38 protein-coding genes and 1 tRNA gene (2 of these 39 running past the window's edge) are annotated in these 57,671 nt (G+C 61.7%); 16 read left to right on the forward strand and 23 right to left on the reverse strand.

Features of this window, described 5'->3' with window-relative positions; translation table 11 throughout:
- Positions 1-401: the 3' portion of an MgtC/SapB family protein gene (locus ACYP2Q_RS01530; RefSeq protein WP_459728819.1), read on the forward strand. 103 nt of this gene lie to the left of the window's left edge; the window shows 401 of its 504 coding nt (coding positions 104-504); the start codon falls outside the window, past its left edge; its stop codon occupies positions 399-401.
- A gap of 120 nt (positions 402-521) precedes the next feature.
- Here the strand turns inward: ACYP2Q_RS01530 and ACYP2Q_RS01535 are convergent, their stop codons facing one another.
- Complete coding sequence (locus tag ACYP2Q_RS01535) at positions 522-1,361, reverse strand: hypothetical protein (RefSeq protein ID WP_459728821.1); 840 nt, start codon at positions 1,359-1,361, stop codon at positions 522-524.
- A gap of 576 nt (positions 1,362-1,937) precedes the next feature.
- Positions 1,938-2,105 carry a hypothetical protein gene (locus tag ACYP2Q_RS01540; RefSeq protein ID WP_162837839.1) on the reverse strand — a complete coding sequence of 56 codons (168 nt, stop codon included), beginning with the start codon at positions 2,103-2,105 and terminating at the stop codon, positions 1,938-1,940.
- Positions 2,106-2,317: 212 nt separating this feature from the next.
- On the opposite strand from ACYP2Q_RS01540, the gene ACYP2Q_RS01545 reads away from it, so the two are divergent.
- From ACYP2Q_RS01545 to glgB, 3 genes are all read left to right on the forward strand, one after another.
- Entirely contained in the window at positions 2,318-4,315 is a 1,998-nt protein-coding gene (locus ACYP2Q_RS01545) for an alpha-1,4-glucan--maltose-1-phosphate maltosyltransferase (protein WP_459728823.1), read from the forward strand.
- Between the two features lie 151 nt (positions 4,316-4,466).
- On the forward strand, positions 4,467-7,808 hold the full coding sequence (gene treS / locus ACYP2Q_RS01550; RefSeq protein ID WP_459728824.1) for a maltose alpha-D-glucosyltransferase: 3,342 nt from the start codon (positions 4,467-4,469) through the stop codon (positions 7,806-7,808).
- Positions 7,809-7,810: 2 nt separating this feature from the next.
- Entirely contained in the window at positions 7,811-10,045 is a 2,235-nt protein-coding gene (gene glgB / locus ACYP2Q_RS01555) for a 1,4-alpha-glucan branching protein GlgB (RefSeq protein WP_459728826.1), read from the forward strand.
- Positions 10,046-10,156: 111 nt separating this feature from the next.
- Here the strand turns inward: glgB and ACYP2Q_RS01560 are convergent, their stop codons facing one another.
- From ACYP2Q_RS01560 to glgA, 11 genes are all read right to left on the reverse strand, one after another.
- Entirely contained in the window at positions 10,157-12,895 is a 2,739-nt protein-coding gene (locus ACYP2Q_RS01560) for an autotransporter outer membrane beta-barrel domain-containing protein (protein WP_459728828.1), read from the reverse strand.
- 349 nt (positions 12,896-13,244) lie between these two features.
- On the reverse strand, positions 13,245-14,312 hold the full coding sequence (locus ACYP2Q_RS01565) for an autotransporter domain-containing protein (protein WP_459728830.1): 1,068 nt from the start codon (positions 14,310-14,312) through the stop codon (positions 13,245-13,247).
- Positions 14,313-14,622: 310 nt separating this feature from the next.
- On the reverse strand, positions 14,623-17,334 hold the full coding sequence (locus ACYP2Q_RS01570; protein ID WP_459728832.1) for an autotransporter family protein: 2,712 nt from the start codon (positions 17,332-17,334) through the stop codon (positions 14,623-14,625).
- Between the two features lie 227 nt (positions 17,335-17,561).
- A complete protein-coding gene (locus tag ACYP2Q_RS01575) occupies positions 17,562-18,362 on the reverse strand; it encodes an endonuclease/exonuclease/phosphatase family protein (RefSeq protein WP_459728834.1) in 801 nt (266 codons plus the stop codon).
- Between the two features lie 422 nt (positions 18,363-18,784).
- Positions 18,785-19,543, reverse strand: coding sequence for a PIG-L deacetylase family protein (locus ACYP2Q_RS01580; RefSeq protein ID WP_459728836.1), 759 nt, complete (start codon positions 19,541-19,543; stop codon positions 18,785-18,787).
- A 192-nt stretch (positions 19,544-19,735) separates the two neighbouring features.
- Positions 19,736-21,895 (reverse strand): glycogen debranching protein GlgX, encoded by a 2,160-nt coding sequence (gene glgX / locus ACYP2Q_RS01585; protein WP_459728838.1) that lies wholly within the window; start codon positions 21,893-21,895, stop codon positions 19,736-19,738.
- 113 nt (positions 21,896-22,008) lie between these two features.
- Complete coding sequence (locus ACYP2Q_RS01590; protein WP_459728839.1) at positions 22,009-22,332, reverse strand: DUF2934 domain-containing protein; 324 nt, start codon at positions 22,330-22,332, stop codon at positions 22,009-22,011.
- A gap of 21 nt (positions 22,333-22,353) precedes the next feature.
- Positions 22,354-25,128 (reverse strand): malto-oligosyltrehalose synthase, encoded by a 2,775-nt coding sequence (locus tag ACYP2Q_RS01595; protein WP_459728840.1) that lies wholly within the window; start codon positions 25,126-25,128, stop codon positions 22,354-22,356.
- Complete coding sequence (gene malQ / locus ACYP2Q_RS01600) at positions 25,125-27,203, reverse strand: 4-alpha-glucanotransferase (RefSeq protein WP_459728841.1); 2,079 nt, start codon at positions 27,201-27,203, stop codon at positions 25,125-25,127. The genes ACYP2Q_RS01595 and malQ overlap by 4 nt, the downstream gene beginning before the upstream one ends.
- A complete protein-coding gene (gene treZ, locus ACYP2Q_RS01605) occupies positions 27,200-28,996 on the reverse strand; it encodes a malto-oligosyltrehalose trehalohydrolase (RefSeq protein ID WP_459728842.1) in 1,797 nt (598 codons plus the stop codon). Before treZ ends, malQ begins: the two co-directional genes overlap by 4 nt.
- 12 nt (positions 28,997-29,008) lie before the next feature.
- A complete protein-coding gene (gene glgA, locus ACYP2Q_RS01610) occupies positions 29,009-30,595 on the reverse strand; it encodes a glycogen synthase GlgA (RefSeq protein ID WP_459728843.1) in 1,587 nt (528 codons plus the stop codon).
- Positions 30,596-31,151: 556 nt separating this feature from the next.
- Here glgA and ACYP2Q_RS01615 point away from each other — a divergent pair.
- Both ACYP2Q_RS01615 and nudC read left to right on the forward strand, forming a co-directional pair.
- Complete coding sequence (locus ACYP2Q_RS01615) at positions 31,152-31,964, forward strand: crotonase/enoyl-CoA hydratase family protein (protein WP_459728844.1); 813 nt, start codon at positions 31,152-31,154, stop codon at positions 31,962-31,964.
- A gap of 6 nt (positions 31,965-31,970) precedes the next feature.
- Positions 31,971-32,801, forward strand: coding sequence for an NAD(+) diphosphatase (nudC, locus tag ACYP2Q_RS01620; RefSeq protein ID WP_459728845.1), 831 nt, complete (start codon positions 31,971-31,973; stop codon positions 32,799-32,801).
- Here the strand turns inward: nudC and ACYP2Q_RS01625 are convergent.
- Positions 32,769-33,548: a TSUP family transporter gene (locus ACYP2Q_RS01625; protein ID WP_166620961.1), complete on the reverse strand. Its 780-nt coding sequence runs from the start codon at positions 33,546-33,548 to the stop codon at positions 32,769-32,771. The genes nudC and ACYP2Q_RS01625 overlap by 33 nt on opposite strands.
- Positions 33,549-34,039: 491 nt before the next feature.
- On the opposite strand from ACYP2Q_RS01625, the gene sfnG reads away from it, so the two are divergent.
- Entirely contained in the window at positions 34,040-35,134 is a 1,095-nt protein-coding gene (sfnG, locus tag ACYP2Q_RS01630; protein ID WP_459728846.1) for a dimethylsulfone monooxygenase SfnG, read from the forward strand.
- A gap of 127 nt (positions 35,135-35,261) precedes the next feature.
- Here sfnG and ACYP2Q_RS01635 read toward each other — a convergent pair whose 3' ends face one another.
- Both ACYP2Q_RS01635 and ACYP2Q_RS01640 read right to left on the reverse strand, forming a co-directional pair.
- Positions 35,262-35,738: a nuclear transport factor 2 family protein gene (locus ACYP2Q_RS01635; protein WP_459728847.1), complete on the reverse strand. Its 477-nt coding sequence runs from the start codon at positions 35,736-35,738 to the stop codon at positions 35,262-35,264.
- 57 nt (positions 35,739-35,795) lie between these two features.
- Positions 35,796-36,359 (reverse strand): TetR/AcrR family transcriptional regulator, encoded by a 564-nt coding sequence (locus ACYP2Q_RS01640; protein ID WP_459728848.1) that lies wholly within the window; start codon positions 36,357-36,359, stop codon positions 35,796-35,798.
- 216 nt (positions 36,360-36,575) lie between these two features.
- On the opposite strand from ACYP2Q_RS01640, the gene pssA reads away from it, so the two are divergent.
- Positions 36,576-37,919: a CDP-diacylglycerol--serine O-phosphatidyltransferase gene (pssA, locus tag ACYP2Q_RS01645; protein ID WP_459728849.1), complete on the forward strand. Its 1,344-nt coding sequence runs from the start codon at positions 36,576-36,578 to the stop codon at positions 37,917-37,919.
- A 142-nt stretch (positions 37,920-38,061) separates the two neighbouring features.
- Here pssA and efeO (ACYP2Q_RS01650) read toward each other — a convergent pair whose 3' ends face one another.
- The 5 genes from efeO (ACYP2Q_RS01650) to ACYP2Q_RS01670 form a co-directional block, all read right to left on the reverse strand.
- On the reverse strand, positions 38,062-38,886 hold the full coding sequence (gene efeO / locus ACYP2Q_RS01650) for an iron uptake system protein EfeO (RefSeq protein WP_459728850.1): 825 nt from the start codon (positions 38,884-38,886) through the stop codon (positions 38,062-38,064).
- Between the two features lie 26 nt (positions 38,887-38,912).
- A complete protein-coding gene (efeB, locus tag ACYP2Q_RS01655; RefSeq protein ID WP_459728851.1) occupies positions 38,913-40,211 on the reverse strand; it encodes an iron uptake transporter deferrochelatase/peroxidase subunit in 1,299 nt (432 codons plus the stop codon).
- An 18-nt stretch (positions 40,212-40,229) separates the two neighbouring features.
- Positions 40,230-41,435 (reverse strand): iron uptake system protein EfeO, encoded by a 1,206-nt coding sequence (efeO, locus tag ACYP2Q_RS01660; RefSeq protein ID WP_459728852.1) that lies wholly within the window; start codon positions 41,433-41,435, stop codon positions 40,230-40,232.
- Between the two features lie 101 nt (positions 41,436-41,536).
- The gene (efeU, locus tag ACYP2Q_RS01665) at positions 41,537-42,382 is read right to left on the reverse strand and encodes an iron uptake transporter permease EfeU (RefSeq protein WP_459728854.1); all 846 of its coding nucleotides are present in this window, start codon (positions 42,380-42,382) and stop codon (positions 41,537-41,539) included.
- Between the two features lie 281 nt (positions 42,383-42,663).
- Positions 42,664-43,818, reverse strand: a complete 1,155-nt coding sequence (locus ACYP2Q_RS01670) for a MalY/PatB family protein (protein ID WP_459728855.1) — start codon at positions 43,816-43,818, stop codon at positions 42,664-42,666.
- Between the two features lie 297 nt (positions 43,819-44,115).
- Between ACYP2Q_RS01670 and fdnG the strand changes: the two genes are divergently transcribed.
- From fdnG to ACYP2Q_RS01705, 7 genes are all read left to right on the forward strand, one after another.
- The gene (fdnG, locus tag ACYP2Q_RS01675) at positions 44,116-47,181 is read left to right on the forward strand and encodes a formate dehydrogenase-N subunit alpha (protein ID WP_459728856.1); all 3,066 of its coding nucleotides are present in this window, start codon (positions 44,116-44,118) and stop codon (positions 47,179-47,181) included.
- Positions 47,182-48,117 carry a formate dehydrogenase subunit beta gene (fdxH, locus tag ACYP2Q_RS01680; RefSeq protein WP_459728857.1) on the forward strand — a complete coding sequence of 312 codons (936 nt, stop codon included), beginning with the start codon at positions 47,182-47,184 and terminating at the stop codon, positions 48,115-48,117. It abuts the gene before it with no gap.
- Positions 48,114-48,773: a formate dehydrogenase subunit gamma gene (locus ACYP2Q_RS01685; protein ID WP_459728858.1), complete on the forward strand. Its 660-nt coding sequence runs from the start codon at positions 48,114-48,116 to the stop codon at positions 48,771-48,773. Before fdxH ends, ACYP2Q_RS01685 begins: the two co-directional genes overlap by 4 nt.
- Before the next feature lie 4 nt (positions 48,774-48,777).
- Positions 48,778-49,704 carry a formate dehydrogenase accessory protein FdhE gene (gene fdhE / locus ACYP2Q_RS01690; protein ID WP_459728859.1) on the forward strand — a complete coding sequence of 309 codons (927 nt, stop codon included), beginning with the start codon at positions 48,778-48,780 and terminating at the stop codon, positions 49,702-49,704.
- 45 nt (positions 49,705-49,749) lie between these two features.
- Entirely contained in the window at positions 49,750-51,180 is a 1,431-nt protein-coding gene (selA, locus tag ACYP2Q_RS01695; RefSeq protein WP_459728860.1) for an L-seryl-tRNA(Sec) selenium transferase, read from the forward strand.
- Positions 51,177-53,084, forward strand: coding sequence for a selenocysteine-specific translation elongation factor (gene selB / locus ACYP2Q_RS01700; RefSeq protein ID WP_459728861.1), 1,908 nt, complete (start codon positions 51,177-51,179; stop codon positions 53,082-53,084). The genes selA and selB overlap by 4 nt, the downstream gene beginning before the upstream one ends.
- Positions 53,085-53,090: 6 nt before the next feature.
- Positions 53,091-53,186 (forward strand) — tRNA-Sec (locus ACYP2Q_RS01705).
- A 1,053-nt stretch (positions 53,187-54,239) separates the two neighbouring features.
- Here the strand turns inward: ACYP2Q_RS01705 and phaC are convergent.
- Both phaC and phbB read right to left on the reverse strand, forming a co-directional pair.
- Entirely contained in the window at positions 54,240-55,943 is a 1,704-nt protein-coding gene (gene phaC, locus ACYP2Q_RS01710; RefSeq protein WP_459728862.1) for a class I poly(R)-hydroxyalkanoic acid synthase, read from the reverse strand.
- A 95-nt stretch (positions 55,944-56,038) separates the two neighbouring features.
- The gene (phbB, locus tag ACYP2Q_RS01715; RefSeq protein WP_459728863.1) at positions 56,039-56,785 is read right to left on the reverse strand and encodes an acetoacetyl-CoA reductase; all 747 of its coding nucleotides are present in this window, start codon (positions 56,783-56,785) and stop codon (positions 56,039-56,041) included.
- Positions 56,786-57,040: 255 nt separating this feature from the next.
- Here phbB and ACYP2Q_RS01720 point away from each other — a divergent pair, with 255 nt between their 5' ends.
- Positions 57,041-57,671: the 5' portion of an AraC family transcriptional regulator gene (locus tag ACYP2Q_RS01720; RefSeq protein WP_459728864.1), read on the forward strand. 428 nt of this gene lie beyond the right edge of the window; only the first 631 of its 1,059 coding nucleotides appear in the window; it begins with the start codon at positions 57,041-57,043; its stop codon lies beyond the right edge, outside the window.

The raw sequence follows: 57,671 nt of genomic DNA on the forward strand, positions 1-57,671 counted from the left end.
CCGCGGTACTGGGTGGCATTCTCGGGTTCGAGCGCGAGCACAAGGGGAAGGCCGCCGGGGTGCGTACCCACATGCTGGTGGCGCTGGGCGCGGCGTTGTTCGTACTGGTGCCACAGATGTCCGGCTCCCAGGCCGACGCCATGAGCCGGGTGGTGCAGGGCGTTATCGCCGGTATCGGCTTCCTCGGCGCCGGCACCATCCTGAAAAACCAGGAAGGCGACGAAGGCCACGTCAAGGGCCTGACCACCGCCGCCGGCCTGTGGATGACCGCTGCCATTGGCGTGTCCGCCGGGTTGGGGCGGGAGGCGACGGCGGTGTTCAGTACGTTGTTGGCGTTGGTGATACTTGGCGTGATGCCCAGGATCGTGAAGCTGATCGATAAGGACAAAGAACCCCTGTAGGAGCGAGCTTGCTCGCGAAAATCTCTAAATCGCCTCGGGGTGCCAGGCTATCAACGTCATCGTTCACGACCATCATCGGAACGCCGCCCGGAGCAAGCTCGCTCCTGCAAAGGGCGGTTTCTATCGAATCGGAATATAAGTTTGATCTTCTTCATGGTAGGAGAAGATGTGCTGATCTTCGGCCAATAGATTAATGCGGACAATGGGGCGAATGGTTTGGATGATGCTGTAGAGCTCCATTTGAAGTTTTTTTGCACGCTCTTTGCCTGCGAGGTTGGCCTGGTTATAGAAAATGGCTTGAAAAGGAACGCTCTTGATGTCTTCAACAGACCAGGCCGTAGTAATAACTTCATTCCAGTCGTTACGATAGTTGCTGGGCATTAAACTGCGAACTTCAATGCTCAGTGCAAACTGCTTCGCCGACTCTCGGAAAGCACACATATAGAAGTATGCAGGCTTTACTTTATTGAAATGCAAAAGCCAGTCTTGACCGTTTTCTATACCTTGTTCTTCACAATGTCGACTCCATTCGAGCTCATAACCTGGGAGCTCTCGAGTGGTTTCACCGCACCCGTCCGGACGCAAGTCGGTGGCCGCATTTGTGGGAAATGAGCAACGTAATCTTATGGGGGCGGGGCTGACGGTAGGGAGTGTGCCTAAAACAATGCCTGCACCGTTGGAAAACAAGCTTCTAATGCCAGTGTCGGCTCGAAGATAGGTGAATGAAGCGGCATTGCGATCAATTTCACCTTCCGAAGTTGTGAGGGTATCGGCCACCCGAACAAGGACTCCGTTGCAATAATAGGCGGCCTTACCGTCTGTGCACTGCTCTGACGTGTCCAAGTAGCGGCTGTTCAACTGGTTGGCGATGTCTCGTGCGTTGACGACTGGAATCTGCTCAGCCGCATTAACGTTCAGGATCGATGCTGATAAAAAGAGCACTGCTGTTGTTTTTTTCATCTTGAACGCTCGTAGAAAAATTGGCGTTGATTTTGCCCCTCCGATAGTGGTTGCTTTTCTTCTTAAGCGATACTGTCATTTGTGACAGGTTCTTTGAGAGTCTCTGATTCAAATGCGCCTACGCCGGACCGGGCTCCCTCAGGGTGTATGTCGCTGACGGGGAACTCATGCTGGCTATAGTCGAAGTCAGAAAGGAGTAGATGATGGTCCAGTTCCGTGAGTATCGAGCTTCTAGCGTCCACTGGACGACTCCGTTCGGTATGAAAGTAAAGAAATTCGTAGTTGAAGATTTTCAAAGTGAGGCCAGCCGTCTGCCAGGGGTTTACGGATAAGCGCGTTCTCCTGAGTGCTTGCTCGTTCTGTGAATCTGCCGACGTTAAAAAAGATCGTGTTCATGGCTGGCCGTACTCAAGGTGGGTGGCGTAGTCAGTATGTCGCTGGATAAGCGCAGGCGAACCGCCGGACCGGCAGAAAAAATTCATTTCAGGACCGGTATTACGCACCCGTAGGAATCGTCCTTCGGTTTCGTCCTGCAATCGTTCCCCCCGACACGGCCGGGGGAACGATCAACTGTCTTCATTCAGGAGTCACAATCACCGGTGGCATCGTTGTCGGTGGTTCTTCCCTGGGTGGCGGGTTGCTGCCCGGCGGTTCCTGCTCGGGCACCGGTTGCGGATCGCTGGGTGGAATCACCGGGTTATCGATGTTCGGATCGGGGGTTTCGGCCGGGAATGGGTTGTTCATCGTTAATGTCTCCAGTGGCACATGGCGTGAGTCGTGCTTAAGTTGGTTGACCACTGCCTGCAGGATTTGATTCCCGGCAGATGCCGCTGAACTTTTCCCGGCGGCCGGCGTTCGGAACCTAAGTGAGTTCATTCCAGGGCGAATTGCCCGGCGGGATGAAAACCAGACACCAGACACAAGAGCGTCCATGGGGCGTAAAGGAGTGATGCTCGATGACTGCTGAAAAACCGACTGAACTGAGCTACAACCCGCACATGCCGCTTTCACAGGCACTGTTGCTGCCGCGAATCGTGATAGAAAATACCCTGCCGACCCTCGAAGCTGGTCAGTTTGCGGTCAAGGCCGTGGTCGGCCAGGACGTGGTGGTCACCAGCAAGGTGTTCGCCGACGGTCATGACAAGCTGGCCGTGCGAGTGCGGTGGCGGGCCGAGGGCGACGAAGTCTGGCAAAGCGAGGTGATGGCCGAGCTGGGCAACAACGGTTGGCAAGGCGGGTTCCGGGTCGAGAGCCAGGGCCGCTATGTGTTTTGCATCGAAGCCTGGATCGATCAGTTCGCCAGTTTTCGCTACGAGCTTGAAAAAAAGCACGCCGCCGCCGTTCCGGTCAGCCTTGAGCTGCAGGAAGGTCGCCTGCACGTCCAGCAAGCGGCCGAACGCGCCGAAGGGCAGCTCAGCGAAGACCTTGCGGCCTTGCACCACGAACTGTCGGGCCTGCTCGAAACCGAGCAGGTGGCGCTGTTCCTGCACCAGCGTAGCGCGCAGTTGATGGCCCAGGCCGATCATCGTGCCTACCTGAGCCTCAGCCCGGAATACCCGGTGGACGTCGAGCGACAGCTGGCGCAATTCGCCAGTTGGTACGAACTGTTCCCGCGCTCGATCACCGACGATCCCAAGCGCCACGGCACCTTCAACGACGTGCATGCACGGCTGCCGATGATCCAGGACATGGGCTTCGACGTGTTGTATTTCCCGCCGATCCACCCGATCGGCCGCAGTTATCGCAAGGGTCCCAACAACTCATTGACGGCTGGCCCCGATGATCCGGGCAGCCCCTATGCCATCGGCAGTGAAGAGGGCGGGCACGAGGCAATTCATTCGCAGCTGGGCAGTCGCGAAGACTTCCGGCGACTGGTGGCGGCAGCCGCGGATCACGGGCTGGAGATCGCCCTCGATTTCGCCATCCAGTGCTCCCAGGACCATCCATGGCTCAAGCAGCACCCGGGCTGGTTCAACTGGCGGCCCGACGGCACGATCAAATACGCCGAGAACCCGCCGAAAAAATACCAGGACATCGTCAACGTCGACTTCTATGCCGTCGAGGCGATCCCCAGCCTGTGGATCGAACTGCGCGACATTGTTGTAGGTTGGGTGCAGGAGGGCGTGAAAATCTTTCGCGTCGACAACCCCCACACCAAGCCGCTGCCATTCTGGCAATGGCTGATCGCCGACGTTCGCGCGCTGTACCCGGAGGTGATTTTCCTTGCCGAGGCCTTTACCACCCCGGCGATGATGGCGCGGCTTGGCAAGGTCGGTTATTCCCAGAGCTACACCTACTTCACCTGGCGTAACACCAAGGCGGAGTTGGCGACCTATTTCACCGAGCTCAATGAGTCGCCGTGGCGCGAGTGCTATCGGCCGAACTTTTTCGTCAATACCCCGGACATCAACCCGGCTTTCCTGCACGAATCCGGGCGCCCCGGGTTTCTGATACGTGCGGCGCTGGCGACCATGGGCTCGGGGCTGTGGGGCATGTATTCGGGGTTCGAGCTGTGCGAGTCGGCGCCGGTGCCGGGCAAGGAGGAATACCTCGATTCCGAGAAGTACGAGATCCGCCCCAGGGACTTCAACGCCCCCGGCAACATCATTGCCGAGATCGCCCAGCTCAACCGCATCCGCCGACAGAATCCGGCGCTGCATACCCATTTGGGCCTGAAGGTCTATAACGCCTGGAATGACAACATCCTGTACTTCGGCAAGCGCAGCGCCGATGGCAGCAATTTCATTCTGGTGGCGGTCAACCTCGACCCATATAACCCGCAAGAGGCGAATTTCGAGTTGCCGCTGTGGGAAATGGGCTTGCCGGACGATGCCAGCACCCAGGGCGAAGACTTGATGAGCGGCCATCGCTGGACCTGGCACGGCAAGTACCAGTTCATGCGCCTGGACCCGGCGTTTCAGCCGTTCGGGATCTGGCGGATCACCGCGCCTTAAGCGTCAAACGGTAACCCCTGTAGGCGCTGCCGAAGGCTGCGATCTTTTGATCTTGCTTCTGAAAAGAAATCAAAAGATCGCAGCCTGCGACAGCTCCTACAAGGGATCGGCGCATTTGAAAGATATGCAAGAATTTCAACAGGAGTTTCAAATGGCGAAGAAACCCAAGGCAGCCACTTTCATCAAGGACCCGCTCTGGTACAAGGACGCGGTCATCTATCAAGTCCACGTCAAATCCTATTTCGATTCCAATAACGACGGAATCGGCGATTTTCCCGGTCTGATCGCCAAACTCGACTACATTGCCGACCTCGGCGTCAATACCATCTGGCTACTGCCGTTCTACCCCTCGCCACGCCGCGACGATGGTTATGACATCGCCGAATACCGCGGCGTGCACAGTGACTACGGCACCATGGCCGACGCCAGGCGTTTTATTGCCGAGGCGCACAAGCGTGGTCTGCGGGTGATCACCGAGCTGGTCATCAACCACACTTCTGATCAGCATGCGTGGTTCCAGCGCGCCCGCAAGGCAAAAAAAGGTTCGGCTGCGCGGGACTTCTACGTGTGGTCCGATGACGATCAGAAATACGACGGCACTCGAATCATCTTTCTCGACACCGAGAAATCCAACTGGACCTGGGACCCGGTGGCCGGCCAATACTTCTGGCACCGCTTCTACTCGCACCAGCCGGATCTGAATTTCGACAACCCACAGGTCATGAAAGCCGTGTTGTCGGTAATGCGCTACTGGCTCGACATGGGCATCGATGGCCTGCGCCTGGACGCGATCCCGTACCTGATCGAGCGCGATGGCACCAACAACGAGAACCTGCCCGAAACCCACGACGTGCTCAAGCAGATCCGCGCCGAAATCGACGCGAATTACCCGGACCGCATGCTGCTGGCCGAGGCCAACCAATGGCCGGAAGACACCCAGCTGTATTTCGGCGACACCGATAAATCCGGCCTGAACGGCGACGAATGCCACATGGCGTTCCACTTCCCGCTGATGCCGCGCATGTACATGGCCCTGGCCCAGGAAGACCGCTTTCCGATCACCGATATCCTGCGCCAGACACCGGAGATCCCGGCCAATTGCCAATGGGCGATTTTCCTGCGCAACCACGATGAACTCACCCTGGAGATGGTCACCGACAAGGAACGTGACTACCTGTGGAATTACTACGCGGCCGACCGTCGGGCGCGGATCAACCTGGGGATTCGTCGGCGCCTGGCGCCGCTGATGGAACGTGATCGCCGGCGCGTGGAGCTGCTCAACAGCCTGTTGCTGTCGATGCCCGGCACCCCGACCTTGTACTACGGCGACGAGATCGGCATGGGCGATAACATCTACCTCGGCGATCGCGACGGCGTGCGCACGCCGATGCAGTGGTCGATCGACCGCAACGGTGGGTTCTCCCGCGCCGACCCGGCCAGCCTGGTACTGCCGCCTATCATGGACCCGCAATACGGCTACCTGTCGGTGAATGTCGAAACCCAGGCCGGCGATCCCCATTCGCTGTTGAACTGGACCCGGCGCATGTTGACGGTGCGCAAGCAATCCAAGGCGTTCGGGCGCGGCACCTTGAAAATGCTCTCGCCGTCCAATCGCCGGGTGCTGGCCTATACCCGCGAATACACCGGGCCGGATGGCAAGCACGAAATCATCCTGTGCGTGGCCAACGTGTCGCGCAGCGCGCAAGCGGTGGAGCTGGACCTGTCGGCGTACGTCGGCATGGTGCCGGTGGAGATGCTCGGCGGTAACGCGTTCCCACCCATTGGCCAGTTGAGTTTCCTGCTGACCCTGGCACCCTACGGTTTCTACTGGTTCGGCCTCGCCGCGGAAAACCAGATGCCGAGCTGGCACGTGGAACCGGCGCAAAGCCTGCCGGATTTCACCACCCTGGTGCTGAAAAAACGCATGGAAGAACTGCTCGAAGCGCCATCGCGCGCCACCCTGGAGCAGGGTATTTTGCCGAACTGGCTGCAGAACCGCCGCTGGTTCGCCGGCAAGGACGCGGCCATCGAACAGGTCCATCTGGCCTACGGCGTGCGTTTCGGCGATGCCCAGCATCCGGTGTTGTTGAGTGAGATCGAAGTCACCAGCGCAGGCGTGACCAGCCGCTATCAACTGCCGTTCGGCTTCATTACCGAAGACCAGGTGGGCGCCGCATTGCCCCAGCAACTGGCGCTGTCGCGGGTGCGCCGAGGCCCGCAGGTCGGCTTGATCACGGATGCCTTCAGCCTGGAAAACTTTATCCGCACGGTGTTGCAGGGCATGCACGACAACAGGGTGTTGCCGTCGGACGGCGGCGAGATCCGTTTCGAACCCACCACGGAGCTTGCCAAACTGGGCCTGACGGCGGAGTCGGATGTGCGTTACCTGTCCGCCGAGCAATCCAACAGTTCGGTGGTGGTCGGCAACAGCCTGGTGCTGAAGCTGATCCGCAAGGTCGCATCCGGCGTGCACCCGGAACTGGAAATGAGTGCGTACCTGACCGCTGCCGGCTTCGCCAATATCTCGCCGCTGCTGGGGTCCGTGGTGCGTCGGGATGCGGCGGGCGAGGACAACCTGCTGATGATCGCCCAGGGCTACCTGAGCAACCAGGGCGATGCCTGGGAGTGGACCCAGAACAACCTGGAGCGGGCGTTGCGCGACGAACTGGCCGACGCCATGTCCGAGCAGGAGCAGCACTACAACGCGCTGGGCGAACTGAAGGATTTCGCTGCGATGCTCGGCCAGCGCCTGGGTGAAATGCATCAGGTGCTGGCGTCGCCGAGCGACAACCCTGACTTTGCCCCTTACCTCACCACGCCGAAGGATGCGCTGGCCACGGGCAAGGATGTCACGGCGCAAATCGAGCATGCGTTGAAGTTGCTCAAGCAGCATCAAAATGAACTGAACCCGGCGGACAAAACCCTGGTCAGCCGTTTACTGGACAATAAAAAGGCCATCCTCGAGCATGTCCAGAACCTGGCGAAAAAGACCGCCGGAGGCCTGCGGATCCGCGTGCATGGCGACTTGCACCTGGGCCAGGTGCTGGTGATCAAGGGCGATGCGTACCTGATCGACTTCGAAGGCGAACCGGCGCGACCACTGCCGGAACGACGGGGCAAGCACAGCCCGTACAAGGATGTCAGCGGCGTGCTGCGCTCCTTCGACTACGCGGCGGCCATGACCATCAACGTGCACAACGTTGATAACACCGACCAGGCCCAGGCGGCTCGCCAGCGGGTCGGCGATCGTTATTTGAGTGAGGCAAAACAGGCATTTATCCACGCTTATCGGCTGGCGGCAGCTACGCTAGGCCATGCGTGGCAAGATCCTGAAGGCGAAGATGCCGCTTTGGCATTGTTCGGTCTGGAGAAGGCAGCTTATGAAGTGGCCTACGAGGCGGAAAATCGCCCCGGCTGGCTACCCGTGCCGTTGCACGGTTTATATGGATTATTGAGTGGGCTTAAACCCTTTTCCGATCTTGGTGGAGAGTAGTCATGAGTTTCTCGAACAAGGAACAGGGTCATCATCACAGTGAAGCGCTGCTACCCAGGGCGCGGGATATCGATGCGCTGGTACGTGCCGAGCATCGCGATCCCTTTGCCATTCTCGGCCCCCACGGCGATGGCGCCGGCGGACAATTCATCCGGGCCTATCTACCGGGCGCCTTGAGCGTGCAGGTAGTGGGCAAGGAGTCCGGGGACGAACTGGGTAACCTTGAAGCAACCCAGACCCCCGGGCTGTTCGTCGGGCATTTCCAACGGGCACAGCCGTATCTGTTGCGAACCCGCTGGGCCGGTGGCGAGCAGATTGCCGAAGATCCCTACAGTTTTGGCCCGCTGCTTGGCGAAATGGATTTGTACCTGTTCGCCGAAGGCAACCACCGCGATCTGAGCAGTGCCTTGGGCGCGCAGTTGAAGACCGTGGACGGGGTCGATGGCGTGCGCTTTGCCGTGTGGGCACCGAACGCCAGGAGGGTGTCGGTGGTGGGCGATTTCAACGTCTGGGACGGTCGTCGTCACCCGATGCGCCTGCGCCACCCGACCGGTGTCTGGGAGCTGTTCATCCCGCGCCTGCAAGCGGGGGAGGCCTACAAGTACGAAATCCTTGGCAAGGACGGCATCCTGCCCCTCAAGGCCGACCCAATGGCGCTGGCCACCAGCCTGCCGCCGGACACCGCCTCGAAAGTCGCGCCGCCGCTGCGGATCGACTGGCAGGATCAGGAGTGGATGCAGTCTCGCGGCGAGCGCCAGCGCCCGACGGCGCCGCTGTCGATCTACGAACTGCACGCCGGGTCCTGGCAATGCGAGCTGGACGACCTGGGCGAAGTGGCCCGCCAGTACACCTGGCCGGAGCTGGGCGAGCGGCTGATTCCGTATGTGAAGGACCTGGGGTTCACCCACATCGAGCTGATGCCGATCATGGAGCACCCGTTCGGCGGCTCCTGGGGCTATCAACTGCTTTCGCAATTCGCCACCAGCGCCCGCTATGGCACGGGCGACGAGTTCGCCGCCTTCGTCAACGACTGCCACTTGGCCGGCATCGGCGTGATCCTCGACTGGGTGCCGGCGCATTTTCCCACTGACACCCACGGCCTGGCTCAGTTCGACGGCACCGCGCTGTACGAGTACGGCAACCCCCAGGAAGGTTTTCACCAGGATTGGGACACGCTGATCTACAACCTCGGCCGCACCGAAGTGCACGGCTACATGCTGGCGTCGGCGTTGCACTGGCTCAAGCATTTCCACGTCGATGGCCTGCGGGTCGATGCGGTGGCGTCAATGCTGTACCGCGATTATTCGCGCAAGGCCGGCGAGTGGGTACCCAACCGCCATGGCGGCCGGGAGAACCTGGAAGCCATCGACTTCCTGCGTCACCTCAACGACGTTGTGGCATTGGAAGCCCCCGGCGCGCTGGTGATCGCCGAAGAGTCCACGGCCTGGCCTGGCGTCAGCCAGGGCACGCAACAGGGCGGCCTGGGCTTCGCCTATAAATGGAACATGGGCTGGATGCACGATTCGCTGCATTACATTCAGCAAGATCCGGTGTACCGCGCCCATCACCACAATGAACTGAGCTTTGGCCTGGTGTACGCCTGGTCGGAGCGTTTCATCCTGCCGATCTCCCACGATGAAGTGGTGCACGGCAAGCACTCGTTGATCGACAAGATGCCCGGCGACCGCTGGCAGAAATTCGCCAACCTGCGGGCCTACCTGAGTTTCATGTGGACCCATCCGGGCAAGAAACTGTTGTTCATGGGCTGCGAGTTCGGTCAATGGCGCGAGTGGAACCACGACCAGCAGCTTGATTGGTATCTGCTGCAGTACTCCGAACACAAAGGCGTACAGAAGTTGGTGAGCGACCTCAATCGCCTGTATCGCGAAGAGCCGGCGCTGCACGAGCAGGACGACGTGCCGCAGGGCTTCCAGTGGTTGATCGGCGATGACGCGATCAACAGTGTCTATGCCTGGATGCGCTGGAGCAAGGATGGCCAGCCGATCCTGGTGGTGGCCAACTTCACGCCGGTGCCGCGCGAGGCTTATCGCGTTGGCGTGCCGTTTGCCGGTCAGTGGAGCGAGGTGTTCAACAGCGACTCGCAGATCTATGCCGGGTCCAACTATGGCAACAGTGGCGGGGCAACGGCCGAGGTAACGCCGAGCCATGGGCAGGCGTTGTCGCTGGTGTTGAATTTGCCGCCGTTGGCGGTGTTGATGTTACGTCCGCAGGGGTAAGTCGCCAAGCATCCGCAATCGTCAGACAGCCCGGCATAGCTGGCCGGCCTCCACAGTGAACTGATCACGACATCAATCCACTGTGGAGGCGAACCTGCTCGCCCTTGTCCATCAAAAATCCAGCCGCAGCCCAACTGTCGCGGTGCGGCCATTCAACTCATTGCTGTCGAGCCCGGTGTCGTAGCCTGCTTCGCCATATAGGCTCAGGCCGTCCGACACCTGCAGGGTCATGCCCACACTCATGTCCAGTGTCGTGGATTTCTGCCGGGTGTCGATCGCCGTGGTGTCATTGAAGGTCACCCGGTCGGTGCCGGAGAAGGTATGCCAGACATTGGTGCGCACGTAGGGCAACAGGGGTCTGTGGGCAACCTGATAGGTGCCGCGCAATCGAGCACCGAAACGGGCGGTCAGGCTATTGTCGGCATCGAAGGCAACGTCGGAGATACCGTCGTTTTGGCTATCCAGGGAACGTTGCTGGTGGATCAATTGCACCTGTGGCTCCAGGATCCAGTCCCGGGAAACCTGTAGCGGATAGCCGGCTTCCAGCGACAGCGCAACGGCATGCCCACGGGTGTTGAGCTTGATTCCCCGGCTGGATTCGCTGTTGATATTTACGCCGGTCCACATCAGCACACTGTCGATGTACCCGCCGTAGGGGGCGATAAGCGTCCAGTACAGGCCCACGCTATCGCCACGCAGGGTGCTTTTACCGGCGTCGCGGTGTTCCAATCCCCGATTGAATCCGTCGACATCGCCTTGCGATTGGCTATGACCGACGAAGACGCCGAGCTTTTGCGTCTGTCCATCTTCGCGGGTCCATTCATACAGGTCACTTCCGACCTGGTAGCCCGACATCGAGCCGTCCAGGCGCGGGCTGACCGTGCCGGCAAAGCCCTGGCGGCTGTTACCGGCATAAATCCGCCCCCACCCTGCCGGGAAGGCGCCAGCCTGATGCTGTTGGCTCTGATCACCCTGGCGTTCATGGAAGGTACCGAGTGCGTTGAGGACCATTTGGTTGACGGCAGGTAACAACGCCGAATACACCGGGACTTCAGGTCGATAGGTCGGGATCGGCGGTTTGCCTGGTTCGGGGTCCGGCAACTCCGGTCGAGTTTCTTCGTCGGGATCTTTGATAATCCCTGGAAGAGGCACGGGTGGATCTTCCGGGCCCGGCAGGGGCACGGGTGGATCTTCCGGCCCTGGAAGGGGTACGGATGGATCTTCCGGCCCCGGCAGGGGCACGGGTGGATCTTCCGGCCCTGGAAGGGGTACGGATGGATCTTCCGGGCCCGGCAGGGGCACGGGTGGATCTTCCGGCCCTGGCAGAGGAGGGGCCACCACGGCGGAGCGCAAGTACCAGTTCTCGGCAGTGCCCGGGGTAACCCCACCCTTGTACAAGTAGTACTCAAAGGCACCTGCGGAAATGGGGCCGGGATAACTGAATGCCCGGTCGCTGCCCGTGGCACCCTGGAGTGCTTCCACCACCAGGATGCCGTTTTGCCGGGTCAGGTCGCCGGGGCCGGCGAGATTGGTGATGTGCAGTGTGGTGGAACCTTGCATCGTGCCGCGTTCAACCACCAGTTTGTCGCTGGCAGCGTTGTCACCCGCCAACACGCTCTGCAGCCGCAGCGCGCCATTGTCGCCAATGTAGTTGCCCATGACGGTGAGTCGATTGCCTGCACTGGCATTGCCGCTGGTCATGTCGATGAGCCCTTTGTTGTTCAAAGTGGCGAGCTGCCCGGGGTCATAGGGGGCGATGCTGCCCTGTTCAACCTGCAGCGTGGTACCGCCGTGAATGTTGAACGTGCCGGTGGTGGATACGCTGTCACCGAGGACGAAATTGCCATCCAGGTCAAATCGCGAACCGTTGTCCATGTTCACGGTTTCCCAATGGGGATAACGTGCCGGGCTGGCGGATTGGCTGTTATCGAATGTCAGGGTGTCGTTGCCCGGGCCGCCATCGATAACGGGTGTCGACGCCAGGCTGGTTTGCGTGTGATTGAGCAACAGCGCCTGATCGTCACCGCTGCCCATCAGGATGGCCGAGTGAATGAGCCCGCCGGTGTCCCAGGTGAACAGGTCGTTGCCACTGCCTGCGCGGACCTGGCCATGGATCTCGCCGCCGCTGACAGTGATGAAGTTTGCGCCGCCACTGACCATGATATTACCGCCGACAGTGCCGCCCTTTATCACGATGGTGTTGTCGTCGGTGCCGGCATCCAGATCACCGAGGATCCGCCCGCCCAGCATTTCGAAGGAGTTTTTGTCCTGATTCATCGCGACCCGGCCGATCAGTCCTCCACTGATGAGTGCATGCTCGCCGTTTTCAAAGAGTCCGGTGATGGCGCCGCTGCTCATGGTGAAGTTATCAGTGCCTGACCCTTGGTCCAGGGACGTGAGGGTGCCGCCACTGATAGCGAATCGGTCGTTGCCTGCGCCTTGGGTTAACGCAGTTGCAGTGCCGGCGCTGACCTGTGCGATGTCGGCGCCGTCGCCCTGGTGGACCGGACCTTCAATGGCCCCATTGAAGAGTTGCAGGATGTTTGCGCCAGCGCCCATGTCCACCGGGCCGACGATGGTGCCCGAGTTCATTGTCAGCAGGTCATGGCCAGCGCCGAAGGTGACAGGGCCATCGATGCTGCCGGTGCCGGCCTCGGGGAAAGTCAGGCTGTTATTGCCGCTCGTGTCAGTGAGCCCTGGGCTGCTGCCGCTGCTGCAGGTGAAACTGTCATCTGCGGCGGTGGGCACGAGGGTGCAGTCAGCGTGAGAGGTCAGAGGCCAGAAGAACAGGGTCAATACTGACAGGGCACCGGTGCCCAGGTGCTTGAGGGCTGAAAACGGAATGCTCATGATCCATCCTCGCAAGATGAAACGCGCTGGCCCCGCAACGGCGGGGCAGACCATGTCAACGTCAAGAGCGATACGGATCAGGGACTGCAGGTTTCCTGCGCGAAAACATCGGGCACAAATGCAACCGTTCGGCATGGCTTTATCGACTGCGCATCACAACGCGCAGTGTTTTGCCACGGTATCAACAGGTTGGTTGAGGCGCTACTGTCAGAAATAACAGGTAGGGGGCAATTGGGCTGGCTTCGCTCCGATTCCCGCGCTATGGGCGCCGGCCGGCGCTGCGGTGTGTCGGATACACCGCAGCGTTGCATGGGCCGGCAAACTGGCTGTCACAAGTGTTCGAGGTCACTCACCAGCGCATCCGTACCCCGAGGCTGCCAATCAGCCCGTTCAAATCATTGTCATCCACATCACTGCTGTAGTCGGCGCTGACGTACAGGCTCACGGTCGGTGTCATTCTGGCGACCAATCCCAAGCCCAGTTCGACCGTCGAGGAGTTGCGACTGCTGCTGATCTTGTCGACCTGGTCGAGGGTCACGGTATTGCCGGTGTACACCGTGTGCCACAAGTTGGTGCGTACATAGGGTTCGACGGGCAGGCCGTTGATGTCGTAGCTGCCTTTCAACTTGGCACCGACCCGGCCACTCCACGAGGTGAAGTCGCTGGAGGAGTCATTGCCGGAACCGGCATAGGGCGTATCCAGGGTGATGCGCTGATTGATCAATTGCGCCTGGGGTTCGACCACCCAGTTTTCACTGATGCCAATCGGGAATCCGCCTTCGACCGAGAGCGTCACCGCGCTGCCTTCAGTGATTTGTCGGGCGCCTTGTTCATTGCGGCTGTAACCGTTGACCCGGCCACCGCTGGCCGACAGATCGACGTGCCAGCCTTGTGGGCCGGTCAGGCTATAGTAGGCGCCGAGGCTCTGCCCTTGCAGGTTGAGGGTGTCGTTGCGCGGGTCCGATTGCGCGCGATTGGTCATCAAGCCGTTGCCGTTGCCGTGGAACTCGGCGGTTCCGCCTATCAGGCCGACCCGCTGGGTATGGCCATTAATGCTTTGCAGGGTCACCAGCGCCGGGCTTTTGTGTTCGCCAGAGCCGGGGATGGAAAAACCCTGGGCCAGGGCGTCGGTTTGTGCCTGGCGCGAGGCCTTGCCATAGAGTTGATCCCAGGCCCCGGGCGCGGCGTCTTCGACGGTCAGGCTGGAACTTCGGGTATCGGCAATCGGGCTGAAATGGCCGGGATAGGTGCTGGCGGGTGCGGGCAAGGTGAGCACGGGGATGTCCTGGCGGTACCAGGGGGTCGTTTCTTCCTCGGCGGGGGAGGCCTGCACTTCCATGGAGGAACACAACAGCAGGGTACTGGAAACGGTGCAAATACTGACACGGATCTCTTGTGGGGTGAATGAAGTCTTCATGGAGGTCTACCTTGCAATCGCATGCGGTATCTCGCTTTGGCGTCTCTCCTACCCCGAGTGAGGGGCGACCGAAGGAATTAGGGCAAGCCGTGCCCAGCTCGTTTTCACGGGCGGCGGCGGTTGGTCCTGATGGTAATTCCGGGGTAGTACCGTGAAGTCAAGAGGACCTCGGGCATTGCGTCAAGAAAATGGCCGATAAATGGTATGGGTATTTCAGATCATATAAGTGACTGATTTACGACGCATACATAAGTTCTTGTTTATTGGTTAAAACGTCAAAAAACTCGCGAGCTAGAGCCTTTGCCCAGGCTTACCAGCTCAGCCTGATTCCCAGGTTACCGCTCATTCCACGCAACGGGTTGCTGTCGATATTGCTGCTGTAATCGGCATTGGCATACACACTGACAGCAGGCGCGAGTGTGAGGATGGCACCGATGCCCAGATCGGCCGATGAGGCGCGTTGTTCGGTGTTGATCTCGGTGCTGTCGTCGAAGGTCACCGTGTCGGTTCCCGATACTGTGTGCCACAGGTTGACGCGCAGATACGGTTCCAGCGGCAAGCCGGCGACGTCGTAGCGCCCCTTGAGCCGGGCGCCGAGGCGGCCGGTCCAGGCCGAGTCGGAATGGAACGAGACCCTGGAAATTCCGTCATCCTGACTCTTCAGCTCAACCTTCTGATTGATGACCTGCGCCTGGGGTTCGACCACCCAGTTGTCTGCCACTGCAACAGGGTAGCCGGCTTCGACAGAGAGGGTCATTGCGTGGCCATCGTTGTCGATTTTCAAGCCACGGTCGGAGTGGCTGTCGCCGTTCAGCCAGGTGTACATGGCTACGGTATCGACATACCAGCCCGTGGGGTCGGTCAGGGTCCAGTAGAGCCCGAGGCTATCGCCCTGCAGCTCGACCTTGCCGGCACGCTTGTCCTGGAAACCCTGGTTGAAACCGTCGACATCACCCTTCAAGCGACTATGACCGACGAAAAAACCAGTGCGCTGGATTTGCCCGGCGGAGGATTGCGAGGCGAACAGATCGTTGCCCACCTGGAACCCGTTCAGCGAGCCGTCGAGCCGTGGCGTGACGGTGCCGGCCCAGGTCTGGTCGAAGTTCTTCCCGTAGACCCGGCCCCAACCCGCACCAAAGGCGCCGGTTTCGTTGAGCAGGCGTTGATCACCCTGACGATCATGGAAGGTGCCGAGCGACGCCAGGGCCAGTTGCGCGGCTGCCGGTGGCAACGCTGACCAGACCGGTACTTCCTGGCGGTATAGGGGAATGGGTGCAGCACCGGCTTCAGGGACCGGCAATGGCGGCGAGCCGACGGCTGCTACCGGCGTTGCGAGCGGTGCCGCGTCCGCTGGTACCGGAATCGGCGGCAAGGCTGGATCCGGGTTAGGCACCGAGGCCGGCGCAACCAGAATCGGTGGCAAGGTGGGATCCGGGTTGGGCACCGCGACCGGTGCAACCAGAATCGGCGGCAAGGCGGGATCCGGGTTGGGCACCACGAGCGGCGGTACCAGAATCGGTGGCAAGACGGGATCCGGGTTGGGTACCGCGACCAGTGGCGGGGCCACTACGGACGAGCGCAGGTACCAGCTGTTTTCGCTCCCTGCTGTGACGCCGCCCTTGAACAGCTGGTAATCGAAAGCGCCGGCGGATAACGGGGCTTTGAGCGTAAAGGCGCCACTGTCGCTGACGGCCGTGCCTTGGGCCTGGACAACCTGAATGCCGTTTTGCAGGGTTGCCGCACCCGTGCCACCCAGGTTGTTGACGGTAATCGACGTGGTGCCGGTCAAGGTGCCGTCATTGACCACCAGTTTGTCACTGGGGGAGCTGTCATCGCCCAGGACGCTTTGCACCCATAGCTGGCCGCCGTTGCCCGCATAGTTGCCCTGTACCGTCAAGGTGTCGCTGGTGCGGGTATTGCCGCTGCTCAAGTCGATGATCCCGGCGTTGTTCAACGTCGCACGCTGACCCGGTGTGAAAGGGGTGAGGCTGCCTTGAGTCGAAGTCACGACACTGCTGGCGTCGATGTTGAACACGCCGCTGCCGGTGACGCTGTCACCCAGGACAAAATTGCCGTCGAAATCGAATCGCGAGCCATTGCTCAGGTTGACCGTTTCCCAGTTAGCGTGGCGAGCGGCGCCGCTGGAGGTGGTGTTATCGAAGGTCAGCAGATCGCTGCCGTTGCCGCCATTGAGGATCGGCGCCTGAGCCAGGATGTTGTCATTGAGATTGCGCAGGGTTGCCCGGTCATTGCCCTCATCCATCAGGATCGCCGAACGGATGATCCCGCCGCCATCCCAGGTCAGGGTGTCGTTGCCCACGCTTGTACGAATCTCTCCGACGATTTCGCCTCCAGTCACCGTGATGCTGTCGTTACCACCGCTGACACTGATGTTGCCGCCAATCCGGCCACCGGAAACGATGATGGTGTCGGTACCAAACCCGGTGACCAGATTGCCGAGGATCTGCCCGCCAGACAGATCGAACAGATTGTTATCGAGCTTCATGTCGACCCGGCCGATGCTGCCGCCGGTCATCCTGGCGGTGTCGCCGTCCTCGAAGGCGCCAATGATAGTGCCTGCGCTCATCTGGAAAAAGTCGCGACTGTCACCTTGGGCAAGTGACTGGAGGGTCCCGCCGCTCATGACAAAGTTGTCGACGCCATTGCCCTGGTTCACTGCCCCGGTGACCTGGCCGGCACTGATGTTGAAAGCGTCGCTACCGTCACCCAGATTGACGATCCCGCTAATGAGACCGGAATTCATGTCCAGGCTGTCGTTGCCCGCGCCGAATGTCACGCCTGTCATCGTGCCCGTGCCGTTGGCGGGAAAGCTCAGGGTATTGTTTCCCGCCAGGTCCGTCAGCGGCCCGCTGTTGCCACTGTCGCACACGAAGACATCGTTGCCGGGGGAGGGTGTGTGGGTACACGCCGCGTGGGCGGGCAATGACCAGCCCATGCATAGCCAGATGGAGATGGCACAGACGCTGTAACGATAGTTGGGCAGTTCTTTGCAAAGGTTCATGCTCGTCTCCGCTTGAGAATCGGCACCGATGTCTTGCAGCAAGGGCAAGGCATCAGGTGCATCGGCAGCGCGAGTTGCGAGACATCACGGGAAGGCGAGAACCCTTCGGGCAACGACGGCTACGGGGCAGGTCCGCACGACTCGGTCGAACGGACGGGAGCACCGTAGCAGGTGTGTTTGGAGGCATCTACTGTCACAATTGACAGGTAGGGATTAAATCAGAGGCATCACAGATGCACTTCAACCGCCAATGGCAGGTGATCTGACAGGTGCGTCCAGGGCTTGTGGCCGAGGATCTTCGGCTCATGGCTGCTGGCGTTGCGCAGGTAGATCCGGTCCAGGCGCAGCAGCGGGAAGCGCGCCGGGTAGGTTCTTGCCGGACGACCATGGTGGCGTTCGAAGGCTTCGTGCAAGTAGTCGCGGCGCGAGAGGGTGGCGTTGCCCTGCAACTGCCAATCGTTGAAGTCGCCGGCGATGATGACGGGCGCTTCATCGGGCAAGGATTCGAGCAATTGGCAGAGCAACTGCAGCTGCAACTGGCGATGACTCTCCAGCAGGCTCAGGTGCACGCAGATCGCATGGACCTCGGCGTGGCCCGGCACGTCCAGCACGCAATGCAACAGGCCACGACGCTCGGGGCCGGTAATGGAGACGTCGAGGTTGCGGTATTCGCGGATCGGGTATTTGGACAGCAGCGCGTTGCCGTGGTGGCCGTCGGGGTAGACCGCGTTGCGTCCATAGGCGAAGTCGCTCCACATGCTGTCGGCGAGGAACTCGTATTGCGACATTTGCGGCCAGTTGTTGTAGCGCGAGGAATGGCGCTCATGTTCACCGACGACTTCCTGCAGGAACACGAGGTCGGCGGATGTGCTGCGTACCGCATCGCGCAATTCCGGGAGGATGAAGCGCCGGTTGAGCGCGGTGAATCCCTTGTGGGTGTTGACGGTCAGCACGCGCAGTCGATGGATGACCGGGGGGGTGTCCAACGGCACCGAGTCTGCTGCCTGCCGATTAGAGTTACTGCTCACTTTCACTCCTCTGAATCCGGGTTGCTTATCTATGCGACTGATTGGGGGGCGTGCAGTTCAGCTCTTTTGGCGTACATATCCATTTCGGTGTTTTCGCGGCGGTACCCGATCTACTGTAGGAGCGAGCTTGCTCGCGAAAAACGTCCGGGCAACGAGGTCATTCAGAGCGCGCGTCATCGTTGACGACCTTCGCTGGCAAGCCAGCTCCTACAGGGGAATGCGTTCGTTTGAGATTACGTCGGCTCGTAGTCCGCCTCGCTTTTACCGTTGCTTTGGCTTTTGATTTTCTTGCCCCGAGAGGCCGAGTGGAGGTTCTGCGCAGTGGGTAAACCGGCATGGATGGCGGCGGGCCCACGGGGCAGGACCATAGGTGGCCGTTACCCCAGGAATGGGTATGTACTCCGAATAATAGGTCCGTATTCTCAGACAAACACAATCTCATAAGGCAACCGCATCCGCTCCAGCAACACCCTCGGCAACCGCGGCGCTACCCCGATTGCTGGCTCCCCGTCGAGCTGACTGGCGTAAGCATGGGTAGCGTGGCTCTTGCGGGCTACCGTCCAGGTGTCCAGGCGCACTTTGCGTGCCCGATACCAGGGGATCAAGGCGCTATCGCGGGTGGGCCAGTGCCAGGCCCAGACCGGTATTTCAGCGAAGACGGCACCGGCGATGGTGGCTGCATTGGCGCTGGCGCGGCCGACGGCGTCATGGTCGCTGTTGCCGTCCTCGCACCAGGTGCTGAACACCACGTCGCCCGGGCGCAGATAACGGGCGATGAATTGTGTGAGCGCCTGCTCATGCTCGGCCAGGGTGTTGTCGGTGAAGCCGCCGCGTATCCATTTAAGGCTGTGCATCGGCAGCCCGAGCCGGCGCAGGGCTTCGACGCTTTCCTGGGAGCGGAACACGCTCAGGCGTTTCTCTGACCATTGTTGCGAGCCCGGATGGCTGGCGCTGCCGTCTGTCACCGAGATCAATTGCAAGGGGTGCCCCGTGGCGCTGAGCAGCTGCAGCAGACCGCCGCAGGTCAGCACTTCGTCGCCGGGATGGGGGGCGATCACCACGGCGCGGGCACCGGGAGGGAGTAGGGATTGGGTACCAATGACCGGGATATTGGCCAGCTGCGGGGCACTGTTCCAGATTTGTTCTGTACAGCTGCTGTCACTGATGGACATGGATTTCATGGCGTACGTCCTTGTTCCGTTCGCCTTCACTCGTGCGCGCCGCAAGCACGGCAGCAGTCGTAAGGGCGGATTGATAGCGAAGCGCGGCGCTCCGGACCCTGGGCAGCCGCGCATCGAGTATTGCTCATGTATGGCTATTCGTCGCGCCGGATGTGCCCCGCAGGAAACAATTTTCCGGCGCAGCGACTGTTTTTACTCCTCTTCCTCACGTTGCAGCTCGAACAACAGCAACGAACGCCCGGTGACCGAGTATTCGCGGCCGAAATCGAAGCGTTCCTGGCCACGTATGGACGGTTGATTGGTGTCGATCAGGCATGTCCAGAAGCTGCCATCGGGCACCTCCGGCAGGAGGAAATTGACAATATCGTGATGGGCATTGACCACCAGCAACAGCGTGGCATCCGCCCCCTTGCGGCGGATCCCGGTTTCCTGGGCGCGGCCATCGAGCAACATGCCCAGGCAGCGGTTGTGCGCATCGTGCCAGTGCTCGGTGGTCATTTCGCTGCCATCCGGCGCCAGCCAGGTGACATCCTTGACGCCAATGTCCTCGTTGTAATTGCCCACCAGGAAGCGTCCACGGCGCAGGATCGGATAGGTCAGGCGCAACTTGATCAGGCGCTTGACGAACTTGAGCAAGGCCTTGCCGTCTTCGCTCAGCTCCCAGTTGACCCAGCCGATCTCACTGTCCTGGCAATAGGCATTGTTGTTGCCTTCCTGTGTGCGGGCGAATTCATCGCCGGCCACCAGCATTGGCGTGCCTTGGGCAAACAACAAGGTGGCAAAGAAATTGCGCATCTGGCGCTGGCGCAGGGCGTTGATTTGCGGGTCGTCGGTGGGGCCTTCGACGCCATGGTTCCAGGACAGGTTGTTGTTGCTGCCGTCCTGGTTGTTCTCGTCGTTGGCTTCGTTGTGCTTGTCGTTGTACGACACCAGGTCATTGAGGGTGAAACCGTCGTGGGCGGTGATGAAGTTCAGCGATGAATAGGGCCGCCGGCCGCGCTGGTTGAACATCTCGCCGGAAGCGGTCATGCGGCTGGCGAACTCCGCCAGTTGGCCATCGTCGCCTTTCCAGAAGGCGCGCACGGTGTCGCGAAACTTGTCGTTCCATTCCACCCAGCCCGGGGGAAAGCGCCCGACCTGATAACCGCCGGGCCCGCAATCCCAAGGCTCGGAGATCAACTTGACCTGACGCAGGACCGGGTCCTGGCGGCAGGCCACGAGGAAACTGTGCCGCTCGTCGAAGCCGTCGTGATAACGCCCGAGGATGGTCGCCAGATCGAAGCGAAAGCCATCCACGTGCATTTCCGAGGCCCAGTAGCGCAGGGAGTCGGTGACCATCTGCAATACGCACGGGTGGCTCAGGTCGAGGGTGTTGCCGGTGCCGGAGTCGTTGATGTAGAAGCGCTTGTCGTCGGGCATCAAGCGGTAGTATGAGGCGTTGTCGATGCCGCGCATGGACAGGGTCGGGCCTTGTTCGTTGCCCTCGGCGGTGTGGTTGTAGACCACGTCGAGGATCACTTCCAGGTTGGCTTCGTGCAGGTGCGCGACCATTTCCTTGAACTCGGCGATCTTGCCGCTGGCCAGGTAGCGTGGGTCGGGGGCGAAGAACGCAATGCTGTTGTAGCCCCAGTAATTGGTCATGCCTTTGTGCAGCAGGTGCTGGTCGTTGACGAAGGCGTGGATCGGCAGCAGCTCGACGGTCGACACGCCCAGCTTGCGGATGTGCTCCAGCACCTCGTCGACCATCAGCCCGGCAAAGGTCCCGCGCACGTTCTCGGGGACGGCGGGGTGACGCATGCTGTAGCCGCGCACGTGGGTTTCATAGATGATCGTTTTGTCCCAGGGCACGCTGACCCGGTGATCGTGGCCCCAGGTGTGCGCCGGATCGATCACCTTGCATTTGGGCACGAAGGGCGCGCTGTCGCGCTTGTCGAAACTGAGGTCGCGGTCGGGGTGGCCAATGGTGTATCCGAACAGGGCCTCGGACCATTTCAAGCGCCCGATCAGTTGTTTGGCGTAGGGGTCGATCAACAGCTTGTTGGGGTTGAAGCGATGACCGTTGGCCGGATCGTACGGGCCGTACACGCGGTAGCCGTAGATCAGCCCCGGATGGGCGTCGGGCAAGTAGCCGTGGTAGATCTCGTCGGTGTATTCCGGCAGCTCGATGCGTTCGAGTTCCACTTCGCCGGCATCATCGAAAATGCACAGTTCGACCCGGGTGGCGTTGGCCGAGAACAAGGCAAAATTGACCCCCAGGCCATCCCAGGTCGCACCGAGAGGAAAGGGCAGGCCTTCACGGATGCGCGAGGGTTCGGCACGGGGAGGCGGCGTTTCTTTCTTGGGACGGGTCATAATTGCTCCAGCAACGGCAGACAGTAACGAGGCTCAGTATTTTTTTCGCGGGCGAGCACGCCCCTCGGTGGCGAGCGGACTCGCCACGCAATGATTCAATGCAACGCAGAAGCTTAGACGGCAGGCGGTTTTCGCGCTGCGCGAGGTTTTTTCTCGGCGGCTTTTTCCCCGGGCGGTATTACCGCAGAGGCAGCAGCCGGCTTGGCCTTGGCCTTGGGTTTTGGTACTGCGGCCTTGCCATTGAGCTTACTCTCGCCATCTTTAGTCACGGCGGTCTTGCTCGCTGCCGCTTTAGCCGGCTTTTTCGGCGCCAGTTTTTCGGCTTCGGCGAGTTTGCGCGCCATCTCCCAGTGCCGTGCTTCCTGGCCCTCGGGTTTGCCTTCAGACTCCCAGATCTGATAGGCAAACTCGCGGATACGCTTATCGTCGGTACTCATCGCATTACTCCTGAACTGAACTCAAGTGTGGGTAGTTTGGATAAAGAGATTGACCGGGAAATCCCCCAGCGCGGCGCTGATCATCAGCTCCCTGTTTTTTGTGACTGCGACGCTTGTAAAAAGTCCCTTGAGATTTTCCTCGTCAGTTGTGAACGGCAAACTGACCCGGGTGTCGCCCCACTGCGGCGCGTCCACCAGAGGCACGGCACTGTTTTCCAGCAGTGGCGCACAACGGATCGGCACGATGACGATGGCGCGATGACCCTCCCATTCACGAACAAATCCCAGCACCCGATTGGCCTGGCTGCCGATGACGTCGAGGGCCTGGTAAGTCCCGCGTCGAAACAGCTCGGCGTGCTCGGCCCGCAGGTTCAAAGTCTGCGCAATCAAGGCTTGCTTGATGCGCCCGTCGCGCCAATTCGCCAGCAGACCAGGCAGATGCTGCGGTTGCTGCAAGGCCTGTTGGCGGCTGGCGTAGTCCACCGGCCGGCGGTTGTCCGGATCGACCAGGCTGAAGTCCCAGAAGTCGGCGCCCTGATAGAGATCCGGCACCCCAGGCACGGTCATGCGCAGCAAGGTTTGCGCCAATCCGTTGAGGGCGCCGGGCAAGGCGATCGTGCGGGCTGCCTTGCCGAGGGCGGTGCGCAGCAGATCACCTTCCGGGCTCAGCAGCAGGCGCCGGGTAAAGCTTTCGGTGGCCTGTTCGTAAACCTCGTTCGGTGCGCTCCAGCTGCTCTGCAGCTTGGCTTCGCGCAGGGCTTTGCGTTGCCATCGGCTGATGCGTTGTGCGTAGTCCTCCAGGGCCGGCTGGTCGTCGCTGCGCAGGTCCAGCGGCCAGCTGCCGAGCAGTGCCTGATAGAGAATCAGCTCATCGCCGGCAGACGGCATCTGGTCATCGTCGCGCAACGGGCGGGCGAGGGCGCGCCACAGGCCGATCTGTTCGACATACCATTTACTGCGTTCACTCAACACTGCCAGGCGCGCGCGGGTGTCCTCGCCGCGCTTGTGATCGTGGGTTGCGGTGGCGAGCAGGTTGTCCGGGAAATTGGCCAGGCGCTGGGCACAGGCCCCATGAAAATCCGCCATCGGGGCGCTGAACTGTTCGGTGCTGAAGCCGACATCATTGCGCGACAGCAACACCGCCGAGCGATAGAACGCAGTGTCTTCCACGGCCTTCGCCGCGGCAGGAGACGTCAGTTGTTGAAAGCGCACGCAGGCATGCTTGAGCCGTTTGCGCAGGCGGCCGGCCGGGCGTTTTCGCCAGGCCTCGCCCCCCAGCCAACCCGCCAGGCACTCGAGCACCGGCCAGTCGGCTTCACCAAGGGTCTGGCGGGCACCCTCCATGGCTTGCTGGAAGAACACCTCGTCCTGGGTCGAACGCCCCAGGGCGCTGATGTAGGTGCGATACACCGAGAAATGCACGATCAGTTCCTGCAACGCGCGACGGATCGCCCCCAGCGTCAAGTCGCGGGTCATCAGGTCGTCCCGGGCCACTTGCAACAAGGCCTGGGCGACACTTTCGAAATCCCCGGCGAGGGAACCATTGAGAATCTGCTGGCGCGCCAGTTGTGCTTCCTGGCTGAAGTCAGCCGGGCGCTCGCTGTAGCGCTGCCAGAGTTCGCCCAGGATTTTTTCACCCTCGGGGTCGTGTTGCAGCAGCGACAACTGGTTCATGAATTCGTAGCCAGTCGTGCCGTCCACCGACCAGTCACGATGCAGGCTTTCGCCTTCGCCAAGGATCTTTTCCACATAAATCGGCAGGTGCCGACCCGGTGCCAGGCTGTCGACCCGCCGTCGCAGTTTGCGGCAGTAACCCCGCGGGTCGGCGAGGCCGTCGATGTGGTCGATGCGCAACCCGTCGACCAGCCCTTGCGCCACCAACTGGAAAATTTTCGCGTGGGTCGCCTCGAACACCGCGGGACGCTCGACGCGCAAACCACCCAGCTCGTTGACATCGAAAAAACGCCGCCAGTTGATGTCGTCCGCGGCGGTGCGCCAACTGGCGAGGCGGTAGCTCTGGCGTTCCAGCAAGTCGTGCAAGCGCTGGAAGCCTTCGCTGGTTTGCGAATCGTAGGCTTGCAGATTGTGTTCGATGGTTTGCAGCAGCGCCGGGTCGCTGGCCAGTTCGCGCAACTCGTCTTTCAACGCAATCGACAGACTGTAGGCGTCGGTCTGGTAACTCAAGGTGCTGAAGCGGTCCGCCAGGAGTTTGAGCGGCTCGGCATCGGCCTTGAGCAGTTCGCCGTAATGGCTGGGGCAGATCGGAAAGTGATGATCGTAATGCTCGACGTAAAACGCACCGCGCCGGGCATCGAAGCGCAGCGCCAGGGTGCCATCCTGCAAGGCGATGCCGTAGTCGCTGCCCAGGAACGGCAACAGCAACTGGCCCTCCATCAAGGGGTCGGGCGAGTGCCACTGGATATCGAAAAACTCGCCGTAGGGGCTCAGGCGTCCCCACTCCAGCAAGTCCAGCCACCAGGGATTATCGTTACCGCCGACCGCCATGTGGTTGGAGACGATATCGAGGATCAACCCCATGTTCTGCGCGCGCAGCGCACTGACCAGGCGGCGCAATGCCGGTTCACCGCCCAGCTGCGGGTTGACGCTGGTCGGGTCCACCACGTCATAGCCGTGCATGGAGCCGGCGCGGGCGCTCAGCAGCGGCGAGGCGTAGACATGACTGATGCCGAGGCGGGCAAAGTAGGGCACCAGTGGCACGGCGTCGTCGAGGGTGAAGGCTTTGTGAAATTGCAGTCGCAGGGTGGCGCGTAGTGGTTTGATATTGATTGGATTCATTGGTCACGCTCGGCCGCCTGAAGTCGCGCGCAGGCGAGCAGTTCCAGGCGGCGGGCGGCGTCCGGGCCGTCGAGCAGCGCTTCGCTATACCCGGGCAACCGTCGCGACCAGTTGGGGTGCGTATCGATGGTGCCGGGCAGGTTGGCCTGCTGTTCAATACCCAGCGCATCCTCCAGCGGCAACAGCACCAGCGGCGCGCGGGTGTGGCCGAGGAAACGCACACTGGCGTCGAGCACCTGGTCGGTTTCATGGGACTCTTCGCGAAAGTTCTGCGGGTCCTGGCTCAGGGTCCGACGCAGGCCTTCGCGCTCGCGCTCGCGATGTTGGCGCCACTCGATCTCAGCGCTGGCATCGACCAGGCCGAGGCGGGCGTTCCAGTCGATGTCACGGCCATGCCACCAGCCATTGAGCGTAGGCAGGTCGTGGGTGCTGGTGGTGGCCAGGGCGTTGTCCGGCCAGTCGAGGATCGGTTTGAAGTGAGTGTTGTCCTGTTCGAACAGCAACACGCGCATCCCGAGCATGGCGCGCGCGCTGAGTTTTTCCCGCAGACCGTCCGGCACCGTGCCCAGGTCTTCACCAAGCACAATGGCCTGATGGCGATGGGACTCAAGGGTCAACAGGCGCAGCAGGTCGTCCACCGGGTAATACAGGTAGGCGCCATCGGCTGGCGACGCGCCGTTGGGAATCACCCACAAGCGCTGCAGGCCCATCACATGGTCGATCCGCAGGCCCCCGGCGTGGGCGAAGTTGGCGCGGAGCATCTCGATGAACGCGCGAAAGCCGTTGCGCACCAGGCCCTCGGGGGAGAACGCGGAAATGCCCCAACCCTGGCCCGTGCGGTTGAGAATGTCCGGAGGCGCGCCAACGGTGAGGGAGGCGAGCAGTTCGTCCTGGCGACTCCAGGCCTGGCTGCCGCCGCCATCGGCACCGACGGCCAGGTCGGCAATCAGGCCAATGCCCATGCCGCTGCTGCGGGCGGCGGCTTGGGCGCGCTCCAGGCAGCGCGTGATCAGCCACTGGCAGAAGGCGAAGAAGCCGATGCGACCGGCATTCTCTTCGGCGAATTCAGCCAGGGCGGCGCTGCGCGGGTTGCGCCACTGCTCCGGCCACTCTCGCCAATCGAGGCTTTGGCCTTGGGCCAGTCGGCTCTCTTGAATGGCTTCGAAGCGGCAATGATTTTCCAGTGCTTCTCCCCCGGCATGGCGAAAACTGCTGAAGTCGGCGTGCAGCGGATGTTCGCCCTGCACGAAACCTTCGTACAGCGCCTGTAGCAGCCGATGCTTGGCTTCGGCGGCCGCCGGCCAGTTGATCAATGGCAGTTCTTCCAGGTGCTTGAGTTCGTCGGCCAGGCCCGTGGCATCGATCGCGGTGCGCATCGCGCGTTCACCGAGAATCGCCCCCGGCGCGCAATACAGGCTGTTGAGAAACAAACGGCTCGAAGGCGAATACGGGCTATAGCGATGGGTGTCGTTGGCGAACATGGCATGCAGCGGGCTGATCGCCAGCGCTTCGGCGCCGCGTTCGCCGGCCACTCGGGCCAGGTCTTCGAGCGCCTGGGTGTCGCCGAAACCGCCATCGCCAGCACGACGTAAACCGTACAGCTGCACGCTCAGGCCCCAAGTGCGCGGGATCGGGCTGTCCACCGCATCGCCCACGCTGTAGCAGCGGGCGGGGGCCACGGCCAGGGTGAAGCCTTGTCCATCGATGTCGACGTGTTGGTAACCGACCGGAATCAGTCCCGGCAGGACCGCCTCGGCATCCAGCTTGAGACTCAGGTGCGAGCCATCTTCGAGATGGACCTCGCAGGGTGTCAGCGGCTCGAAAAAGTGCGCCAGGTTAAGACCGACGCCGAAATCGGCGGTGATCAGCGGCGGCAGATACCGAGTTTGCTGGACCTGTTGCAATTCGAGCAGGCTGGCGTCGATTTCCTGGGCACTGCCGGCCGGGTGGCCGAGGCCGGTGAGCACGTTACGAAGCACTGCGGGTGCGACTTTTTGCGGGCGGCCATTGGCGTCGATCCAGTCGACCGCCAGGCCGGCGCGGGTGGCGAGGATTTCCAGTTGCGCATCACTCATTGGCGCTCTCCATCAAGGGGTAGCAAAGGGGCCGCGGCCGTGAGGCTGACAAGCGCGCAATACGGGGGCAGGGTGCCTTGGTCCAGCTGATGGCCGGACCCAGGCGGCTGTTCGAACAAGAAAGACGCATTGACCGGCGGCGTGTGGCTGACCGGTGTAGCGCTGAGGTTGAGGTCGATGCGCAAGAGGCTGCAATCGCCCAGGCGCCATGACGCGCTCACCGCACCAACACCCAACACCTCGGTACCCAGTGCGTGGGTGCCGGGCAGGTGCGGGATGATATGCCGATGACGGATTTGCAACAGTTGCCGATAGAGGTCATGCACCGCCGATGGCTCGGTGGACGCCAGGGCAGGGCGCGACGCTTCGAAGGTCTGTGGTGCGTTGGGGTCGGGAATCTGTTCACGCTTATGCGGGTCGGCAAAGGCGCTGAACGCGGCAAATTCATTGCGCCGTCCTTCGCGCACCAGCCGTGCCAGTTCACCGTGGTGACTGGTGAAAAACAGGAAGGGCTGTTCGGCAGCGAATTCGTCGCCCATGAACATCAGGGGGATCATCGGCGACAGCAGCAACAGCGCCGTCGCCGCTTTCAACGCTTCGGGGTGGGCCAGTCGATGCAGGCGCTCGCCAAAGGCGCGGTTGCCGATCTGGTCGTGGTTCTGCAAAAACAGCACGAACGCAGTGGGTGGCAAATGCCCGCTGGGCTCGCCGCGTGACTCGCCGTGGCGGTTGATGTGGCCCTGGAACACAAAACCCTGGCTCAGGCAGCGGGCCAGTTGTTCGGTGGGATCTTTTGCATAGTCGGCGTAGTAGGCATCGGTCTCGCCGGTCAGCAGTACGTGCAAGGCGTTGTGGCCGTCATCGTTCCACTGCGCGTCGTAGCCCTGTTCGAGCAGGCTGGCCTGGTTATGTTCGTTTTCCACCATCAGCCACACATGGCGCGCGGGATCGCTCTGCTCACGCACCCGTTGGGCCAGTTCCTGGAGAAAGTCAGGGTCTTCGATGGCGTGCACCGCGTCCAGGCGCAAGCCGTCAAAACGGTACTCCAGCAGCCACATCAAGGCGTTGTCGATGAAGAAGTCGCGCACCTCGCGCCGACGGAAATCGATGGCCGCTCCCCAGGGCGTGTGCCGGTCTTCCCGGAAGAAGCCCTTGGCGTAGCGATGCAGGTAATTGCCATCGGGGCCGAAGTGGTTGTAGACCACGTCGAGAATCACCGCCAGGCCAAGGCCATGGGCGGTGTCGATCAGGTGCTTGAGCTGTTCGGGAGTGCCGTAGGAAGCCTGGGGCGCATAGAGCAGCACCCCGTCGTAACCCCAATTGCGCTCGCCGGGAAACTGCGCGATCGGCATCAACTCGATCGCGGTGACCCCAAGCGTGACCAGATGCGCCAGGTGTTGCTCGACGCCCGCGAAGCCGCCCAGGGCACCCACGTGCAGCTCGTAGATCACCGCTTCGTTCCAGGGGCGTCCCAGCCAGGTGGTGTGCCGCCATGGATAGGCCAAGGGGTCGACCACCACGCTGTACTGGTCAATGTCCCCGGCCTGGGCGCGGGAAGCCGGATCGGGCACCTCCAGCTCGCCATCGATGTTGTAGCGGTAGCGCGTGCCCGCCGGGCAACGGGTGTTGATCACGAACCAGCCGTCGGCCTGGGGCAACAACGGCAAGGACTGTCCATTTTCCAGCTCGACACTGACGTAGAACGCATCGGGTGCCCACAACGCGAATCGCGTGTTTTGCGGGTCCAGTTTGATTGCGCCGTGGGGCCAGGTCTCAAGGGTCCGTAACGGCATCTCTAAAGCCTCTTACTGTTTGTGCGATTTCCCCAAAGCTTTGGCTACAAGCTGTTCGTAGAGTTCAGCGTAAGGTTCGACCGCCTTGCACCAGTTGAACGGTGCGGCCATGGCACGGCAACGCATGGCGTGCAGCAGGTCGGGGAAGGCGAAGACCTTGAATGCGCGGCTCAAGGCCTGCTGATAACTTTCCACGGTGGATTCATCGAACAGGAAACCCGTTACGCCGTCTTCAATGGTGTCCGCCAGGCCGCCGGTATTGCGCGCCACCGGCAACGAGCCAAAGCGCTGGGCGTACATCTGGCTCAGGCCGCAAGGTTCATAACGCGACGGCATCAAGAGGAAATCGCTGCCGGCAAACATGCGCCTCGCATCGGTTTCGTTAAAGCCAATGCGCACGCCGATCTGCCCGGGGAAACGCAGGGCCAGTTCGCGCATGGCCTGCTCTTCTTCCGGCTCGCCACGGCCAATGATCGCGATCTGGCCGCCGGACTTGACGATGTATTCGGAGACCGCCTCGGTCAGGTCCAGGCCTTTCTGGTAAACCAGGCGCGAGACCACGGCAAAGAGCGGGCCTTCGCTGTCCTGCAAGCCGAACAACTGGCGGACATGGGCGGCGTTGACCGCCTTGCCGTCCCAGTCGCCGATGTTGAAAGGGCAGAACAGGTGTGGGTCGGTGGCCGCATCCCAGCTTTCATCGATGCCGTTGGGAATGCCGCTGAGCAGGCCTTGCTGGGTCTTGGCGGCGAGAAAACCGTCGAGACCGCAGCCGAAGTCCGGGGTGGTGATTTCCTGGGCGTAGGTGGCACTGACCGTGGTGATGTGGCTCGAATACGCCATGCCGGCCTTGAGGAACGACATCTTGCCGTAGAACTCCATGCCTTCCTGTTGCAAGGCGTGGTGCGGAATGCCCAGTTCGGGGCAGGACCCCAGGCTCGTCACGCCCTGGTACGCCAGGTTGTGGATGGTGAACAGGGTAGGCGTGCGCTGCCCGCGCCAGTGCATATAGGCAGGGGCCAGGCCAGCCGGCCAGTCATGGGCGTGCACCAGGTCCGGGCACCAGTGGATTTGCGCGAGGTTGGCGGCGATGTCGGCGGCCGCCAGGCCCAGGCGGGCGAAACGAATATGGTTGTCCGGCCAGTCGCGGCCGTTGTTGGCGCCATAGGGCGAACCTTCGCGCTCGTAGAGCTCAGGGCAGATCAACACATAGATGACCAGACCGTCGGGCATGTCCATGCGCCCGATCTTGCACGGCGGGAGCGCCGCATGACCGCCAAGTTCACCGATGATGTGAATCGGGTTTTCACTGTGCAGCACCTGCGGATAACCCGGGATCAGTACCCGCACATCGTGCAGATGCGCCATGGCCCGCGGCAGAGCAGCGGAAACGTCGCCCAGGCCACCGGTTTTCACCAGGTCGGCAATCTCGGAGGTGACGAACAACACTTTCTTCTTGTTGGGATTCTGGCTGGCCACCGGTGTCAGCGTCCGGGTCCCGGTAACGCTGATCGGTTGCGCATTGGGAGCACTCACGGTGCTCGATTCGCCGACCTGCTGATGAGCCAGCTCTCCCTGAACATCCAAAGCCGCACTAATCATATGAATCTCCCGTGTTGTTGATCTAATTCTCAGGTCTGGCAAGCGGTGTTTCGTGGCCATGGGTGGCCGTGCGCATAAGCGCTACGCATCGGCGAGCAAGCGCTCCCCAAATGCACTGAAGCAGAATGGGTGAATTAGCCATTGCAAGGATTGCACCAGTCGTAACGCACCTACCTTTCACTCGACAGGCCACGCGGGACAAAAGTTTCGACTTTTTTTCCACTTTGTGACCAACCGGTCTCCCCCGGGGAAATCAGTCTAGGCCAGAACTTAGAGCGGTAAAGCACTGATGGCAAAATTGTTCGACAATCGGTTGATTTAGGTACGAACGTGCAGGATAGCGGTGCGATCGCACCGACGAAGTGCAGGTTTTTATGCGTTTTGGCCTCAAGAAGTCACCTGGCAGTCATATAACTGTGCGTAGCGTCGGAGTGCTTTTGCACCGTTATGGTGCGTGTCTCGGGTCCCGCTTTTGGCCGAACCACTGCCTTACCGCCAGCCTTGGTGCCTTGTTATAGTTCGGGCCTCTTTTTTTGCCCGGTAAAGGATCACTAGCATGTCTCAGTACACAGCGTTCAGCGTCGAACTGGTGGATAAGGTTGCCCATGTGCAGATCAATCGCCCGGAAAAGATCAACTCGATGAACGCTGCGTTCTGGACCGAGATCATCGAGATTTTCCAGTGGGTCGACGACACCGACGAAGTGCGGGTGGTGGTGATCAGTGGCGCCGGAAAGCACTTCTCCTCCGGCATCGACCTGATGATGCTGGCCGGCGTGGCCAATGAGCTGGGCAAGGACGTGGGGCGCAATGCGCGCCTGCTGCGGCGCAAGATCCTCAATCTGCAGGCTTCCTTCAATGCGGTCGACCATTGCCGTAAACCGGTGCTCGCGGCCATCCAGGGTTACTGCCTGGGCGGGGCCATCGACCTGATCGCCGCTTGCGACATGCGTTATGCCGCCGAAGATGCACAATTCTCGATCAAGGAAATCGACATCGGCATGGCCGCCGACGTCGGCACGCTGCAACGCTTGCCGCGAATCATCGGGGACGGCATGCTGCGTGAACTGGCTTACACTGGTCGCACCTTCGGCGCCATCGATGCGCGGGACATGGGTCTGGTCAATCGCGTCTACAGCGATACCGCCAGCCTGCTCGACGGCGTCATGGGCATTGCCCGGGAGATTGCGAGCAAGTCGCCGATTGCCGTGACTGGCACCAAGGAGATGATCAGCTACATGCGCGATCATCGCATCGACGACGGCCTGGAATACGTCGCCACTTGGAACGCCGCCATGCTGCAATCCACCGATCTGCGCGTGGCCATGGCCGCCCATATGAGCAAACAGAAACCCGAATTTCTGGATTGATTGAAAATGACTCCACGCTGGACCACGGCAGTACTGGACACCGACCAACCCGGCGGCTGGGCGGTAGCGCGCAGCCCTGAAGGCTTCTTGTTCGATGACAACGGCGCACTGTTCCCGCGCGAATGGCTCAAGCGCCAGGACCTGGCGATACTCGCCGAGCATGGCATCGGCCATCTGGATGGCGAGCCCGTCTATTTGCTGGAGTTGCGTGCGTCCGGCGATGTGCCGGGCTGCGGCTGGAAAGGCTTGCGGGCGTTCATGCTCGAGGGCGATCACACGTTGTTCAAGGTACTGGGCTACGCCGCGCAAATCGGCACCTGGGCTCGCGAGCACCGTTTTTGCGGCAACTGCGGCCAGGCCATGAGCCAGGTGCCGCGCGAGCGGGCGATGTATTGCCAGCCCTGTGATTTACGCAGCTATCCGCGGATTTCCCCGAGCATGATCGTGCTGGTGACCCGTGGCGATGAAGTGCTGCTGGCCCGCTCGCCGCGTTTTGTCGCCGGGGTCTACAGCACGTTGGCGGGGTTCGCCGAGCCTGGGGAATCGGCGGAGGATTGCCTGATTCGCGAGGTGCGTGAAGAAGTGCGCATCGAAGTGAAGAACATCCAGTACCTGGGCAGCCAGTGCTGGCCGTTCCCGCACTCGATGATGCTCGGCTTCCATGCCGAATACGCCGGTGGCGAGATCGTCTGCCAGGAGGACGAGATCGAAGACGCCCAGTGGTTCAACGTTCGCGACTTGCCGCCGTTGCCGGCGTCACGCTCGATTGCCCGTTACCTGATCGACGTCTACGTGGCGCGCCGCTTAGGCCACGCTGAACCAGTGTTGCCAGGCTAGCCGTACGGTCAAGCCCAGCACCACGGTGATGAACACCGGACGAATGAACTTCGCGCCGCCGCTGATGGCGGTGCGAGCGCCGAAGAACGCCCCGACCATCACCGACAGGCCCATGCTCAGGCCGATGATCCAGTCCACTTGCCCGGAAAACACGAACACCGACAGCGCCGCAATGTTGCTGACGAAGTTCATGCTGCGCGCCACGCCGCTGGCCTTGACCAGATCGATGGGGTACATCAACAGGCTGCTGACGGTCCAGAACGCCCCGGTGCCGGGACCGGCCACGCCATCGTAGAAACCCAGGGTGAAGCCTTGGGTCGACTGCCACTTTTTCCTGATCGGTGCGTCGCTGTCCAGCGGCGCTTTCGGCGTGCCGCCAAACAATAGATAGAGGCCACAGGCAAACACGATCACCGGCAGCATCTTGTTCAGCCATTCCGCCGGCAGGTAATGCGCGACCACGGCGCCGGTCAGCGCGCCGACCAGGGTGCCCACGATGGCGTGCATCCACTGCCTGGGGTGGAACAACTTGCGGCGGTAGAAGGTGAAGCTGGCAGTGGCCGAGCCAAAGGTCGAACTGAGTTTGTTGGTGCCCAGCACCAGGTGCGGCGGCAGGCCAGCAGTCAGCAAGGCCGGGGTGGTCAACAGCCCGCCACCGCCGGCGATGGCGTCGATGAAACCGGCAATGAAAGCGACAAAGGCCAGGATGGCCAGGGTGGTGAGGTCAACGCTGAGTTCGAAAGGCATGGATTCGGCTTAATCGGCGGGGGCAGCAAAGGGCTGCGAGGAAGGCGCGATATCTTACCTATATCCAGCTCCTGCGGCGACCGCACTGATGCAACCCACTGTCGGAGCTGCCGCAGGGATCGGGTTCAGATTTTGCCCTCGGGCCCGTTGCCGATCCAGAAATCGTTGTCTCTGCCTGGGGTGATTGCACGGTCCATGCCCTGACGTGTCAGCCAGGATTTGCGGGGGCGTGTGGAGATCGATTTGGCTTGAACTGTTGTTGTACCAACAGTGCGGCAGCAAATTGCCCCTCAATCCGCCAAATCATTGTAGGAGCGAGCTTGCTCGCGATGGTCGTTAACGGTGACGCGTGTTGACTGGCAAAACGCGGCGTTCTTGAGCCCATCGCGAGCAAGCTCGCTCCTGCAGAGGGCGGCGATGGGTTCGAATCTGGCGCTGGCACGCTTGCTGCTCTACCCCAAGGACACTCCCAATGTCCCGAGGACACGCCAATGAGTCAGCAAGCCGTCAAATTCGCCTACTGGGTGCCGAACGTCAGCGGAGGGCTGGTGGTCAGCAAGATCGAGCAACGGACCCACTGGGGCATCGACTACAACCGCAAACTGGCACAACTGGCCGAAGAGGCGGGGTTTGAATATGCGCTGACACAGATTCGCTTCACGGCCGGTTACGGCGCCGAATACCAGCATGAGTCCGTCTCCTTCAGCCATGCCTTGCTCGCCGCCACGAGCAAACTGAAAGTCATCGCCGCGATCCTGCCGGGCCCATGGCAACCGGCCCTGGCGGCCAAGCAACTGGCGACCATCGATCAACTGAGCAACGGCCGGGTGGCGGTCAACATCGTCAGTGGCTGGTTCAAGGGTGAGTTCCAGGCCATTGGCGAGCACTGGCTGGAGCATGACGAGCGCTATCGTCGTTCCGAAGAATTCATTCGCTCGCTCAAAGGCGTCTGGACCGAAGACAACTTCACCTTCCGTGGCGATTTCTATCGTTTCGACAACTACAGCCTCAAACCCAAACCACTGGGCCGGCCGGAAATCTTCCAGGGCGGCAGTTCCCGTGCGGCGCGGGACATGGCCGCGCGGGTGTCGGACTGGTACTTCACCAATGGCAATACCCCGGAAGGCATCAAGGCCCAGGTCGACGACATTCGCGCCAAGGCCGCGCTGAACAATCATTCGGTGAAGGTCGGCGTAAACGCCTTTGTCATCGCCCGCGATACCGAGGAGGAAGCCCGGGCGGTGCTGGCGCAAATCATCGAAGAGGCCGATCCAGAGGCGGTGAATGCCTTTGGCGATGCGGCGAAACAGGCGGGCAGGGCCTCACCCGAAGGCGAAGGCAACTGGGCCAAGTCGACGTTCGAGGACCTGGTGCAGTACAACGACGGTTTCAAGACCAACTTGATCGGCACGCCGCAGCAAATCGCCGAACGCATCGTCGCGTTGAAAGCGGTGGGTGTCGACCTGGTGCTGGCGGGGTTCCTGCACTTTCAGGAAGAGGTGGAGTATTTCGGCAAGCGGGTGTTGCCGTTGGTGCGCGAGTTGGAGGCCAAGGCGCTGAGCAAGCAGACCGCCGCGGTCGCCTGACCACACAACCACCTGTAGGAGCGAGCATGCTCGCGATGGACCTGAGAGCACCTTGGGGTGTCAGGTGCCCAGCGTCATCGTTGACGACCATCGCGAGCATGCTCGCTCCTACAGGGGGGGGCGGCTCTTACAGGCCGAGGTCCGACAGGCTCGGGTGATCGTCAGGTCGACGACCCAGCGGCCAGTGGAACTTGCGCTCGCTTTCCTTGATTGGCATGTCGTTGATGCAAGCGAAACGGCGGGCCATCAGGCCGTCCTCGTTGAATTCCCAGTTTTCATTGCCGTAGGAGCGGAACCAGTTGCCCGAATCGTCGTGCCATTCATAGGCATAGCGCACGGCGATGCGGTTGTCGGTAAAGGCCCAGAGTTCCTTGATCAGGCGATAGTCCAGTTCCTTGGCCCATTTGCGCGTCAGGAAGGCCTTGGCTTCTTCACGGTTGTTGGCAAACTCGGCGCGGTTGCGCCATTTAGTGTCCAGGGTATAGGCCAGCGATACACGTTCCGGATCGCGGGAGTTCCAGCCATCTTCGGCCAGGCGAATTTTTTCGATGGCCGATTCACGGGTGAAGGGCGGCAATGGCGGACGAATTTCGGCGTTAGACATTTCATGTCTCCCTGGCAAGTTAAGGTTCAAACAAGTTGTCGGTACTTGTTCGGGTACTTACAGATCCAATAACTTTCGCGCCATGCATTGCGCATTATCGGCTGCACTGTGATCACCCATTACAAGCGCCACGGTAATGGCCCCGTCGATCAGGATCAGCAGCTGCTTGGCCAGCGTTTGCGGATCCTTGGCGCCATGTTCGGTACACAGCTCGCACACGTAGTCGAGCAGCTTCTGTTTGTGCTCCCTGGCGACCAGGCGAACCGGGTCCTGAGGATCGCCGGTTTCGCCGCTGGTGTTGATGAATGCGCAACCGCGAAAACCTTCGCAGGCGAACCAGGTCTTGAGCACGTTAAACAGGTTGAGCAGACGGTCGGCCGGGGTAGCGGCCTGGTCGACTGAGCTTCTGTACCAGTGCATCCAGCGTTCGTCCCGGCGTTGCAGGGCGGCGACCACCAGCTCCTCCTTGTTCGCGAAGTAACGGTAGATACTCTTTCTGGAGACACCGGCGGTTTTCACCAGGAGATCCATGCCGGTGGCGGCAATGCCACTTTTGTAGATCAACTTTTCGGTGACGTCCAGGATGATGTCGCGTGTCTCGTTGCTGGTGATTTCGTTCATGTTGCAAACAGTAGAACGGTCGTTCTCCTTGGTCAATCGTTATTTTGCATCGTTCGTGGAATCGTCATCGCTGGCAAGCCAGCTCCTACAGGGGAATGCGATCACCTGTAGGAGCTGGCTTGCCAGCGATGGGGCCTTTACAGACACCAACAAGACCCAAACCCACCCCATGGTGTAAGCTCTCAAACTCTTCGGATTCGACCCATTGCGAGCCCTATGCCGTCGCTTTTCAAACGCTCCCTGCTGCCCAAACTGCGCAGTTTTCCGCTGACCGCCGATGCCGTCACCATCCTCTCTGGCGCCGCCGAGTTCCGACGTTGCCTGCTGGAAAAAATCGCCAGCGCCACCCAGCGCATCTATATCGTTGCGCTGTACCTGCAACAGGACGAGGCCGGCCAGGAAATTCTCGATGCCTTGCACGCGGCCAAACTGGCGCGTCCGGAACTGGACGTGGTGGTGGTCGTTGACTGGCTGCGCGCCCAGCGCGGGCTGATCGGTGCCGGCAAGCAGCCGGGCAACTCGGCCTGGTATCAGGAAACGACCCGCACCCGTGAAAGTGTCGTGCCGGTGTATGGCGTACCGGTGCAGACCCGCGAGTTGTTCGGCGTGCTGCACCTGAAGGGCTTTGTCATCGATGACTGCGTGATCTACAGCGGTGCGAGCCTGAACAACGTCTACCTGCACCAGTTCGACAAGTACCGTTACGACCGTTACCACCTGCTGCATAATCGCGCCCTGGCCGACTCCATGCATCACCTGGTGCAACATGGCCTGGTGGCTTCCAAGGCGGTGCATCGCCTGGACCTGCCAAACCTGCCGACCACCCGCAGCCTGCGCAACGACATCGGCGACCTGCGCAGCCGTCTCAAGCACGCGGCCTACGACACTACCCAAGGCACTACGGATAAAGGCGGATTGTCGGTCAGCCCGCTACTGGGCGTGGGCAAGAACAACCCGTTGAGCCGGGTGATCATCGAGCTGATTGCCAGCGCCCGGCATCAGCTGACCATCTGCACGCCGTACTTCAACCTGCCATTGGCGGTGACCCGGGAGATCAACCGGGCGCTGGCCAGGGGTGTGAAGATCGACATCGTGGTCGGTGACAAGACCGCCAACGATTTCTACATCCCGCCGAGCGAACCGTTCAAGGTGATTTCGGCGCTGCCGTATCTGTACGAGATCAGCCTGCGCCGCTTTGCCAAGCGGCATCAGCGCAACATCGACAGCGGCCAGTTGAACCTGCACCTGTGGAAGGACGGCGACAACACCTATCACCTCAAGGGCATGTGGGTCGATCAGCGCTACACCTTGCTGACCGGCAACAACCTCAACCCCCGCGCGTTTCGTCTCGACCTGGAAAACGCCTTGCTGATCGACGATCCGCGAAACGAATTGCTGGAGCCGCGGCGCACCGAGCTGGCGCAGATTTTCCAGCACACCCGGCGCATCGAGCGCTACCAGGACCTGCAAACCCTGCCGGATTACCCGGCGGGGGTGGCGAAGTTTCTCAAGCGGGTGAGCAGGGTGAGGGTTGAGCGGTTGCTCTACCGCATCCTTTAAAACTTCAGCGCGGCCACTGACGCCATCGCTGGCAAGCCAGCTCCTACAGGGGCTAATGTCGATCACGTAATCATGCGTCGACTTAAAAACCTGTAGGAGCTGGCTTGCCAGCGATGAGGCCCGCGCAGGCGCTGCAAAATACTCAGTTCAACCCAAGCTTGCCCCGCAACGTCGACAAATCCTCAGCCAACGTATTCACCGGCCCAACCAGCGCCTTGCGATCGTTCTCCTTCACCTTGTCGTAAGTCTCGAAACCGCCATCCCGGGTTTTGTACTTCGCCAGGATCTTGTCCACCGTGGCGAAGTTCTTGTCGACCTTGGCGACGAATGCCGCGTCCTGTTTCTCGATCTGCGACCGGAACAGGTCGACGATTTTCTTCGCCCCGTCGATATTGCCCTGGAAGTCATACAGGTCGGTGTGGCTGTAACGGTCTTCCTCACCGGAGATCTTTGTCGCGGCGACTTCTTCCAGCAGGGCCGCGGCCCCGCCGACGACTTTCTCCGGCGGGAAGGTCAGGCCGGCGACGCGGGTTTGCAGGTCTTCGACGTTTTTGTTCAAGCCATCGGCGAGCTCATCCAGGCCCTGGGCGCTGTTTTGCGAGAACAGCGAATACTCGATGCGGTGGAAGCCGGTAAAATCTTCGGCCGTCACGCCTTTTTCATGGTCATCGACCCGGGAGTCGATCGAGGCATCGAGGTCACTGAACAATTCGGCGATCGGCTCGATCGACTCGTAGTAGACGCGCGTCGGGGCGTAGAGTTTTTTCGCGGTCGCCAGGTCGCCTTTTTTCACCGCATCAGTGAACTGCTTCGTGTGGCTGGCCAGTTCGTCCAGTTGCTCGGTGACGTAGATCTTGTAGTCGGAAATCGGCTGCACCAACTCCAGCGGCGCCGTTGCCGCGAATGCCGAAAGCGGGGAATTGAGCAAGCCTAGGGTCAGCAATAACGCGAGTGGCGACTTTTTCATGGGACGGTTCCGTCGGGTTGTGGTGGTCAGATTGTTGTTTTCGGATTTGTCGCTTCAAGCAGCGAGCGGCCAAGGAAATCCTGGTCGCCCGTCACACCCGGGAGGGTGAAGAAGTACCCGCCGCCGACCGGCTTGAGGTATTCCTCCAGCGGTTCGCCATTGAGTCGGGTTTGCACGGTGATAAAGCCTTTTTCCAGGTCGGCCTGGTAACAGATGAAGAGCAAACCCATGTCGAGCTGCCCGTTCTTGTTCACGCCGTTGGAGTAGTTGAACGGTCGGCGCAGGATCAGGTTGGCCTGGCTCGCGGCAGTGCGAGGGTTGGCCAGGCGGATATGCGCGTCGAGCCGGGTCAGCTTGCCGTGCGGGTCTTTGCCATAGTCCGGGACTTGCGATTCATGCTGACCGCCCATGGGCGCGCCGCTGGCTTTGACACGGCCGAGAATGCTTTCCTGTTCCTGCAGCGGTGTGCGGTCCCAGCGTTCGACGAAGTTGCGGATGATCCGCACCGCCTGATAGCTGCCATTGGCCGTCCAGGCCGGTTCGTCGCTGCCGGGCCGAACCCAGACGATGCTGTCCATGGTCTGGGCGTTATTGGAATCGGGGTTGGCCGAACCGTCGCGAAAACCCAGGAAGTTGCGCGCGCTCTGTGCCGGCATGCCCGGTTTGGCCGGAGCTTGGGGCGGTACGCTGCCTTCCTGCTTCCAGCGCACCAGGAGCAAGTCTGGCAGGTTCTTCACGATATCGCGCAGGGCGTGGATGTTGGTGTCGGTGGTGTTGGCGCAGAACTGGATGCTCAAGTCGCCGTGGCAGCAATCGGGTTCCAGGGCATCGTTGGGGAAGCCGATCATTCGGCTCAAGCGCTTGGGTTTGAAGGCGCTCAGGCCGAAACGCTCGTCGAACAGGGATTCGCCCACTGACACTGTAATGGTCAGGTTATCCGGCGTGACCACCGGCCCCAGGATCCCTGAATCCACCGGCGGCAATTTCGGATCGACCTGGGTCACCGGGCCGCCCTTCATCAAAAACGCGATGCGTTGGTTCAGGGTGCGAAACAGCCGCTCCAGGTCCTCGCGATCGCTGGCCAGCACATCAAAGGCCACCAGCATGCCGGACGCCGGGCGTGGCGTGACGATGCCGCTCTGGCGCTTGCCATGGAAATCGTGGCGGTCCCGGGTGCGCTCGCTACTCGGCGCCTCAGTCACTTGCGCGGGACTGGCGGCCATGGCCGGGCAGCTCAATGCCGAACCTGCCAGTGCAACACCGGCGGCGCCCATGCCCATCAGCACGCGGCGGCGCTGAAGGTTCAATTGCTCCAAATCGTTCATCTGAAAGTCGTCTTCTGCTTACAGGCCGGAAAGGCCAAGGGCGGGATCTATTGCATCGAGCGCGGCGGCCAGTGCCTTGGCCTTGTCGGCGACCTGCTGGCGTTGCCCGGTGCTGACGCTGTCGTAGCTGGCATAACCGCCGTCGACCTTGAATCCGTCGAGTTCGGCATCGAAGTCGGCCAGGGCGGTGTCGATGTTCGCCAGCAGTGGCGCGGCGGATTTGCCCAGCAATGGGCGTAGCAGCTCGACCACCTTGCGGCTGGCGTCCAGGTTGCCGGCGAAGCCATTGAGGTCGCTGTGGCTGTAGCGCTCCTCTTCGCCCGTGTTGGCGCGCACCTGGGCGATGTTGTCGAGATTGCGCACCACGATGCTCACCAGTTGCTCCGGCGCCAGGGATTGGGCCAGCAACTGTTGCTTGAGCGTGGTTACGTCCGTCAGCAGGTGCTGGGCGAGCGGTGCCAGGCCGTCGAGGTTGCGTTGCTGGAACAAGGCATATTCGAGGCGATGGAAGCCCACGAACTCCGGGTCCTGTTCCCGTTTCTCGAAGTAGTCGGCCCGGGCGTTGATCGTATTGTCCAGCTGACCCAGGCGTTGCGCGGCGGGCGCCACACGCTGATAAGCGGCGCGGGCCGGCAGGTACAGCGCCTGCGCCTGGCCGAGGTCGCCGGCTGCGATGGCTTGCTCAAGGGCCGTGACCGCCTTGATCAGCGTCGAGCCCTGGCTGCTCAGGTACACGCGGTACTCCGACAGCGGTCCGACAAAAGCCAGCAGGGCAGGCCCGGCCTTGGCGGCTGCATCGGACGCCGCCGTCGGGGTGACGTGCAGCGTGCCGCGCGGGTTGCTCAGCAGGCCGCAGGTGATGGTGTAATCACCGGGCAGCAGGTTGGCGTTGATCACCTGGCTCAGCCCGGGCGCGATGTTTTCCCGTTCCTCGATCACCAGCACGCCGTCGAGGATTTCCCATTCGACGGCGCGATCGGAGCGGTTGACGATGCGAAAACTGGCGCGCCCGGCCGGCACCGTCAGGGCGTTCGGCTCGCAGCTGTGGCCGGCAATGGTCACCAGCACCTGGTCATGGCTGGCCTGGCGTTCGCGCTTGGCCGCGGCCAATTGCGCGGCATAGTAGAACAGGCCGCCGGCGGCGATCATCACGATCACCGAACCGGCCACCGCCCAGCGCAAGGCTCGGGGTGGGGACGCCTGGGGTGGGGATTGATCTGGCATGGTTGCCCTTACTGACTGGAAGCGGGGGAATGGCTAACCCTGTAGGAGCGAGCTTGCTCGCGAAAAACCATTGGGCGCCGCTGGAAATCTGGTTTGGCGCGTTATCGTTCACGACCATCGCGAGCAAGCTCGCTCCTACAGGGGCGCGGTGCAGGCATGAAGAACATGACCGCCGCCACCAGCAGATAAATCAGATAGGCGCCGAGGGTGCTGACGGTCGGAGCGTCCTGGTAACCAAACATCCCGGCCAGCACCGAACCCAGCGGGCCGTCCATCGGCAGCGTGGCGCTGAGGTCGAAGAGCACGGTCTGCCAGTGATTCCACAGCCCGGCCTCATGCAGCGCCTGCACCGAGTTGGCCAGGATTCCCGCCGCCACCACCAGGATGAACAGGCCGGTCCAGCGGAAAAATGCACCGAGATTGAGGCGCATGCTGCCGCTGTAGATCAGGAAACCGACGACGATGGCCAACACCAGGCCGAGCAGGGCGCCCAATGGTGCAGCCGGACCTTCGCTTTGCTGGAACACCGCGAGCAGGAAAAACACCGTCTCCAGGCCTTCGCGGGCCACGGCGAAAAACACCATGGCGATCAGCGCGATCACCTGGTTCCGGGAGCCGGTCAGCGCGTTATCGAGGGAAACGTGCAGCGAGTGCTTGATCGAACGCGCCACCTTGCGCATCCAGAACACCATGGAACTGAGAATGCCGACCGCGACCAGGCCGACCACGCCTTCAAACAGTTCCTGCTGCTTCTGCGGAAACTCGGCGCTGACCAGCTCCAGGCCACCGCCCACCAACAGCGCAAGGGCGGCCGCGAGGAACACCCCGACCCACACCGCGGGCATCCATTGGCCGCGGCCGGTCTGCTTGAGGTAACTGGCGATAATGCCAACGATCAGGGCGGCTTCAATGCCTTCACGCAGCATGATCAGAAAGGGAACGAGCATTCAGCACCGTGGGAATTAGATAGGGTGCTAAGTTGTAACATAATGACACTCATTCCCATATGGGAGTGATTGACAATAACCTGAACCTAAGCTGAACGATCTTGAAGATCTTCACGCTGGAGGTGGAGCCTTGAGTGTTGCATCAGGTTTTAGGCGCCGATCTGTAGGAGCGAGCTTGCTCGCGATGGTCGCCAACGATAGCGCGTGCTGCCTGGATGGACGCGTTACCCGGACGATCATCGCGAGCAAGCTCGCTCCTACAGGGTTTAGGTGCAGCTTGATCAGCCGTTACGATGCCGCAAACTACGCTCCATCCGCGCGATCCCTTCCTCGAGCAACGACCGCGGGCAACCGAAGTTCAGGCGTACGAACTGTTGGCAGTCGTCGCCGAAATCCAGGCCGGGGCTCAGGCCGACCTTGGCTTGTTCGAGGAAGAACTGTTGCGGGTTGTCCAGCCCCAGCGCCGAGCAATCGAGCCAGGCCAGGTAGGTGCTTTGCGGCACGTTGATGGTGATGCCGGGCAAACGGCTGCGCACGGCGTCGACCAGGTAATCGCGGTTTGCTTGCAGGTAGTCTTTCAACGCGGCCAGCCACGGCGCGGCCTCGCTGTAGGCGACGCGGGTGGCTTCCATGCCCAGCGGGTTGACGCTGTCGACCATGCCGCAGCGGGCATGATTGACCTTCTCGCGCAGGTGGCGGTCCTGGATGATCATGAACGAGGTTTTCAGGCCGGCGATGTTGTAGGCCTTGCTGGCCGACATCAGCGTGATGGTGCGCTGGGCGATTTGCGGGCTCAGGGATGCCATCGGCAGGTGCTGGCGGCCGTCAAAGCACAACTCGGCGTGGATCTCATCGGAAATGATCCAGGCCTCGTTGGCCAGGCAGATGTCGGCAATGGCTTGCAGTTCTCCCCGGCCGAAGGCTTTGCCCAACGGGTTGTGCGGGTTGCTCAGCAGCAGCGCGCCGCCGCCTTGCAGGGATTCGCTCAAGGTTGCCAGTGGCGTGGCGTAGGTGCCGTCAGGCTGCGGGTCGAAGTTCAGCTCGACCTTGTTCAGGCCCCAATGGCCCGGCGCATGACGCAGCGGCGGGTAGTTCGGCACTTGCACGACCACGTTCTGTGCCGGCTGTACCAGCGCCTTGAGCGCCATGTTGAAACCCGACTCGACGCCCGGCAGGAAGATCAGCTCCTGGGGCTCGACGCGCCAGGCGTACTTGTTCCACAAATCATTAACGATGGCTTCGCGCAAGTCGTCCTTGGCCATGCTGTAGCCGAGCAGCGGGTGTTCCAGGCGCTTTTGCAAGGCCTGGACGATCATCAAAGGCGCGGCGAAATCCATGTCGGCGACCCACATCGGCAGCACGTCGGCCGGGTAGCGGCTCCACTTGGTGCTGCCCGTGTCGTGGCGATCGAACACCTGATCAAAATCGAAAGTCATGCGCAAATCTCGTAAAGGCCGGTTAATCATGGTGGCCATGATAAGCGCCAATCCCTGTGGGAGCGAGCCTGCTCGCGATGAGGCCGGTGAAGTCAGCATTGATGTTGCCTGAACCACCGCTATCGCGAGCAGGCTCGCGCCCACAGGAGAACGGGGGGTCAGGGCCGACGGTCGGTTCTCATGGTGAATTCGACAGCCTTGTCTAAAATTCAAGAGTCGGTAGCCAGACTGCCGCCACCGTGATTGTCCAGAAAAATCCGCCAAAGCAGCGGATTTCCACCTGATCAGGAGTGCACGATGGACCTCAGCCGTCGTCAGTTCTTCAAGGTCGCCGGTATCGGCCTTGCGGGCTCGAGCCTGGGCGCGTTGGGCATGGCCCCGACTGCCGCTTTCGCCGAGCAGGTGCGCCACTTCAAGCTCGCCCACACCCATGAAACCCGTAACACCTGCCCGTATTGCTCGGTCGGTTGCGGGTTGATCATGTACAGCCAGGGCGATACCGCCAAGAACGTTGCGCAAAACATCATTCACATCGAAGGTGACGCGGACCATCCGGTCAACCGCGGCACCCTGTGCCCCAAAGGCGCAGGCCTGCTGGACTTCATTCACAGCCCCGGCCGCCTGCAATACCCGCAGGTGCGCAAGCCCGGCAGCAGCGAGTGGACGCGCATCTCGTGGGATGAAGCGCTCGATCGCATCGCCGACCTGATGAAGGCCGACCGCGATGCCAACTTCATCGAGAAGAATGCCCAGGGCCAGACGGTCAATCGCTGGCTGACCACCGGTTTCCTCGCGGCGTCGGCGGCGTCCAACGAAGCGGGCTACATCACCCACAAGGTGGTGCGCAGCCTCGGCATGCTGGGGTTCGATAACCAGGCGCGTGTCTGACACGGCCCGACGGTGGCAAGTCTTGCCCCGACATACGGCCGTGGTGCCATGACCAATACCTGGACCGATATCGCCAATGCGAACCTGGTCCTGGTGATGGGCGGCAACGCAGCGGAAGCGCATCCATGCGGCTTCAAGTGGGTGACGGAAGCCAAGGCGCACAACAAGGCGCGGTTGATCGTGGTCGACCCACGGTTCACCCGGACGGCCTCGGTGGCCGATTATTACGCGCCGATCCGCACCGGTACCGACATCGCCTTCATGGGCGGGCTGATCAATTACCTGCTGACCGAGGACAAGATCCAGCACGAGTACGTGCGCAACTACACCGACGTGTCATTCATCGTCAAAGCCGGCTATGGCTTCGAGGACGGGATTTTCAGCGGCTACGACGCGGCCAAGCGTACGTACACCGACAAGTCCGGCTGGGGCTATGAACTCGGTGAAGACGGTTTTGCCAAAGTCGACCCGACCTTGCAGGACCCGCGCTGCGTCTATCAACTGATGAAGCAGCACTACAGCCGCTATAACATCGAGCTGGCGAGCCAGATATGTGGCATGCCGGTGGATGCCATGCAGAAAATCTGGGAGGAGATCGCCACTTGCTCGACGCCGGGCAAGACCATGACCATCCTCTATGCACTGGGTTGGACACAGCACTCGATTGGCGCGCAGATCATCCGCAGCGCGGCCATGGTGCAACTGTTGCTGGGCAACGTCGGCATGCCGGGCGGGGGTGTGAATGCCTTGCGCGGGCACTCCAACATCCAGGGCCTGACCGACCTGGGCCTGCTGTCCAACGCGCTACCGGGTTACCTCACGTTGCCTGGCGATGCCGAGCAGGACTACACCGCCTACATCGTCAAGCGCACGCAGAAACCGCTGCGGCCAGGGCAATTGTCCTACTGGCAGAACTACAGCAAATTCCACGTCAGCCTGATGAAAGCCTGGTACGGCGCCAACGCCACGCTGGAAAACAACTGGGCCTACGACTACCTGCCGAAACTGGACATTCCCAACTACGACATCCTCAAGGTGTTCGACCTGATGGGCCAGGGCAAGGTCAACGGCTACATGTGCCAGGGCTTCAACCCGATTGCGGCGTTGCCGGACAAGAACCGCGTGATGGCCGCGTTGGCCAAGCTCAAATGGCTGGTGGTGATGGACCCGCTGGCCACCGAAACCTCGCAGTTCTGGCAAAAGGTCGGGCCGTACAACGACGTCAACAGCGCCGACATCCAGACCGAAGTGATTCGCCTGCCCACCACCTGCTTTGCCGAGGAAGACGGTTCGCTGGTCAACAGCAGTCGCTGGTTGCAATGGCACTGGAAGGGTGCCGACGGCCCTGGGGAGGCATACACCGACATCCGCATCATGAGCGAGCTGTTCCTGCGCCTGCGCCAGCGCTATCAGGCCGATGGCGGCGCCTATCCCGACCCGCTGCTCAAACTGTCGTGGCCGTACAAGGTCCCGGACGAACCGTCACCGGAAGAACTGGCCAAGGAGGTCAACGGCTACGCCGTCACCGACTTCACCGACGCCACGGGGGCGCTGATCAAGGGCAATGCGCAACTGGCCGGGTTCGGCCAGCTCAAGGACGACGGCGGCACGGCGTCCGGTTGCTGGATTTTCTGCGGCAGCTGGACCGAAACCGGCAACCAGATGGCCCGGCGCGACAACAACGACCCCTATGGCATGCACCAGCACCAGGGCTGGGCCTGGGCCTGGCCGGCGAACCGGCGGATTCTCTACAACCGCGCTTCGGCCGACCCGCAAGGCAAGCCCTGGGACGAGAAAAAGCGTCTGGTGTGGTGGAACGGCAAAGCCTGGGCCGGCACCGATGTGCCGGACTTCAAGGCTGACGTGGCGCCGGAAGCCGGGATGAACCCGTTTATCATGAACCCCGAAGGCGTGGCGCGGTTCTTCGCCGTCGACAAGATGAACGAGGGACCATTCCCCGAGCACTACGAGCCGTTCGAGACGCCGATCGGCATCAACCCGCTGCACCCGCAGAACAAGAAGGCCACCAGCAACCCGGCGGCGCGGATCTTCGATTCGGTGTGGGACTCCCTGGGCGTGGCCAAGGACTACCCGTACGCCGCCACCAGCTACCGGCTGACCGAGCATTTCCACTTCTGGAGCAAGCACTGCAAGCTCAACGCGATTGCCCAGCCCGAGCAGTTCGTCGAAATCGGCGAAGTGCTGGCAAGGGAAAAAGGCATCGTCGCAGGCGATCGGGTGCGGGTCAGCAGCAAGCGGGGCTTCATCGAGGCGGTGGCGGTGGTGACCAAGCGCATTCGTCCGCTGCAGGTCAACAATCAGGTGGTGCACCAGATCGGTATCCCGTTGCACTGGGGGTTCACCGGGCTCACGCGCCACGGCTACCTGACCAACACCCTGGTGCCGTTCCTCGGCGATGGCAACACCCAGACCCCGGAATCCAAGTCATTTTTGGTCAACGTGGAGAAAGTCTAAATGGCCAGCCAAGACATCATTGCCCGCTCGGCCACCACCACCGTGCCCTCATCGGTGCGCAACCAGGAGGAAGTCGCCAAGCTGATCGACACCACCAAGTGCATTGGCTGCAAGGCCTGCCAGGTCGCCTGCTCGGAATGGAACGAGCTGCGCGACGAGGTCGGCCATAACCTCGGCACCTACGACAACCCCCAGGACCTCACCGCAGAAACCTGGACCCTGATGCGCTTCACCGAGCACGAGACCGACGCCGGCAACCTCGAATGGCTGATCCGCAAGGATGGCTGCATGCACTGCGCCGAGCCCGGTTGCCTGGCCGCGTGCCCCAGCCCCGGGGCGATTATCAAGCACGCCAATGGCATCGTCGATTTCAACCAGGATCACTGCATTGGCTGCGGCTACTGCATCACCGGTTGCCCGTTCAACATTCCGCGCATCTCGCAGAAGGACCACAAGGCCTACAAATGCACCCTGTGCTCGGACCGGGTGGCGGTGGGGCTGGAGCCTGCCTGCGTGAAAACCTGTCCGACCGGCGCCATCGTGTTCGGCTCCAAGCAGGACATGAAGGAACACGCCGCCGAGCGCATCGTCGACCTCAAGAGTCGTGGCTTCGACAACGCCGGCCTGTACGACCCTGCCGGCGTCGGCGGCACTCACGTGATGTATGTGTTGCACCATGCCGACACGCCCAGGCTGTACGCCGGCCTGCCGAGCGATCCAGTGATCAGCCCGTTGGTGGGTCTGTGGAAAGGCGTGAGCAAACCATTGGGCCTGCTGGCCATGGGACTGGCGGTACTGGCCGGATTTTTCCATTACGTACGCGTCGGTCCGCAGGTGGTCGAAGAGGATGAACTGCCGCCGCCCGGCGATCCGGCAGTCCATGAAGTCGATCCGTCGGTGCACACCTATGATCCGAAGCGGGAGGACAGGCCATGATCCGCAAACAGATCCTGCGCTATACCGCCAACCAGCGCACCAACCACTGGCTGGTGGCGATCCTGTTTTTCATGGCGGGGCTGTCCGGGCTCGCGCTGTTTCATCCGGCACTGTTCTGGCTGAGCAACCTGTTTGGTGGCGGGCCATGGACGCGCATCCTGCACCCGTTCATGGGCGTGGTGATGTTCGTGTTGTTCCTCGGGTTGGTGGTGCAGTTCTGGCGCGCCAACTACTTCATCAGCAACGATCGCCTGTGGCTGCGGCGCATCGACCGGGTGATGAAAAATCAGGAGGAGGGCGTACCCCCGATCGGCAAGTACAACCCTGGGCAAAAGCTGTTGTTCTGGACGTTGCTGCTGTGCATGTTGGCACTGCTGTTCACCGGTTTGGTGATCTGGCGCGCGTATTTCAGCGAGTACTTCGGCATCACCACGATTCGCTGGGCGATGCTGCTGCACGCGTTGGCCGGTTTCGTGCTGATCCTGAGCATCATCGTGCACATCTACGCTGGCATCTGGATCAAGGGCTCGGTCAGCGCCATGCTGCACGGCTGGGTCAGCCGCGCCTGGGCGAAAAAACACCACGAACTCTGGTACCGCGAGGTGACCCGCGACGAGCGTCCGCGTCGCGACCCACCGCTGAGCAAAAAAGGATAACGATTTGGCCACCATCCTGGAGCCGGGACAGATCGAAGCGGCGGCGACATCGCCGCCGTTTCTGCACCTTCCACCGCACAACCTGTTTGCCTTGCGCGCGCTGCGCCTGGAGCGCCTTGCCGAAGGGCATCCGCTGGCCGAATACCTGCGCCTGGTCGCGGGGTTGTGCCACGTGCAGCAACGCCTGATGGATGATCCACCCGAGGCGGCATTGCCGGACCCGCAACGCATCCGCCTGTGCCTGGATCATGGCCTGCCGCCGTTTGCCGCCGACAGCCTGGTGCGCGAAGACGCGTGGTTGGCGTACCTGCAGGGGCTGTTGCAGCACTATCAGCCACCGCCGCAACCGGCGGTGGAAAACGCCGTGGCAACCTTGCGTGACGCCAACGTCGGGCAACTCAAGGCGTGGGCCATTGCCCTGGTCAGCGGCCAGTTCGCCTTGTTGCCGGCGGCGCTGGTGCCCTTTCTGGGGGCGGCCTTGCAAGTCGCGTGGAGCCATTGGTTGCTGAGTACTCCAGACCTCGCCTTGAAACCCGGCAACAGCCTCAACCAGTGCCCGGCTTGCGGTTCACCGGCCATGGCCGGGGTGATCCGCCATCGCGGCAAATACAACGGCTTGCGCTATCTGGTGTGCTCGCTGTGTGCCTGCGAATGGCATGTGGTGCGGGTCAAGTGCGTGTATTGCGAGCAGAGCAAAGGCTTGCAATACGTCAGCCTCGACAGCGACCGCCACGCCGCGGACAAGGCGCCGCTGCGCGCTGAAACCTGCCCTGGGTGTCACAGTTACCTTAAGCAGCTGTATCTGGAATGCGACGCCGAGGGCGAGGCGTTGTCCGCCGACCTGAGCAGCCTGATTCTTGACATGCGCCTGGAACAGGAAGGCTTTGCGCGTCCTGCGCCCAATCTGCTGCTGGCTCCCGGAGGCGACTGAAGCGAGCGTCTACACTCAGGCGGTCTACGTTTGCCGGAGCGCCCGATGTCCGCCCGATCTGCCAGCCAAGCCTTGCGATTGCCTTCGATCGACAGCCTGCTACGCCATCCGGCCTGCCAGCCGCTGGCCGACCGCTATGGGCGCGACGCCTTGCTCGCCAGCCTGCGCCAGTTGCTCGATGACTTGCGCGAAGCCGTCCAGGCCGGGCAACTCGACGAGGTCGAACTCAGCCCGCCGGTGCTGGCGGGCAGGGCGGGCGAGCGTCTGGCCAGCCAGCACCGCAGCCACGTGCGCCGGGTGTTCAACCTCACCGGCACGGTCCTGCACACCAATCTGGGCCGCGCCTTGTTGCCGCAGGAAGCCATCGACGCCGTGCAAATGGCCGCGCGCTATCCGCTCAATCTGGAATTCGACCTGCACAGCGGCAAGCGCGGCGACCGCGACGACCTGATCGAGGGCCTGATCCGCGAGCTCACCGGCGCCGAAGCGGTGACCGTGGTCAACAACAATGCCGCCGCGGTGCTGCTGACCCTCAACAGCCTTGGGGTACGCAAGGAAGGCATCATCTCCCGGGGCGAGCTGATCGAAATCGGCGGCGCCTTTCGCATCCCCGACATCATGGCCCGTGCCGGGGTCAAACTGGTCGAAGTCGGCACCACCAACCGCACCCATGCCCGCGACTACGAAGCCGCCATCGGTCCGCGCAGCGGCTTGATCATGCGGGTGCATGCGAGCAACTACAGCATCGAGGGTTTCACCACCCGGGTGCCGACCGCCGAGCTGGCGCATCTTGCGCACCAACATGGGTTGCCGCTGCTCGAGGATCTCGGCAGCGGCAGCCTGCTGGACCTGACCCGCTGGGGCTTGCCGGCCGAACCGACCGTGCGCCAGGCCCTGCTCGACGGCGCGGACATCGTCACCTTCAGCGGCGACAAATTGCTCGGTGGCCCCCAGGCCGGGTTGATTGTCGGGCGCAAGGAACTGATAACACGGATCAAGAAGAACCCTCTCAAGCGTGCGCTGCGGGTCGACAAACTGACCCTGGCGGCGCTTGAAGCGGTGCTGGGGCTGTACCGCAATCCGGATCGACTGGCCGAGCGCCTGCCCAGTTTGCGCCTGCTCACCCGCGCGCAAACCGACATCCTGGCGCAAGCCGAGCGGTTGCAACCGTCCCTGGCCAACCGCCTGGGCGCGGGCTGGAGCGTCAGCGCGGTGCCGGCGCTGGGGATGATCGGCAGTGGCAGCCAGCCGGTGGCTCGCTTGCCGAGTGCCGCGTTATGCCTGCGGCCGCTGACCTCAAAACGTCTGCGCGGGCGAAGCCTGCTTGGGCTCGAAGAAGCGCTGCGAGCCTTGCCGATCCCGGTGCTCGGGCGTATCGATGACGACGCCTTGTGGCTCGACTTGCGGCAGCTGGATGACGAACCGGCGTGGCTGGCGCAGCTCGAGCAACTGCAGGTGGAGGGCCGGGCAGGGTGATCGTCGGCACGGCAGGGCACATCGACCACGGCAAGACCGCATTGCTTGAGGCTTTGACCGGGCAGGCCGGCGATCGGCGCCGCGAGGAGCGCGAACGCGGCATGACCATCGACCTCGGTTACCTCTACGCTGCCCTGGAGCCGGGCGCGGCCCTCACCGGTTTTATCGATGTGCCGGGGCATGAGCGCTTCACCCACAACATGCTCGCCGGCGCACAGGGCATCGACCTGGTGTTGCTGGTGGTGGCCGCCGACGACGGCGTGATGCCGCAGACCCGGGAACACCTGGCCATCGTCGAACTCTTGGGAATACCCCGCACGCTCGTGGCGATCAGCAAATGCGACAGGGTCGAAGCATCCCGGGTGCAGGAGGTGCGCGAGCAAATCCAGGCCTTGCTGGCGCCGGGGCCTTATGCCGATGCACCGTTGATAACGCTGTCGAGCGTGACCGGGCAGGGTATCGACACGCTGCGCCAGGCTTTGCTCGATGCCCAGCGTGAGGTGCGCCAACGCAGCCTCGGTGGTGGCTTTCGCCTGGCGATCGATCGGGCCTTCAGCGTCGCTGGCGCGGGGATCGTGGTCACCGGCACGGCGCTGTCCGGCCAGGTGACGGTGGGCGATACGCTGCTGCTCGGTCCCCTCGGCAAACCCGTGCGGGTGCGTGGCCTGCATGCGCAGAATCAAGCCGCCGAACGCGCGACCGCAGGCCAGCGCGTTGCGTTGAACCTGAGCGCGGACCGCCTGGCGCTGGAGCAGATCCATCGCGGCCAGTGGCTGTCGTCGCAGTGGCTGTACGCCCCGACCCAGCGCCTGGACATCGACCTGCGCTTGTTGCCCGGCGAGCCTCGCGCCTTCGAGCATTTTCAACCGGTGCATGTGCATATCGGCACCCAGGACGTGACCGGGCGCGTGGCCCTGCTGGAGGGCTCCTGCCTGGTACCGGGCGAGCGGATGTTCGCGCAGATCCTGCTCAATGCGACGGTACAGGCGGTAAAGGGCGATCCGCTGATCCTGCGTGACCACAGCGCGCAACGGACCCTCGGCGGCGGTCGAGTGCTCGATCCGTTCGCCCCGACCCGCCACCGGCGCAGTCCCGAGCGACTGGCGCAGTTACAGGCGCTGCGGGCGAGCAGTGGCCTGGAAGATGTACTGCCGATGCTGCTGGCCAACAGTGACAGCGGTCTTGATCTGCAACGCCTGGAGCGCCAGTTCAACCATCTGCGGGCCGACTGGGTGTTGCCGGATGACGTGCGCTTGGTCGAAACCCGGCAGGGTCCGTTGTTGTTCGGCGCCGGTCGCTGGCAGGCCTTGAAAGCGGATGTGCTGGAGCATCTGGCGCGCTTTCACCAACTGGAGCCGGACCAGATGGGGCCGGACCGCGATCGCCTGCGTCGATTCAGCGGGACTGCACTTGATCGCCCGTCCTTCATCAGCCTGCTCGACGAATTGCTCGCCGACGCTGTCATCACCAGCAGCGGGCCATGGCTGCATTTGCCCAGCCATCAAGTGCGTTTGAGTGAAGAGGACGAAGCCCTGTGGTTACAGTTGCAGCCGAGGTTCGACGCGGCCGGGTTCGATCCGCCGTGGGTGCGCGAACTGGGTCATGATGAAACCACAGTGCGCTTGCTGCTGCGCAAAATGGCCCGGTTGGGGCTACTGCATCAAGTGGTCCGCGACCTGTTCTACACCGATGCGATGATCCGGCGTTTGGCGGCTATGCTGATGCAACTGACCGAGGCTGACCCGGTGATCCAGGTGTCGGCGTTTCGCGATGCGGTGGGACTGGGGCGCAAGCGCAGTATCCAGATTCTCGAATACTTCGACCGGCTCGGCCTGACCCGGCGGTTTGGTGACAGGCGCCACATCCGCCTGGACAATGCCCTGGCCCGGCCCACGGAGCACTGACTTTCAGGAAGGTAATCGCGCCCGGTGGCGCGGCCGGGCTTCAAACCCGGTTGGGGACGGCATCCGTTCCCGGGCAGGTTCGACTCCGGCTACCTTCCGCCATCTACCTCGCAGGACCCGACTTGCTGGCAAAGGCGTCCTGGAACATTGCGTTGGTCTTTCGGCCGCCATCGCTGGCGTCGTACACAAAATCCGTGCCTGGCAAAGCTCCCTGTAGGAGCTGGCTTGCCAGCGAAAGCGGTCTGACAGCCGGCATTGATGCCGACTGCCCCGGCGCCTTCGCTGGCAAGCCAGCTCCTACAGTTTCTCGGCGTCGTACACAAAATCCGTGCCTGGCAAAGCCCCCCTGTAGGAGCTGGCTTGCCAGCGAAAGCGGTCTGACAGCCGCCATTGATGCCGACTGCCCCGGCGCCTTCGCTGGCAAGCCAGCTCCTACAGTTTATCGGCGTCGTACACAAAATCCGTGCCTGGCAAAGACCCCCTGTAGGAGCTGGCTTGCCAGCGAAAGCGGTCTGACAGCCGCCATTGATGTCGACTGACCCGGCGCCTTCGCTGGCAAGCCAGCTCCTACAGTTTATCGGCGTCGTACACAAAATCCGTGCCTGGCAAAAGACCCCCTGTAGGAGCTGGCTTGCAAGCGAAAGCGGTCTGACAGCCGCCATTGATGTCGACTGACCCGTCGCCTTCGCTGGCAAGCCAGCTCCTACAGTTTATCGGCGTCGTACACAAAATCCGTGCCTGGCAAAGCTCCCCTGTAGGAGCTGGCTTGCCAGCGAAAGCGGTCTGACAGCCGCCATTGATGCCGACTGACCCGTCGCCATCGCTGGCAAGCCAGCTCCTACAGTTTATCGGCGTCGTACACAAAGTCCGTGCCTGGCAAAGACCCCCTGTAGGAGCTGGCTTGCCAGCGAAAGCGGTCTGACAGCCGCCATTGATGTCGACTGCCCCGGCGCCTTCGCTGGCAAAGCTCCTACAGTTTATCGGCGTCGTACACAAAGTCCGTGCCTGGCAAAGACCCCCTGTAGGAGCTGGCTTGCCAGCGAAAGCGGTCTGACAGCCGCCATTGATGTCGACTGACCCGGCGCCATCGCTGGCAAGCCAGCTCCTGCAGTGGATCGGGTATGGCCGCGTGGGAACGATCAGGTCGCTGCCCGCTCATTGCATTACATACCGCCCCGGTGCCGGCTCCAGCGCCGGGTATTGTGCGTTACCGGTGCGCAGCACCGATGCCTCGCGTTCTCCGGCATGCTCGGCCAGCCAGGTGAACCAGTCATTCCACCAGCTACCGGGATGCTGCTCGGCCTCGTTGAACCAGCTGTCCGGGTCTAACGTCAGCTGGTCGTTGGTCCAGTAATTACGTTTTTCCCTGGCGGGTGGGTTGATCACCCCGGCGATATGCCCCGATGCACCCAATACAAAGCGCTTGGTTCCTCTAAGCAGATGGGTGCTGGCGTAAGCGCTTTTCCAGGGCACGATGTGGTCGTCATGGGTGGCGAGGATGTAGGCCGGCGCATCGATGGCGCGCAGGTCGAGTTTCACCCCGCAGCAGTCCAACTCGCCGGATTTCAGGTCGTTGTGCAAATAGGTGTGGCGCAGATACCAGCAGTACATCGGCCCCGGCAGGTTGGTGCTGTCGTTGTTCCAGAACAGCAGGTCCAGCGCATTCGGCTTCTGGCCCTTGAGGTACTTGTCGACGTTGTAGTTCCACCACAGGTCGTTGGGACGCAGCAGCGAGAAGGTATTGCCCATGTCCTCGCCCTTGAACAGGCCGATGGGGCCGTCGATGCCGCCGATGGTGCGTTCGCGGTAGGCCACCAGTTGTTCGTCGACGAAGATGTCGATGGGGCCGGTGTCGAGGTAATCGAGGAAGGTGGTCAACAGGCTCACGCTGGCTATTTCCGTGTCGCCGCGAGCAGCCAGAACTGCCAGCGCCGTGCTCAGCAGCGTACCGCCGATGCAGAATCCCACGCAGTTGGGGCGCTGTTGGCCACTGATTTCGCGGGTCACTTGCAGGCCCTTGATGATGCCGCTCTCGATCAGGTCATCCCAGGTGGTGCCGGCATGGGCCTGGTCGAAGTTGCGCCACGACATCAGGAATACGGGATGACCCTGCTGCAACAGATGGCGAACCATCGAGTTGTCCGGGCGCAGGTCGAGGATGTAGTACTTGTTGATCGACGGCGGCACGATGAAGACCGGCCGCTGGTACTGGGTGTCGGTTTGCGGGTGGTACTGGATCAGCTGGAACAGTGCATTTTCGAAGACCACTTCCCCAGGCGTACTGGCCAGGTCTTCACCGACCTTGAAGGCGCCGCTGTCGCACTGGCGCATCTTACCTTCCTGCAGGTCGCTCGCCAGGTGCAACAGGCCCGTGATCAGGCTCCCGCCGCGGGTATCGACGACACGCTGCAGGGCATCGGGATTGCTCACCAGAAAGTTGCTCGGCGCACCGGCGGCAATGGCTTGCTCCACCAGATACAGCAGGCGCTGGCGCGGTTTTTTGTCCTGGATCGGCAACTGGTCGAGCAGCTTCAGCAGGAACCCGGCGTTGAGCAGGTAAAACGCGGCGAGGGAGCCAAACAGCGGATTGCTCCAGTTGCCGCTGGCGAATCGTCGATCATCGAAGCTGAACGGCTGGCCGGTCAGCAGACGCTGACCGAGTTCGACCCACTGCCCTTGATAGTCGGCTTGCAGGCTGTCCAGGGTTTCCCGGGGCAAGTCGAACCAGTCGTTGTAGGGCTGCCCGGTAAACCACGGATTACTGCTGACCCACAGGCGTAATTGTTGCACTGCAAAGGCGGCAACGAACGGCACCTGGCCAGACCAGAACGTGTTGAATGGGGGCGTGTTGTTGTCCATGGAGCTCCTTGCCCGCACAGGAAGAACGGGCAGAAAAAAACCACGGCGCCGCAGATCGGCACCGTGTCGGTGGCGAGAGGAAGGCGTGGAGCCGGTTATTGCATGTTCATGCCGCCGTTGACCGAGAAGTCGGCCCCGGTGCTGTAGCCCGATTCATCGGAGGCCAGCCAGGCCACGATGGAGGCGATTTCCTCGGGTTGACCCAGACGCCCGACCGGGGTGGCCGAGATCATGGCGTCGAGAATGTCCGGGCGTATCGCCGCGGTCATGCTGGTCTGGATATAGCCGGGCGAAACGGTATTGACGGTCACGCCCTTGCCGGACACTTCCCTGGCCAGGGCCATGGTGAAACCATGGATGCCGGCCTTGGCCGCGCTGTAGTTGGTCTGGCCGAACTGACCGCGTTGGCCGTTGATCGACGAAATGTTGATCACCCGGCCCCAGCCCTTGGCCAGCATGCCTTCGATCACTTGTTTGGTGGTGTTGAACAGGCCGCTGAGGTTGGTGGCGATCACCGCATTCCAGTCTTCGGGTGTCAGTTTGCGAAAGGACGCATCGCGGGTGATGCCGGCGTTGTTGACCAGCACATCGACCGGGCCGAATTGTTCCCGGGCCATGTCGAAGGCCTTGCGGGTGGACTCCCAATCGGTGATATCGCCGAGGATGCACTCGAACCGATAACCCGCCGCCAGTTGGGTGGCGATCCATTCTTTCTTGCGCTCGGTATCGGCGCTGCAGCCAACGATGACCTTGAATCCTTCCTCATGCAGGCGCTGGCTGATGGCCGTGCCAATGCCACCCATGCCACCGGTTACCAACGCAATACGACCAAGTGATTTCATAGACTGACTACCCTTTTTGTTTTGCGTTGCAAGAAGGGCAGTGTTGGCTATTGGCGGGCCTTGCGGAAGTGTTGCGAGGTGACTGTTCGGTGTCCAACGGTGCCACGCCCGGTCACCGGTCGGAAGCAGGGAAAAACACCGGTTAACTAAACCTGTGTCAATACTTCAAATAGAGCGGACACTCAGTATTCGCTTAACTGCCAATCAGTCGTGTTCCGGGCAGGATGTCCGGTTCCAATCGTCATCGAGGACGCCATGTTCAGAATGAGTTCAGGCTACGCCAACGTACTGGTCAATACGCTCTCGGCCGAGGGACTGGATGTCACCAGCCTGTGCCGGGAAGCCGGGTTGGACCCACAGATAGCCAATACGCCCGGAGCGCGCTGCGAGAGAAGGGTGCTCTATCGCTTGTGGCAACTAGCCGCGCAAGCCGCAGGGGATCCGGACATCGGCCTCAAGGCCTATGGGCATTTCCATCCCGGCACGTTTCAGATCGTCGGCTACACGATGATGTCGAGCCTGAACCTCAAACTGGCCCTTGAACGCCTGGTGCGCTTCAGTCCTTTGATCGGCACCGGGTTCAGCCTGTTTTTCGTCCCGGAGCAGGAGCATTTCCGCCTGGCCTCCCTCGACCACCAGCAACCGGGCTCGATCAAGCCTCGCCAGTATGTCGATGCGGGGTTGGCGTCCCTGCTGGGCTTTTGCCGTTGGCTGGGCGACGGCAAGCTGCCGCAACCCCTGAGCGTGGAATTCAGCTATCCCGAACCTGCGGACACGTCGGAGCATCAACGCCTGTTCGGCTGCGACCTGCAATTCGGCTCGGCCTACGACAGCATCCTGTTCGACGGCCAGGAGATCCTGCGGCCGCTGAGCATGGCCAACGAGA

The sequence above is a fragment of the Pseudomonas sp. MHK4 genome, assembly GCF_054600775.1.

What these genes read in the sequence shown, in the direction of transcription:
- ACYP2Q_RS01535 (WP_459728821.1), bottom strand. Translation starts at nt 1,361, where the DNA reads ATGAAAAAAACAACAGCAGTGCTCTTTTTATCAGCATCGATCCTGAAC.
- ACYP2Q_RS01540 (WP_162837839.1), bottom strand. Translation starts at nt 2,105, where the DNA reads ATGAACAACCCATTCCCGGCCGAAACCCCCGATCCGAACATCGATAAC.
- ACYP2Q_RS01545 (WP_459728823.1), top strand. Translation starts at nt 2,318, where the DNA reads ATGACTGCTGAAAAACCGACTGAACTGAGCTACAACCCGCACATGCCG.
- treS (WP_459728824.1), top strand. Translation starts at nt 4,467, where the DNA reads ATGGCGAAGAAACCCAAGGCAGCCACTTTCATCAAGGACCCGCTCTGG.
- glgB (WP_459728826.1), top strand. Translation starts at nt 7,811, where the DNA reads ATGAGTTTCTCGAACAAGGAACAGGGTCATCATCACAGTGAAGCGCTG.
- ACYP2Q_RS01560 (WP_459728828.1), bottom strand. Translation starts at nt 12,895, where the DNA reads ATGAGCATTCCGTTTTCAGCCCTCAAGCACCTGGGCACCGGTGCCCTG.
- ACYP2Q_RS01565 (WP_459728830.1), bottom strand. Translation starts at nt 14,312, where the DNA reads ATGAAGACTTCATTCACCCCACAAGAGATCCGTGTCAGTATTTGCACC.
- ACYP2Q_RS01570 (WP_459728832.1), bottom strand. Translation starts at nt 17,334, where the DNA reads ATGAACCTTTGCAAAGAACTGCCCAACTATCGTTACAGCGTCTGTGCC.
- ACYP2Q_RS01580 (WP_459728836.1), bottom strand. Translation starts at nt 19,543, where the DNA reads ATGAAATCCATGTCCATCAGTGACAGCAGCTGTACAGAACAAATCTGG.
- glgX (WP_459728838.1), bottom strand. Translation starts at nt 21,895, where the DNA reads ATGACCCGTCCCAAGAAAGAAACGCCGCCTCCCCGTGCCGAACCCTCG.
- ACYP2Q_RS01590 (WP_459728839.1), bottom strand. Translation starts at nt 22,332, where the DNA reads ATGAGTACCGACGATAAGCGTATCCGCGAGTTTGCCTATCAGATCTGG.
- ACYP2Q_RS01595 (WP_459728840.1), bottom strand. Translation starts at nt 25,128, where the DNA reads ATGAATCCAATCAATATCAAACCACTACGCGCCACCCTGCGACTGCAA.
- malQ (WP_459728841.1), bottom strand. Translation starts at nt 27,203, where the DNA reads ATGAGTGATGCGCAACTGGAAATCCTCGCCACCCGCGCCGGCCTGGCG.
- treZ (WP_459728842.1), bottom strand. Translation starts at nt 28,996, where the DNA reads ATGCCGTTACGGACCCTTGAGACCTGGCCCCACGGCGCAATCAAACTG.
- glgA (WP_459728843.1), bottom strand. Translation starts at nt 30,595, where the DNA reads ATGATTAGTGCGGCTTTGGATGTTCAGGGAGAGCTGGCTCATCAGCAG.
- ACYP2Q_RS01615 (WP_459728844.1), top strand. Translation starts at nt 31,152, where the DNA reads ATGTCTCAGTACACAGCGTTCAGCGTCGAACTGGTGGATAAGGTTGCC.
- nudC (WP_459728845.1), top strand. Translation starts at nt 31,971, where the DNA reads ATGACTCCACGCTGGACCACGGCAGTACTGGACACCGACCAACCCGGC.
- ACYP2Q_RS01625 (WP_166620961.1), bottom strand. Translation starts at nt 33,548, where the DNA reads ATGCCTTTCGAACTCAGCGTTGACCTCACCACCCTGGCCATCCTGGCC.
- sfnG (WP_459728846.1), top strand. Translation starts at nt 34,040, where the DNA reads ATGAGTCAGCAAGCCGTCAAATTCGCCTACTGGGTGCCGAACGTCAGC.
- ACYP2Q_RS01635 (WP_459728847.1), bottom strand. Translation starts at nt 35,738, where the DNA reads ATGTCTAACGCCGAAATTCGTCCGCCATTGCCGCCCTTCACCCGTGAA.
- ACYP2Q_RS01640 (WP_459728848.1), bottom strand. Translation starts at nt 36,359, where the DNA reads ATGAACGAAATCACCAGCAACGAGACACGCGACATCATCCTGGACGTC.
- pssA (WP_459728849.1), top strand. Translation starts at nt 36,576, where the DNA reads ATGCCGTCGCTTTTCAAACGCTCCCTGCTGCCCAAACTGCGCAGTTTT.
- efeO (WP_459728850.1), bottom strand. Translation starts at nt 38,886, where the DNA reads ATGAAAAAGTCGCCACTCGCGTTATTGCTGACCCTAGGCTTGCTCAAT.
- efeB (WP_459728851.1), bottom strand. Translation starts at nt 40,211, where the DNA reads ATGAACGATTTGGAGCAATTGAACCTTCAGCGCCGCCGCGTGCTGATG.
- efeO (WP_459728852.1), bottom strand. Translation starts at nt 41,435, where the DNA reads ATGCCAGATCAATCCCCACCCCAGGCGTCCCCACCCCGAGCCTTGCGC.
- efeU (WP_459728854.1), bottom strand. Translation starts at nt 42,382, where the DNA reads ATGCTCGTTCCCTTTCTGATCATGCTGCGTGAAGGCATTGAAGCCGCC.
- ACYP2Q_RS01670 (WP_459728855.1), bottom strand. Translation starts at nt 43,818, where the DNA reads ATGACTTTCGATTTTGATCAGGTGTTCGATCGCCACGACACGGGCAGC.
- fdxH (WP_459728857.1), top strand. Translation starts at nt 47,182, where the DNA reads ATGGCCAGCCAAGACATCATTGCCCGCTCGGCCACCACCACCGTGCCC.
- ACYP2Q_RS01685 (WP_459728858.1), top strand. Translation starts at nt 48,114, where the DNA reads ATGATCCGCAAACAGATCCTGCGCTATACCGCCAACCAGCGCACCAAC.
- selA (WP_459728860.1), top strand. Translation starts at nt 49,750, where the DNA reads ATGTCCGCCCGATCTGCCAGCCAAGCCTTGCGATTGCCTTCGATCGAC.
- phaC (WP_459728862.1), bottom strand. Translation starts at nt 55,943, where the DNA reads ATGGACAACAACACGCCCCCATTCAACACGTTCTGGTCTGGCCAGGTG.
- phbB (WP_459728863.1), bottom strand. Translation starts at nt 56,785, where the DNA reads ATGAAATCACTTGGTCGTATTGCGTTGGTAACCGGTGGCATGGGTGGC.